The 57,671-nt window shown below is 63.5% G+C and carries 50 protein-coding genes and 3 pseudogenes (1 of these 53 running past the window's edge); 43 read left to right on the top strand and 10 right to left on the bottom strand.

Annotation, left to right across the window (positions count from 1 at the left end):
- The 6 genes and pseudogenes from K323_RS30450 to K323_RS30745 all read left to right on the top strand — a co-directional run.
- A protein-coding gene (locus K323_RS30450) for a LacI family DNA-binding transcriptional regulator (RefSeq protein ID WP_245570967.1) crosses the window boundary here: on the top strand, positions 1 to 194 show its 3' portion. It extends 343 nt beyond the left edge of the window; only the last 194 of its 537 coding nucleotides appear in the window; its start codon lies beyond the left edge, outside the window; its stop codon occupies positions 192 to 194.
- Positions 155 to 679, top strand: a complete 525-nt coding sequence (locus K323_RS30445; RefSeq protein WP_245570966.1) for a substrate-binding domain-containing protein — start codon at positions 155 to 157, stop codon at positions 677 to 679. The genes K323_RS30450 and K323_RS30445 overlap by 40 nt, the downstream gene beginning before the upstream one ends.
- A 43-nt stretch (positions 680 to 722) precedes the next feature.
- The gene (locus K323_RS0110930) at positions 723 to 1,982 is read left to right on the top strand and encodes a sugar ABC transporter substrate-binding protein (protein ID WP_022885324.1); all 1,260 of its coding nucleotides are present in this window, start codon (positions 723 to 725) and stop codon (positions 1,980 to 1,982) included.
- 57 nt (positions 1,983 to 2,039) lie between these two features.
- Positions 2,040 to 2,336, top strand: a complete 297-nt coding sequence (locus K323_RS30245) for a hypothetical protein (RefSeq protein WP_022885323.1) — start codon at positions 2,040 to 2,042, stop codon at positions 2,334 to 2,336.
- 70 nt (positions 2,337 to 2,406) lie between these two features.
- Positions 2,407 to 3,192 (top strand): SDR family NAD(P)-dependent oxidoreductase, encoded by a 786-nt coding sequence (locus tag K323_RS0110920; protein ID WP_022885322.1) that lies wholly within the window; start codon positions 2,407 to 2,409, stop codon positions 3,190 to 3,192.
- Positions 3,193 to 3,289: 97 nt separating this feature from the next.
- Positions 3,290 to 3,703, top strand: a pseudogene (locus K323_RS30745) (transposase); the annotation flags it as partial.
- A 242-nt stretch (positions 3,704 to 3,945) separates the two neighbouring features.
- Here K323_RS30745 and tcuA read toward each other — a convergent pair.
- Positions 3,946 to 5,517, bottom strand: a complete 1,572-nt coding sequence (gene tcuA, locus K323_RS25460; protein WP_022885320.1) for an FAD-dependent tricarballylate dehydrogenase TcuA — start codon at positions 5,515 to 5,517, stop codon at positions 3,946 to 3,948.
- 215 nt (positions 5,518 to 5,732) lie between these two features.
- Entirely contained in the window at positions 5,733 to 6,419 is a 687-nt protein-coding gene (locus K323_RS0110905; RefSeq protein ID WP_022885319.1) for a GntR family transcriptional regulator, read from the bottom strand.
- A gap of 178 nt (positions 6,420 to 6,597) precedes the next feature.
- Here K323_RS0110905 and K323_RS0110900 point away from each other — a divergent pair, with 178 nt between their 5' ends.
- The 15 genes from K323_RS0110900 (at position 6,598) to K323_RS0110825 (ending at position 23,591) form a co-directional block, all read left to right on the top strand.
- Positions 6,598 to 7,503, top strand: a complete 906-nt coding sequence (locus tag K323_RS0110900; protein ID WP_022885318.1) for a DUF3830 family protein — start codon at positions 6,598 to 6,600, stop codon at positions 7,501 to 7,503.
- Between the two features lie 40 nt (positions 7,504 to 7,543).
- The gene (locus tag K323_RS0110895) at positions 7,544 to 7,975 is read left to right on the top strand and encodes a DUF3830 family protein (protein WP_022885317.1); all 432 of its coding nucleotides are present in this window, start codon (positions 7,544 to 7,546) and stop codon (positions 7,973 to 7,975) included.
- A gap of 16 nt (positions 7,976 to 7,991) precedes the next feature.
- Complete coding sequence (locus tag K323_RS25455; RefSeq protein ID WP_169515643.1) at positions 7,992 to 8,981, top strand: LLM class flavin-dependent oxidoreductase; 990 nt, start codon at positions 7,992 to 7,994, stop codon at positions 8,979 to 8,981.
- Positions 8,982 to 9,021: 40 nt separating this feature from the next.
- Positions 9,022 to 9,906, top strand: a complete 885-nt coding sequence (locus K323_RS0110885) for a hypothetical protein (protein ID WP_022885315.1) — start codon at positions 9,022 to 9,024, stop codon at positions 9,904 to 9,906.
- A 51-nt stretch (positions 9,907 to 9,957) separates the two neighbouring features.
- Entirely contained in the window at positions 9,958 to 11,547 is a 1,590-nt protein-coding gene (locus K323_RS0110880) for an ABC transporter substrate-binding protein (protein WP_084697194.1), read from the top strand.
- 105 nt (positions 11,548 to 11,652) lie between these two features.
- Entirely contained in the window at positions 11,653 to 12,612 is a 960-nt protein-coding gene (locus tag K323_RS0110875) for an ABC transporter permease (protein WP_026851539.1), read from the top strand.
- A 56-nt stretch (positions 12,613 to 12,668) separates the two neighbouring features.
- Positions 12,669 to 13,508 carry an ABC transporter permease gene (locus K323_RS0110870; RefSeq protein WP_026851538.1) on the top strand — a complete coding sequence of 280 codons (840 nt, stop codon included), beginning with the start codon at positions 12,669 to 12,671 and terminating at the stop codon, positions 13,506 to 13,508.
- Positions 13,505 to 14,554 carry an ABC transporter ATP-binding protein gene (locus K323_RS25450; RefSeq protein ID WP_022885311.1) on the top strand — a complete coding sequence of 350 codons (1,050 nt, stop codon included), beginning with the start codon at positions 13,505 to 13,507 and terminating at the stop codon, positions 14,552 to 14,554. The genes K323_RS0110870 and K323_RS25450 overlap by 4 nt, the downstream gene beginning before the upstream one ends.
- A complete protein-coding gene (locus K323_RS25445; RefSeq protein WP_022885310.1) occupies positions 14,551 to 15,687 on the top strand; it encodes an ABC transporter ATP-binding protein in 1,137 nt (378 codons plus the stop codon). Before K323_RS25450 ends, K323_RS25445 begins: the two co-directional genes overlap by 4 nt.
- 59 nt (positions 15,688 to 15,746) lie before the next feature.
- The gene (locus K323_RS0110855; RefSeq protein WP_211219846.1) at positions 15,747 to 17,168 is read left to right on the top strand and encodes an aldehyde dehydrogenase family protein; all 1,422 of its coding nucleotides are present in this window, start codon (positions 15,747 to 15,749) and stop codon (positions 17,166 to 17,168) included.
- A 26-nt stretch (positions 17,169 to 17,194) separates the two neighbouring features.
- Positions 17,195 to 18,613 (top strand): aldehyde dehydrogenase family protein, encoded by a 1,419-nt coding sequence (locus tag K323_RS0110850; protein WP_026851536.1) that lies wholly within the window; start codon positions 17,195 to 17,197, stop codon positions 18,611 to 18,613.
- Positions 18,614 to 18,799: 186 nt separating this feature from the next.
- Positions 18,800 to 19,816: a glucose-6-phosphate dehydrogenase (coenzyme-F420) gene (fgd, locus tag K323_RS0110840; RefSeq protein WP_022885306.1), complete on the top strand. Its 1,017-nt coding sequence runs from the start codon at positions 18,800 to 18,802 to the stop codon at positions 19,814 to 19,816.
- Between the two features lie 444 nt (positions 19,817 to 20,260).
- A complete protein-coding gene (locus tag K323_RS0110835; protein WP_022885305.1) occupies positions 20,261 to 21,037 on the top strand; it encodes an electron transfer flavoprotein subunit beta/FixA family protein in 777 nt (258 codons plus the stop codon).
- A 2-nt stretch (positions 21,038 to 21,039) separates the two neighbouring features.
- On the top strand, positions 21,040 to 22,008 hold the full coding sequence (locus K323_RS0110830) for an electron transfer flavoprotein subunit alpha/FixB family protein (RefSeq protein ID WP_026851534.1): 969 nt from the start codon (positions 21,040 to 21,042) through the stop codon (positions 22,006 to 22,008).
- A gap of 2 nt (positions 22,009 to 22,010) precedes the next feature.
- Positions 22,011 to 23,591, top strand: coding sequence for a cytochrome b/b6 domain-containing protein (locus K323_RS0110825; protein ID WP_022885303.1), 1,581 nt, complete (start codon positions 22,011 to 22,013; stop codon positions 23,589 to 23,591).
- A 257-nt stretch (positions 23,592 to 23,848) separates the two neighbouring features.
- Here K323_RS0110825 and K323_RS0110820 read toward each other — a convergent pair whose 3' ends face one another.
- Both K323_RS0110820 and K323_RS0110815 read right to left on the bottom strand, forming a co-directional pair.
- Positions 23,849 to 24,523, bottom strand: coding sequence for a hypothetical protein (locus K323_RS0110820; RefSeq protein ID WP_157509410.1), 675 nt, complete (start codon positions 24,521 to 24,523; stop codon positions 23,849 to 23,851).
- Positions 24,481 to 25,824 (bottom strand): hypothetical protein, encoded by a 1,344-nt coding sequence (locus K323_RS0110815; RefSeq protein WP_022885301.1) that lies wholly within the window; start codon positions 25,822 to 25,824, stop codon positions 24,481 to 24,483. The genes K323_RS0110820 and K323_RS0110815 overlap by 43 nt, the downstream gene beginning before the upstream one ends.
- A gap of 395 nt (positions 25,825 to 26,219) precedes the next feature.
- Here K323_RS0110815 and K323_RS0110810 point away from each other — a divergent pair, with 395 nt between their 5' ends.
- The 15 genes and pseudogenes from K323_RS0110810 to K323_RS0110740 all read left to right on the top strand — a co-directional run.
- Positions 26,220 to 27,254, top strand: a complete 1,035-nt coding sequence (locus K323_RS0110810) for a LacI family DNA-binding transcriptional regulator (protein ID WP_157509409.1) — start codon at positions 26,220 to 26,222, stop codon at positions 27,252 to 27,254.
- Positions 27,255 to 27,330: 76 nt separating this feature from the next.
- A complete protein-coding gene (locus tag K323_RS0110805) occupies positions 27,331 to 28,452 on the top strand; it encodes a mandelate racemase/muconate lactonizing enzyme family protein (protein WP_022885299.1) in 1,122 nt (373 codons plus the stop codon).
- The gene (locus K323_RS0110800; protein ID WP_022885298.1) at positions 28,445 to 29,392 is read left to right on the top strand and encodes a substrate-binding domain-containing protein; all 948 of its coding nucleotides are present in this window, start codon (positions 28,445 to 28,447) and stop codon (positions 29,390 to 29,392) included. Before K323_RS0110805 ends, K323_RS0110800 begins: the two co-directional genes overlap by 8 nt.
- A gap of 29 nt (positions 29,393 to 29,421) precedes the next feature.
- Complete coding sequence (locus K323_RS0110795; protein ID WP_022885297.1) at positions 29,422 to 30,687, top strand: ABC transporter substrate-binding protein; 1,266 nt, start codon at positions 29,422 to 29,424, stop codon at positions 30,685 to 30,687.
- Between the two features lie 28 nt (positions 30,688 to 30,715).
- Entirely contained in the window at positions 30,716 to 31,654 is a 939-nt protein-coding gene (locus K323_RS25440; protein WP_022885296.1) for a carbohydrate ABC transporter permease, read from the top strand.
- Positions 31,651 to 32,490, top strand: coding sequence for a carbohydrate ABC transporter permease (locus K323_RS25435; RefSeq protein ID WP_022885295.1), 840 nt, complete (start codon positions 31,651 to 31,653; stop codon positions 32,488 to 32,490). Before K323_RS25440 ends, K323_RS25435 begins: the two co-directional genes overlap by 4 nt.
- Positions 32,487 to 33,947, top strand: a complete 1,461-nt coding sequence (locus tag K323_RS0110780) for an aldehyde dehydrogenase family protein (protein ID WP_022885294.1) — start codon at positions 32,487 to 32,489, stop codon at positions 33,945 to 33,947. Before K323_RS25435 ends, K323_RS0110780 begins: the two co-directional genes overlap by 4 nt.
- Positions 33,944 to 34,750 (top strand): enoyl-CoA hydratase/isomerase family protein, encoded by an 807-nt coding sequence (locus K323_RS25430; protein ID WP_022885293.1) that lies wholly within the window; start codon positions 33,944 to 33,946, stop codon positions 34,748 to 34,750. Before K323_RS0110780 ends, K323_RS25430 begins: the two co-directional genes overlap by 4 nt.
- Complete coding sequence (locus tag K323_RS0110770; RefSeq protein WP_022885292.1) at positions 34,747 to 35,859, top strand: phenylacetate--CoA ligase family protein; 1,113 nt, start codon at positions 34,747 to 34,749, stop codon at positions 35,857 to 35,859. Before K323_RS25430 ends, K323_RS0110770 begins: the two co-directional genes overlap by 4 nt.
- Positions 35,859 to 37,244, top strand: coding sequence for an aldehyde dehydrogenase family protein (locus tag K323_RS0110765; RefSeq protein ID WP_022885291.1), 1,386 nt, complete (start codon positions 35,859 to 35,861; stop codon positions 37,242 to 37,244). Before K323_RS0110770 ends, K323_RS0110765 begins: the two co-directional genes overlap by 1 nt.
- Positions 37,241 to 38,647: a GH1 family beta-glucosidase gene (locus K323_RS0110760; RefSeq protein ID WP_022885290.1), complete on the top strand. Its 1,407-nt coding sequence runs from the start codon at positions 37,241 to 37,243 to the stop codon at positions 38,645 to 38,647. Before K323_RS0110765 ends, K323_RS0110760 begins: the two co-directional genes overlap by 4 nt.
- A complete protein-coding gene (locus tag K323_RS0110755) occupies positions 38,644 to 40,782 on the top strand; it encodes an acetate--CoA ligase family protein (RefSeq protein WP_022885289.1) in 2,139 nt (712 codons plus the stop codon). The genes K323_RS0110760 and K323_RS0110755 overlap by 4 nt, the downstream gene beginning before the upstream one ends.
- The gene (locus K323_RS0110750) at positions 40,779 to 41,552 is read left to right on the top strand and encodes an enoyl-CoA hydratase/isomerase family protein (protein WP_022885288.1); all 774 of its coding nucleotides are present in this window, start codon (positions 40,779 to 40,781) and stop codon (positions 41,550 to 41,552) included. The genes K323_RS0110755 and K323_RS0110750 overlap by 4 nt, the downstream gene beginning before the upstream one ends.
- Position 41,553: 1 nt before the next feature.
- Positions 41,554 to 41,853, top strand: coding sequence for an EthD family reductase (locus K323_RS25425; protein WP_022885287.1), 300 nt, complete (start codon positions 41,554 to 41,556; stop codon positions 41,851 to 41,853).
- A 182-nt stretch (positions 41,854 to 42,035) separates the two neighbouring features.
- Positions 42,036 to 42,782, top strand: a pseudogene (locus tag K323_RS0110740) (aldo/keto reductase); the annotation flags it as partial.
- On the opposite strand, the pseudogene K323_RS30870 reads toward K323_RS0110740, so the two are convergent.
- A pseudogene (locus K323_RS30870) lies at positions 42,726 to 43,109 on the bottom strand (hypothetical protein); the annotation flags it as partial. The pseudogenes K323_RS0110740 and K323_RS30870 sit on opposite strands and share 57 nt — an antisense overlap.
- A gap of 325 nt (positions 43,110 to 43,434) precedes the next feature.
- Between K323_RS30870 and K323_RS0110735 the strand changes: the two are divergent.
- The 5 genes from K323_RS0110735 (at position 43,435) to K323_RS0110715 (ending at position 49,431) form a co-directional block, all read left to right on the top strand.
- Positions 43,435 to 44,724 (top strand): L-fuconate dehydratase, encoded by a 1,290-nt coding sequence (locus tag K323_RS0110735; protein ID WP_022885285.1) that lies wholly within the window; start codon positions 43,435 to 43,437, stop codon positions 44,722 to 44,724.
- Entirely contained in the window at positions 44,724 to 45,701 is a 978-nt protein-coding gene (locus K323_RS0110730) for an aldo/keto reductase (protein WP_026851531.1), read from the top strand. Before K323_RS0110735 ends, K323_RS0110730 begins: the two co-directional genes overlap by 1 nt.
- Positions 45,702 to 45,793: 92 nt before the next feature.
- A complete protein-coding gene (locus K323_RS0110725; protein ID WP_245570965.1) occupies positions 45,794 to 47,344 on the top strand; it encodes a sugar ABC transporter ATP-binding protein in 1,551 nt (516 codons plus the stop codon).
- Positions 47,341 to 48,354 (top strand): ABC transporter permease, encoded by a 1,014-nt coding sequence (locus K323_RS0110720; RefSeq protein WP_022885282.1) that lies wholly within the window; start codon positions 47,341 to 47,343, stop codon positions 48,352 to 48,354. The genes K323_RS0110725 and K323_RS0110720 overlap by 4 nt, the downstream gene beginning before the upstream one ends.
- A gap of 78 nt (positions 48,355 to 48,432) precedes the next feature.
- Positions 48,433 to 49,431, top strand: coding sequence for an ABC transporter substrate-binding protein (locus tag K323_RS0110715; protein WP_022885281.1), 999 nt, complete (start codon positions 48,433 to 48,435; stop codon positions 49,429 to 49,431).
- 64 nt (positions 49,432 to 49,495) lie between these two features.
- On the opposite strand, the gene K323_RS0110710 is transcribed toward K323_RS0110715, so the two are convergent.
- Positions 49,496 to 50,176, bottom strand: coding sequence for a FadR/GntR family transcriptional regulator (locus tag K323_RS0110710; RefSeq protein ID WP_022885280.1), 681 nt, complete (start codon positions 50,174 to 50,176; stop codon positions 49,496 to 49,498).
- A gap of 89 nt (positions 50,177 to 50,265) precedes the next feature.
- Between K323_RS0110710 and K323_RS0110705 the strand changes: the two genes are divergently transcribed.
- On the top strand, positions 50,266 to 50,808 hold the full coding sequence (locus K323_RS0110705) for a hypothetical protein (protein ID WP_022885279.1): 543 nt from the start codon (positions 50,266 to 50,268) through the stop codon (positions 50,806 to 50,808).
- Between the two features lie 3 nt (positions 50,809 to 50,811).
- On the opposite strand, the gene K323_RS0110700 is transcribed toward K323_RS0110705, so the two are convergent.
- Positions 50,812 to 52,152, bottom strand: coding sequence for an MFS transporter (locus K323_RS0110700; RefSeq protein ID WP_022885278.1), 1,341 nt, complete (start codon positions 52,150 to 52,152; stop codon positions 50,812 to 50,814).
- A 307-nt stretch (positions 52,153 to 52,459) separates the two neighbouring features.
- Here K323_RS0110700 and K323_RS0110695 point away from each other — a divergent pair, with 307 nt between their 5' ends.
- A complete protein-coding gene (locus tag K323_RS0110695; RefSeq protein WP_022885277.1) occupies positions 52,460 to 54,463 on the top strand; it encodes a S1 family peptidase in 2,004 nt (667 codons plus the stop codon).
- 76 nt (positions 54,464 to 54,539) lie between these two features.
- On the opposite strand, the gene K323_RS0110690 is transcribed toward K323_RS0110695, so the two are convergent.
- The 3 genes from K323_RS0110690 to K323_RS0110680 form a co-directional block, all read right to left on the bottom strand.
- The gene (locus K323_RS0110690; protein WP_022885276.1) at positions 54,540 to 55,385 is read right to left on the bottom strand and encodes a serine protein kinase RIO; all 846 of its coding nucleotides are present in this window, start codon (positions 55,383 to 55,385) and stop codon (positions 54,540 to 54,542) included.
- 238 nt (positions 55,386 to 55,623) lie between these two features.
- Complete coding sequence (locus K323_RS0110685; protein ID WP_022885275.1) at positions 55,624 to 56,178, bottom strand: hypothetical protein; 555 nt, start codon at positions 56,176 to 56,178, stop codon at positions 55,624 to 55,626.
- Positions 56,179 to 56,338: 160 nt separating this feature from the next.
- Positions 56,339 to 57,568, bottom strand: coding sequence for an HNH endonuclease signature motif containing protein (locus tag K323_RS0110680; protein ID WP_022885274.1), 1,230 nt, complete (start codon positions 57,566 to 57,568; stop codon positions 56,339 to 56,341).
- Between the last annotated feature and the right edge of the window lie 103 nt (positions 57,569 to 57,671).

The following is a 57,671-nucleotide window of genomic DNA, read 5'->3' as shown; positions in this document are numbered from 1 at the left end:
TGGTTGACGGCTTCATCCTGCTGAACGTGGCGGAGAGCGACGATCGCCTGGACATCCTTCGCAAAGCCGCTCAGCCTGGTTCCCTGGTGGGGCTGCCCGGCGACCGACGGGCATCGACGTGTTCGATCTCGACTTCGTCGCTGCCGGACGGCTCATGGTCGAGACCCTGCACGAACTCGGCCACCGGAACCTGATTCTGGTCTCGCAGCCCGAACACGTACTGGAGCGCGGTGGAGCCTATGTGTGGCGGCTCGCCAACGCAGCACAGCACCGTGCCGCCGAACTCGGCGTCAAACTCCACCACCACTTCGGTTCGTCGAGCCAGCCCCAGATCGGGAGCGAACTCGCCGCGCTGCTCGACGCGCATCCCACTGCGACGGGCCTTCTGCTCAACAATGAGGCTGCCGCCGCCGCACTGCCGAGCGTTCTTCAGTCCCGCGGTCTGTCTGCCCCGACCGACATCTCGGTCATCGGCCGCTATTCCGACGACTTCGCCCGCACGTTCTCACTTCCCTATTCAGCGATCGACAGCGCCGCCGACGAACTCGGCCGTCGCGCAGTCGAGCGCCTCGTCTCCCGCATTGAAGGCACGGCAGATGCGGAATCAACCGTCGTCGATCTGATCGCGCCCCGAATCGATGACCGTGGCAGTACCGCAGCACCACCAACCCAACACTGACACCAAGGAGCCCGGGAGTCCGGGCACGTTCAAGGAGGAACACATGTTCAACAACAAGCTACGAGCGCCGCTCATCGTCGCTGTCACGGCACTCGCCGTTGGCGCCCTCTCCGGCTGCTCCGGTACTGGCGACCCGACATCGACCGACGCTGCTGGGGCCACCTACACCTGGTGGGACCCGTACCCGCAGCACGAAGAGGGCTCCGACTGGGTGAACCGCGTGCAAGCCTGTAGAACCGATGCCGGTGTCACGATTGAACGCACCGCCTACGACACGACCTCGCTGACCAACCAGGCGCTGCTCGCTGCTCAGGAGGGCACATCGCCCGACCTGATTTTGCTCGACAATCCGGCTGTCTCCACCCTGGCAGAGACCGGAATGCTGACGACCACCGAAGAGCTCGGGCTCGACACCTCCGGAATGGACGCCAACTTGCTCGCCGCGGGCGAACTCGACGGCGACGACTACGGTGTTCCCATCGGAGCGAATACCCTTGCGCTGTACTACAACGCCGACATCCTCTCGGCTGCCGGCGTCGACCCCGCGTCGATCACCAGCTGGGCTTCGCTGACCGACGCCCTCGCAACGGTGACGGCGGCAGGAAACAAGGGCATCACCTTCGCAGGTATCAACACCGAGGAAGGTTCGTTCCAGTTCCTCCCGTGGTTCTGGGGTGCCGGCGCCGACCTGACCGAACTCGACTCGCCCGAGGCCGTCGAGGCTCTGACCTTGTGGACCGACTGGGTGAACGACGGTTACGCTCCGCAATCGGTGATCGGCAACTCGCAGAACTCCAGCTGGGAAGAGTTCATCACCGGCGAGTTCGCCTTCGCCGAGAACGGCACGTGGCAGGTCAACAGCGCCGCCGATCAGTCCTTCACCACCGGTGTCATCGAGCTTCCGGCAGTCGACTCCGGCGTAGCTCCGGCCCCGACCGGAGGCGAGTTCATCACCGCACCGGTGCAAGAAGACACCGCTCGCTACGAGACGACCAAGAAGATTGTCGACTGCATGACGACACCGGAAGGCTTCGTCGAGACGGCCAACACCTTCGCGTACTACATTCCGCCGACGAGCGAAGGTCAGGACCAACTGCTCGAAGAGCACCCGGAACTCGACACCTGGGTCCCGGCCGTGAATGCCGCGAAGGAGCGTACCAGCGACAACATGGGTACCAACTACCCGCTGATCTCGGAGCATCTGTGGACGGCCGTGCAGAGTGCGCTGTCCGGCGCGTCGTCGCCGCAGGATGCGCTCAACGCGGCCCAGCAGGCCGCGGCTACCGCAACCGACGGTAACTGACACCAGGTTCCGGGGCGGCACCTCGCCCGCCCCGGAACCGATCACGAAGGACATGTGATGACGATCTCCACGGCGCCGGCCGCAACGCCGACATCCAACATCGCGTCGGCCGTCCACCCCCCGCACCGGCGGAGGCGGGCCGGGCTCAATGGCTCCCGATGGGTGGCAGCAGCGTTCGCCGCTCCTCTGGTGGTCTACCTGATCGCGTTCTACGCGTATCCATCCTTGCTCAAGATTGCACGCTGTTCGCTGGCGGCTTTCATACTGCGGTCCAAGCGCGATTTGAGCTCCATCAACGACTCGGCCGCGGCCGGTGTGAGCCTTGCGGCCGCGGCTTTGTGTATGTCAACTTGATTTGGCCCCACTGTGACGTCACCCCGGGGCCACTTCAGACTGTCACAGACAGACGTCATAAGCTTGATCGATGGACCTTGAACTGGATGGTCGACGTGCTCTGGTGACGGCAAGTACCGGTGGGATCGGCGCGGCGATTGCTCGCCGCCTGGCCGCTGAGGGATGCTCCGTCATGGTCCACGGCCGGAATCAGGAACGGGCATACTCCGTGGCCGAAGAGCTGCAGACGATCGGCGGCACTGTCGAGGTGGCCTTGGGCGACCTAACCGATCCCGACGAGGCGGGAAGCGTTGCACAGAAGGCACAAGCGTGGCGGGTTCAGATTCTGGTGAACAATGCCGGTCCCTTTTCCGAACACGACTGGATAACCACTGACCCACAGGCATGGGCCACCTCTTACGACGGCAATGTGGTCACCGTCGTGCGGATGGTCCAAGCTCTGTTGCCCACGATGCTCGCGACCGGGTGGGGCCGCATCATCACACTGGGGAGCCGAGCGGCTACCACACCACAGGCAAACTTGGTTGACTACTCTGCGGCCAAAGCCGCCGTCCTGAACCTGACGAGCAGCCTGGCCCAACATTTGGCCGGCACCGGTATCACCGCCAACACCATCAGCCCCGGCGTCATCCTCACGGAAGGGCTGCTGCAGATGTTCGACGAACGGGCCCGTTTACTGGGTTGGGACCGTGACCAGACCTCCCAAGCGATGGCCGACTACGCGCCGAATCCTGTTGGACGCCTGGGCACTGGCGACGATATAGCTGCGGCAGTCGCCTACCTGGCTAGTCCGCTCGCCAGCTACGTTACCGGCACCGAGCTGCGCGTCGACGGTGGGATCACTCCGGTCCCGTAACAACTTCTCTCCGGATTTGCGACTACGCGCAATCAGCGTCCGACCCGAGGCCGCGCAAAACACTGCACTCCGACAGCTAGCCCTCCAACTACCGACCCCGGTTCTCGCTCGACTGCTGGGCATCTCGACCAGTGCTGCCGGAAGGTGGATCGTCGCGGCCTCCAAAGACGGACGAGAACCCGCTGGCCCGTTGCGACTGATCACCACCATCCTCAACCCTCGTGAAGCCTCAGCGCTTCAGCTGGCCGGCGCTTACGCACAACGGTGGGAGATCGAGTCCGCCTTCGACGAGCTGAAGACCCACCAACGCGGGCCCCGCACCGTGCTGCGCTCAAAATCCCCCAAGCTCGTGCTGCAGGAGATCTGGGGACACCTGTGCTGTCACTACGCCATCCGCACGCTCATGCTCGACGCCGCCTTTCACGCCGGACGAGATCCCGATCGAGTCTCCTTCACCGCCGCGTTGCGCATCACCCGCAGCTCCATCGCCCAACAGGGCGCTTTTTCCCCTCACACACGTGATGCCATCGGACGGCTCTGGGCTCACGCGATCGGCGAGCTCACCCAGCGCCTGTTGCCCCACCGAAAACCCCGAGCCAACCCTCGCGTGGTCAAACGCAAATACACCAAATTGCACGTCAAACGATCACGCCACAGCCACAGCCACTGTCCCCAACCCGACCGGTCACCCGAACAAGCCATAATCATCTAATTGAACGGTATTGGGGTTAGGGCGGCTTCGGGCTGTCGACGTTATGCAGTGAGCACGTCGGATGCTCCAGAGCGCGCGGTTAGCGCAGCCTGTGCGGCCGCACGCCCGGATCGGCGGCCGAAAACCGCGCCGGCGGTCAGTCCGCTCCCGCCGGGGTAGTTGAAGTAGAAGATGCCTCCGACCAACTCGCCGCATGCGAACAATCCGGGAATAGCCTGGGTGTCTTCATCGAGCACCGATGCGTCGGGGCCGATGTGTAGGCCGCCGAAAGTGAAGGTGATGCCGCAGGTGACCCGATACGCATGGAAGGGTGGTTCATGTAGGCCGACAGCCCAGTTGGTTTTGTCGACCTCCAACGTCGTCGTGCGCCGCCCGTCCTTGACATTCGGGTTGAATGGCTGTTCGGTGTCGATAGCCGCGTTGAAATCATTTATCGTCCGCAGCGCCTGCTCCGAGTCCACCCCCTCGAGCTTTGTGACCAGTTGTTCAATCGTGTTTGCGGTTATCTTGGTCACCTCCCGGATTCGGTACTCGTCCCGCAGCAAGTGCAGGAGTGAGCCGTCAAAAATCTGCCAGGCGAACTGGCCCGGTTGCTCAAGAATTCTTTTGCCGTACTTGGCGTAGGTGTAATTGCGAAAATCGGCGCCCTCGTCGAGGAAACGCTTGCCGTCCGCGTTGAGCATGATCGAGAACGGATAGCTGTGCTTTTGGAAGCTGTCGCCGATCCGCAGGTCGCCGAAAGGCGGAGCGCTGTACTCCCAGCCGACGGCATGACATCCTGACCAGTGGCCCCAGGGGGCGGCACCGACATCCATTGCCATCCGAATACCATCGCCGGTGTTGAACCTGGTTCCTCGCACTTTCGCCAAGTCCCAGCCCGGGCCCAGATACTGGGCTCGCATGGCGGAGTTGGCCTGGAAGCCCCCGGCGGCCATCACCGCAGCTCCACAAGAAATCTCGCTCACCTTGCCTTCGCTGCGATAGTTGACGCCACACACTCGATCGCCGTCTCTGACCAACGACGTCGCCCGGCAGCCGTAGCGGATCGTGATGCCGAGCCGTTCGCATTCTGCGGTTAGCCCATCGACCAGACCCTGACCGCCGCCTATCGTCTCAATAGTCAATCCGCCCCAGAAAGTGAACCGACCATCGACCTTGAATGCCTGGCGGCCGTAGATCGGGGCGAAACGAATGCCGTGCTTCTTCATCCACAGCAATGTTGCATAGCTGTCATTGACGATGATCTCAGCAAGGTCAGGGTCTGTGCGGTATTCCGTTACTCGGCCGAGGTCGTCAAGGAACTGCTCCTGCGTGTACGTCCCGAAGTCGGTCTCCCGGATCTGCTCAGGGCTCAACTCCTCGACGATGTCGAGAACATCCTGAACATCGTCGTACGCCACCCGCATGGCGCCGGCGGTGAAGGCAGAGTTGCCGCCACGCTCGGCACGGGGAGCACGCTCCAGTACGACGACGGAAGCGCCGGACTCGGCGGCAGAGATCGCTGCACACAATGCTGCGTTGCCGCCACCGACCACCACTACGTCGAAATGCTCGTCGGTTGGGTGTGCTGACGGCCGCGAGGAGCTATCGGGGATGAGGTTGCTGGATGTCAAGGTAGGTCGCCTCCGAACGATACAAGTATGGATACAGCTGTATACAGCCGAGTACAAACAATGTTGCACGGAAGTCGATGGGTGTCAAGATGCCGAGAACTCGGCTCTACTCCGGACGACGCCGGGCGTTCCTTTAGGGCAGCGCACAAAGCGTGGGTCCGTCCCCGGGTGCCGCCTACGGCGCAGGTCGAGTGTCGGAGGAGTAGCGCGAGTGGTCAGACCGCGGAAGAGTCTATCTCGGAAGCCAGAATCTCCAAGCGGATATCACGGGCTTTTGTGAAATGTTCTCGCGCAAGGTCCTCGGCCAACTGGAGTTGCCGCTCCTCGACCGCCGCAACGATCTCACCGTGTTCGACGAGAGCTTGTTCCCAGCGACCCGGTCGGGACAGAGTGGTCCGCGGATACCGTGCTATGTGGAAGTCAAGGCGATCCAGTAGGTCGGTCAATGATTCGTTGTGACTAGCCGCCCACAGCCGACGATGGAAGGCTCGGTTGGCGGCCGCCATCGCTTCCTCATCGGCAGTATCCACGGCGGCCATTTCGCTTGCAGCATGGCGCAAGTGGATCAGGTCGATAGGCGTTCGGCGTGCGGCCGCGGTACGGGCAACGGTCCCTTCGAGCACGATACGGGTCTCGTAGATGTCGAGTACCTCTTCGGGGCTACGTTCGCGTACCACCAGTCCGCGGTCGGTGCGGGTGACCAGGCCGTCCTGTTCAAGCCGCGTCAACGCTTCTCGGATTGGCGTTCGACTCACCTCGCACCATTCGGCCAAGGCGGTCTCCACCAGCGGAGCACCGGGAGCAAGGCGACCGTCAGCGATCGCCTGCTTGATTCGTGCGTAGGTCGAAGGCCTGCGTTCGACTGCTGATGGCGGCTCGTTGCCGCGCGTCTTACTTGTCATGGGCCACTCCCTCCCGTGAAGCGAGGCTACCGTATCCACACGGGTCCGCTGGTATACAGGTGACGAATCTGATTCCGGATCGCGTTGGTCTGCATCTTGCTCGCAACTCCCTATTGCATCCCAGCGCATACCAATATAGCATTCCTGTATACAACGACGTAAGGGTCGAAACTCTTCCATGACGGTCGACCCGAGCGCCCAGCGAAAGGGCAACACTCTGATGACTTATGTAGACGCCACCGTCGGGGACGTGACGATCCGGATCCAACTGAATGTCGATGGCGCTCCAACGACTGCTGCTGCTTTTGCTGACGCGCTACCGTTCAGCGGGCGCGCGGTTCATGCGCAGACGTCGGGACAAATGTTCCGGATGCTTGAGGATGTACCGATCGACAACGTCTCCGAAGTTGAGGATGTCGTCCACTACCAGTGGCCGGGTGTCGTGATCTATCACCCGGGTGTCCGCGAGATCGCGTTTGCGTACGGCAACGCAAGGTTCTCGGGTCCCACCGCGGCGAGTTCGCTGACGAAGCTCGGCACTTTGGATGGGGATCTGACCGAGCTGATTGCTGTTGTCACCGAGATTCGCCATACCGGTGCCGTCCCGCTCAGCTTCTCCCTGTCGGACGATCAGACGACGCCGCTGCGCCCCATCGAGCACCAGGGCCGCAAGGTCGTCATCGACTACGACGGACTGTCCTTGAGTGGAACCCTGCTGGAGCAGGGATCTCCGGTGACGACGGCAGCCCTGATCGGCAAACTGCCTGTAATCCTAAAGTCCATCACCAGTACCTGGCGCGGTCAACACAGCACACTGGAGCTGTCAACCGGATGTGTCGGTCTGGACATGACGGAGCGGGAAGCCTCCAGCACTCACCTGGTGACCCCGGGCACCATCTACTACTCCTTCGCACACGACGAGCTCAGCTTTGTCTACGGACGGAGCAGTAACACGCTCAGAGACGGCATCCGCGAAGTGCTGACGCCAGTTATCGCGTTGGATGGTGACTGGTCTGCAGTGCAGGAACGTGCCTTGGCCCAGCTCACAGAGGGCGCCAAGCCGATTTCCATCGAGCTGGCGTGAGGTCGCCACTCGACAGACAGCTCAACGAAAGGCACAAGCAATGAACCGACGGATTCGCATCAGGATTGGTGATGTCGTCGCCACCGCCACCTTGTTCGAAGACCTGGCACCCAAGACCACCGAAGGTTTGTGGAGCGCGCTTCCTCTCGAGGAGCGTACGATCCAGACCCGTTGGTCCGGGGACGCCTGGCGCACCGAACAGGAGCACAAACTCACAGTGGCCGAGGACGGTATCGAAAATGTGGCCGACAAGCTGACCCCCGGCGACATCATTTACTTCCCGAACTACATCAACGAGCGGTACAAGATCGGGATCGCCTATGGCGACGCACGGTGGCTCAACCCGTTCTGCATGCCGCTGGATGTCGCGCACATTGGCAAGATCGACGAGGGCCTGGGCGAGTTCGTGGAGGCTTCGCAGCGCATCATCTTCGACGGTCCGTTGAACGTGACAATCGAGCGAGCCGAATAGGCTGGGGTAGCAAATCGTGCAGCTAGGATTCGGGATTTCCACTTGCCGTGAGGGAATTGCCTACGCCCCGGGATTCGCCTCGCCAGCGGACATTGTACGGCTCAGCCGCGTGGCCGCCGACGCCGGATACACGTCGCTGTGGGGAAACCAGCATCTGATCACCCAGAACGCTGTCGCCGCAACGGCATCGGGGGTTCCGAACTTCTATGACCCGCTAATGATCATGGCGAACGTGGCTGGTCAGGTGCCGGGTATGCAGCTGGTGTTTGGAACGCTGGTCGCGCCGCTGCATCACCCGTTGCTCCTGGCGAAGCAACTGGCTACTCTCGACCAGATCAACGGCGGCAACGTCATCGCGGGCCTCGGTATCGGGACGTATGTCGAGGAGACGACCATGTTGGCTCGCCCGGGTTCGCCCCGCCGACACAGGGGCAGGACCCTGAGCGAGCTCATCCAGGCGCTGCACGCTTTGTTCGAGCAGGAATCTGCGTCATTCCATGGCACGGAGTTCGAGTTTGATGACGTCGGGAGCTTCCCCAAGCCTGTGGGAACGCTGCCGATCTACACAAGCGGCGACTCGGATCTCGGGCTCGATCGGGCGGCAGAGTTGGCCGACGGCTGGATCCTCGCGAGCCGATCGCCGGCGCAGGTCGTGGTGAAGCGAGAGCAGATGGCGAGGGCGCTGACCAAACACGGTCGTGCTGAGACCGAGCTTCCGCTGGCTGTCCAGACGTGGGTATGCCTGGAGGGCGGCGGACGATCTGCTCGGAGCCGGCTGGTCGAGAGCCAGCATTTTCGCAGGCAGGTCACGTTCACCGGCAAATCGGAGGATGAGCTGATCGCCGAGTTCGAGGAGCGTAACATTCTGGGCTCAGCGGCAGCCGCGGTGGAGCACGTCGAAGCGCTGGCCGCGGCGGGCACTGATCAGGTTGCCTTGATCTTCTTGGGCGACGCCGTCGACGACGTGGTCGATGACTGCGAAGCAGTGGCGGCCGCGCTCCGATGACCATGAATTCTACGATCCAATCTGAATTGCGGAGGCACACGTGACTAACACCGTCGCGATCGACATCAATGGCGAGGTCTTTCCGGTCCGTGCGATTGCGGGCGGGCTGGATCCTGCACAGTTCCTGCTACCTCAGGGCAAATTTCGCCTGGGACAGGATCAATGGAGCGGCGCGCTGCTCACCTCACTCGGTCCAGTAGCAAGCTCCGGATCTCCGGAGGCCGGGATCGAGCTCCGCTACCCCTATCAGTATCTCGGCCTGGTGGGTTACGAACCGGTGAGCCGGCGCATCACCCTGGGCTATGGCGACGCCAAGAGTCAGGCGGCGGAGGTGATCCGACCCATTGTCCCGATCGGCGTGATTGAGACGAACACGACCCGGCTGCAGGAACTGGCTCGTGCCGCGCAGTTCGATGGCGCGGCCGCGACGATCGTGCGGGAGGTCGATGTCGCGGACACGCAGGCCGATGCGGCAGATATGCATGTGACCTTGGGCGATGTGACCGCTCCGCTGGTCTTTCGCGCTGACGCCGATCCGGCGCTGATCGAGGCGGTGCGTGACTTGCTGCCGATGAGGGGAACGGCCACCAACACCTATGCCGGTGGACCGATCACCCGGTTCTGGAACGAACTAGGAGGACGCGAAGGTGAAACGCCGCTGCCGTTGACATCCTCCGCCACAACTCAGGTTCTCGCTCCCGGAGGGTTGTACTACCTGCCGTCCGAACCGTGGCGAGGATTTCGATTCGTCTTGAGAGAGCCCACTATTATGCGCAGCGCGGTTGCCGGTGGTGCGCTGAAATTGGCGCCCGTCGCCATGGTGAATGGCTCGCTGGAGGGTCTCGCCGCCATCGCCGCCACATTGCGTGCGGACGGGCGCCAAAGAATGACGTTCACACGCGCGCCCGAACCCGATGCCCTGTAATACGAAACCTGCTGTTGGTACATCAGCTCACTGAAGAGGAGATCTGCCGTTATGAAGTACGAAACTCAATCATTTTCTCTGCCGATAACCCGCAGGGGACTGCTCCTTCTGGGAGGGGGGGTGGCCGCCGGTGGCCTGTTGGCCGGTTGTGGAGTGTCGCCTAGTCGGACTGGTACGACGGGTTCGACCAATGGCGGTAAGAAGAGAGTCGGGGGGGATCTGAAGTATGCGGGCAACTTCGATCTGCGAACCTTGGATCCGGCTTTCTCCGCAGCGTATTCGGAGCGTTTCGTGTATTACGCGATGTACAACGGTCTGGTCACCTATGACAAGGACCTGAAGGTAGTCCCGGATCTGGCGTCCGAGTGGAAATACAGCAACGACGATACGACTCTGACTTTCAAGCTGCGACCAAATGTCGTTTTCCATGACGACACGCCGTGTGATGCTCAGGCGGTGAAGTTCAACCTCGACCGGGTGCGAGACCCTGCGACGAAGTCGGGGCAGGCGGGCCATCTCGTGGCTATCAAGTCGGTCGAAGCCCCGGATGCGCTGACGGTCGTGATCCAGCTGGATCGCCCTTGGCGTCCGCTGCTGGCATCCCTCGGCGAGCGACCGGGATTCATCTCGTCTCCTACGGCGATCAAGAAGTACGGTGAGGATTACGGCGCCCACGGAGTGGGGACCGGTCCGTACAAGGTCGCAGAGTTCCAGCAGGGCAGCTACATCGTGTTGGAGCGGTTCGACAAGAACTGGAACGCGCGCTCCGCCTATCTGAACAGCATCCGGTTCGACGGCGTCCCGGAGGCGTCATCTCAGATAACCAGATTGCGCACCGGAGAGGCGACCATCATCGATCAGCTGGATCCCAGCTTGATTCCGACGATCGCTGGAGCGCAAGGTGTGACGTCAATGACGAATCCGACCGGTGTGTGGTATTTCTCCACGGTCAGTTATCTCTCCGCGCCGTTCGATGACGTGAACATCCGTAAGGCCATCGCGTACGGAATCAACAAGGATGCGGTGATCAAGACCGTCTACCAGGGCAAGGCGAGGCCGGCGAATACGCCCATCGGAGTCGGCTGGGCCGTCGACAAGAACTTCGCTGGCCCGGACTACGACTTCGATGTCAAGAAGGCGAAGGACTTCCTGGAGAAAGCCGCGGACCCGGGCGTCGAGATCCCGCTGGGAACATCGTCGCAATCGCGCAACAGTGCTGTGGCGCAGGCGATGCTCGACGGATTGAAGAAGACCGGAATGAACGTCACACTACAGACCACCCCCGCGGCCGACTACAACTCGCAGATCAAAGCCGGACGCATCCCCTGGTGGATCTCCAGCTGGTCACCGCGGGCTGATCCCGACGGTCTGCTTCGCATCGTATTCCACAGTGAGGGCGCCCAGAACTCGAACCACTACAACAACCCAAAGGTAGACGAACTGCTCGACCAGGCGGCCGCGATCAACGACCACAAAGAGGCCGCGCCGCTGTACGGCGAGGTCTATTCGCTTCTCGCCGAAGACGCCGTGTCTCTGTCGGTTGCATGGCCTGACAACACGATCGCCTTCCGCACGGACCTGCACGGTGTCGAACAGTACGGCGATGGCATCATCCGCTTCAAGGACATGTGGATGGACTGACCGGCAACGCCGCGCAGGAAGCCCCTGAAGCCCGATCGAACCGAGACACGTGTCTTGGTTGTCAACTATGAAGTATCCGCATGACGAATGGAGGTGCAGGCGGAGATGATTACGTTTACATTGCGTCGTCTGCTCTCGACTGTCGTGGTGGTCTTCCTGGTCAGTGTGATCACGTTCTACGTGACGCGAGTGGTCCTGCCAGATCCTGTCAGTACAATTCTCGGTGGGCAGGAAAGCGGCGCGAGCGCGGAACAGATCGCCCAGATCAGACAGAGTCTGTTCCTCGATCGCCCGTTTCCAGTGCAGTATTGGCTCTGGATCACGGGGGTTCTGACAGGTAATCTCGGCCGATCCTACCTGCGCCCGCAGGACGTCTCCGAGATGATCGGTGCCGCGCTGCCCGTTACTTTCGAGCTGACACTGCTGGCCCTGCTCATCGCCGTTTTCTTCGGCGTGGCGCTCGGGATGGTGGGAGCGGCGCGGCATAACCGGCCGGCTGACACGATCACGTCGGGAGCCTCTGTTCTGATGTTGTCGGTCCCGAACTTTTTCCTGGGCGTACTGCTGGTTTACCTGTTCGCGATGATCGTTCCGCTATTCCCCTCGGGCGGTTACGTCCCGTTCTTCCAGAATCCAGTGCAGAACCTGTACTACATGGTGCTTCCTGCGGTCACGCTGGCCATGGGGTACATCGGCAACCTGGCCCGGTTCACCCGCTCGATCCTGCTGCGAGTGTACTCCGAGGAGTACATCACGCGTGCTACAGCCAGTGGTCTGTCGCGCAGAACCGTGCTGTTCGGTTACGGACTGCACAGCGCAGCAGGATCGATCCTGGTGGCGGTGGGTTTGAATCTCGCCAGCCTGGTCGGTGGTGCTGTCGTGACGGAGGCGATCTTCTCCGTACCGGGCGTCGGCACCCTTCTGGCGAACTCCATCTTGGGTAGCGATCTTCCGGTGATCTCGGCGCTGGTGCTGTTGGTGACGGTGGGTGTGACCCTGATCACCTGGGTGGTGGATGTGCTCGGTGGCATCATCGATCCTCGACTACGGGCGGTGAAGGCATGACTATTCCCAGGACCTCCGCGTTCCTGGCCATCAAGGTGCCAGTATCGAAGCGAGGGGTGCTCGACTTCGTCTGGGCGTACCCCCGACTCACTTGCGGCACGGCGCTGCTGGCACTGCTGGTGCTGATGTCAGTTTTGGCTCCTGTGCTGGCGCCATATGATCCGCTACAGAATAATCCGAACGCTACGCTGTTGCCTCCTTCCGGCGAGCACTGGCTGGGAACGGACCTGCTGGGACGCGACGTGTGGTCGCGCGTGCTCTATGGGGGTAAGGACACCCTGTACATCGCAGTTCTCTCCGGGGTGTCGGCGACAGTCATCGGCGTGATTCTGGGGCTGATAGCCGGACAGCGCCCGGGCGCTGTCGACACCGTGATCATGCGTGCTATGGAGTCGGTCTTGGCATTTCCTAGCCTGATTCTGGCGCTGGCGATCTCGTTCGCGCTGGGGTCGAGCTTCACCTCGATTCTGATCGCGGTGACCGTCTCCAGCATTCCCCGTACCGCCATGCTCGTTCGAGGTGAAGTCCGTGCCCTCGCGAATCGTAAATTCGTCGACTCGGCCCGTGTTTCGGGGGCTTCGTCGACGCGCATCATGATGCGGCATGAGCTTCCCAATATGACCGAGATCATCACTGTCCAAGTAGCCCTGGACACTGGGCAGGCGATTTTCATATCCGCTAGCTTGGCTTTCCTCGGACTCGGACTCCCGCCGCCTGCCCCGAACTGGGGAGGGCTGCTGAAGGACGGCTATGTGTTCTTGGCCAATGCGCCGCTGCAGTGCCTGGCTCCCGGTGCACTCATCTTCCTGGCGTTGTTGGCATTCAACCTGATCGGCGATGGGCTACGTGATTACTTCGATCCACGCACACTCTCACGTCAAAGGATCCGACGATGAGCGTCGAGGCTGCTGAGCGAGAAGAGACCGGCGTGGCGTTGAGCGTCCGGGACCTGCGCGTCAGCTTCGCTACTCCTAATGGTCGACTGCGAGCGGTCGACGGCGTTTCCTTCGACGTCAGGGTCGGCGAAGTGCTGGCGTTGGTCGGCGAGTCCGGGAGCGGTAAGACTGCAACCGGGACGTCGGTGCTGCGGCTGACTGAGTTGAATCACGGCAGCGAAGTCAGCGGTGAGATCCTGGTGGGGGCAACCGATGTGATGACGCTCAACTCGAGCCGGCTGCGCCGCATCCGCGGACGTCATGTAGGACTGGTCCTGCAGAATCCTATGACGGCGCTCAGTCCGGTGAAGTTGATCGGCAGCCAGCTGATTCAGATGATCCGGGAGCACACCGACCTTGGTCGGCGAGACGCCCGCGCGCGAGCAATCGAGCTACTGCAGGCTGTCGGGGTTCCGGACGCCGAGCAGCGGCTCGACTCCTACCCGCAGCAGCTGTCCGGGGGTACCCTGCAACGCATCGTCATCGCAATGGCTATCGCTTGCGGACCGGAAGTGCTGATCGCCGACGAACCGACGACCGCCCTGGACGTCACCATGCAACAGCAGATCCTCGATCTGCTCAGCGATCTCATCGACGAAATCGGCATGGGGGTCCTGTTCGTGACGCACAACCTGGGTGTGGTGGCAGGGTTGGCGGACCGGGTTGCGATCATGTACGCCGGACGCATCGTTGAGGTCGGGCCCGTCTCCGAGGTCTTCGCAAACTCTCGGCATCCCTACACAGCGGCGTTGTTGCACGCGGTGCCGCAGCTTGATCACGACCGGGATGTCGAGTTGGCCGTGATCCCCGGTGCGCCGTATCAGCGGATCGGTGCTGACCAGGGATGCGCCTTTCGCGCCCGCTGTCCGGTCGCGGTAGACCGTTGCGAAACCGACGATCCACAGCTGATGGACATCAGTGCCGACCATCTCTCCGCCTGCTGGGTTCAACCCAGGGCGCACGAGGTGCTCGCCGCGACGACTATGAGAGAGGAGCTTGACGGATGAGCGAGCTGCTGACTGCCGAGAACCTGAGCGTGAGCTTCAAGGTCAGGGGCAAGGGCCTGCGCGGTGCCAGTTACACCGTCACGGCCGTTGATGGCGTTGATCTGTCCGTCAGTGCCGGAGAAGTGGTCGGCCTGGTCGGGGAATCCGGATGCGGGAAGACTACGACCGGCCGTGCCATGCTTCGGCTGCAGGCTCTCGCTGGCGGCACGGTGAAGTTCAGAGGAACCAGTACGGCGGAGCTCACTCGAGCGCAAGCGATGCAGATGCACCAGGAGGTTCAAGCGGTTTTCCAGGACCCTTACGACAGCCTGAACCCGCGAATGACCATCCGGGGGATCATCGAGGAACCATTGGCGATTCACAACCTGAATCGCGGGAAGCGGCGCCAGCGAGTGGAGGAGGTTCTCGAGCTGGTCGGCCTGAGCACGGCGCTGGCTGAGCGGCACCCGAATGAGCTCTCCGGCGGGCAGCGTCAACGCGTCGGAATCGCACGGGCGCTGGCGCCCGAGCCGACAGTTCTGGTCTGCGATGAGGCGGTATCGGCGCTCGACGTCAGCGTTCAAGCGCAGGTGATCGAGCTGTTCAGGCGGCTCCGAAGCGAACTCTCCATCGCGTGCCTGTTCATCGCCCACGACCTGAGCGTTGTTCGCTACCTGTCCGATCGGATCGTCGTGATGTACGCGGGAAGAATCGTGGAATCAGGCGAAACTGCCCTCATCACTGAGGCGCCGCTGCACCCGTACACTCGGATGCTGCTGGCGGCAGTCCCTCGACTGGATTCGAGCGGTCGGCGGGCCAAGGACAGCCGGGTGCGTGGCGAGCCTCCCAGCTTGATCTCGCCGCCGTCGGGATGCCGGTTTCACCCCCGTTGTCCTCTTGCGCAGGACATCTGCTCCAGAGTGGATCCCGCTCTGGAGACGACACCGGACGGCCGGCAGGTGGCCTGCCATTTCTGGCGCATCACCGACGCCGGCACACCTCGGGACCTGTTGCCCTCGTCGGCCTCATCGCGCCCATCTCAAACATCCGCAACCAGCGGAGATTCAGGAAACAATATGACGGGAACCATGACGCATCAAGTATCGAAAAGCGGCAGCACGAAGTCAGACACAGCAGCAACGGAGGAATCATGACTCACACACTTTCACTTCCGGCCATCGATCGCTCGCGAGGCGACGTTGCCGAATGGCCGATGCTCATCGGCGGTGAGTGGGTAAGCGCCCATTCGTCGCAGACCTTCGACGTGTTCGATCCGGGCACCGAGGAGGTCATCGCCAAGGTGGCTCGTGGCGAAATCGCTGATGTCGACGACGCGGTCGCGTCGGCGCGTCAGGCGTTCGACAGCAGGGCTTGGCTCAGGCTTGCCCCCGCTGAACGCTCTCGCATCATCTGGCGCATCGCGGACCTCATCGAGCAGAACGCTGATGCGTTTGCCGAGCTGGAGTCGCGCAATCAGGGCATGCCGATTGCATCCGCAAAGGGCGGCGTGGCGACGGTTGCCCGAGTGTTCCGGTACTACGCCGGGTGGGCCGACAAGATCGGTGGTCGGAGTATGGAGCTGATGTCCGGAGGACGGGATTACCACGCCTACACGTTGCGAGAGCCGATCGGCGTCGCTGCGCTGATCGTTCCCTGGAACTTCCCGCTGCTGATGGCGGCGTGGAAGATCGCCCCGGCGCTGGCTGCCGGATGCACCTGCATCCTGAAGCCAGCGGAGGAGACACCGTTGACGGCGCTGTGGCTTGGTAAACTGTGCATGGACGCCGGAGTCCCTGCCGGTGTGGTCAACGTCCTGACCGGATTGGGCCACGAGGCGGGCGCTGGCCTGACCGGGCACGACGATGTCGACAAGGTGGCATTCACTGGGTCCACTGAAGTCGGCAAGCAGATCATCCATGCCGCTGCCGGGAATCTGAAAAAGCTCACCTTGGAGCTCGGCGGAAAGTCGCCGGTCGTCATCCTCGATGACGCCGACATCGAGGCTGCAATCCCGGCCGCCGCCAACGCCATCTTCTCCAACGCGGGACAGGTCTGCACGGCCGGATCTCGACTGCTGGTGCACCGGAGGCACTTCGACCAGGTGGTGGAGGGAGTGTCTGGCATCGCTGCCAATCTCAAAATCGGCTACGGTCTGGAGCCGGGCACGCAGATGGGGCCTCTTGTCTCGGCTAAGCAGCGGGAACGGGTGATGGGCTATATCGACAGCGGTGTGCGCGAAGGCGCGGCAGTCCGGGTCGGTGGAACCACCCCGGATACCGGATATTACATCGCGCCCACGGTGATGACCGACCTGCGACCGGACATGCTCGCCGTGCAGGAAGAGATCTTCGGGCCGGTCGTGGCCGCGATGCCTTATGAGGACATTGACGAGATCGCAGCCCGCGCCAACGACACCCCGTATGGCTTGGCTGCCAGCGTTTGGACCAAGGACGTCCAGAAGGCGCACCGGGTGGCCCGTGCAATCAAGGCCGGCCGGGTCGGCATCAATGTGCATGGTCTGTCCGACGTGGCGATGCCGACGGGTGGCTATAAGCAATCCGGCTGGGGACGCGAGTTGGGACCGGAGGGTCTGGAGGCTTTCCTGGAGACCAAGTCCGTGTTCGCTGCGCTATGACGAGGGTGGCAGCGGGAGCAACGGAAATGATCCCGTCGTTTCTCGAAGGTCAGTGGCGCGAATCGGGCGACTCCGAGGAAGATGTCCTCGACAAGTACACCGGTCAACTGAATGGTCGAGTGGTGGTAACGGGTCAGCAGGATCTGTCCCGTGCAGCCCGCGCTCTCGCTGCCGCCCAGGAGCAACAGAGGCTGACGCCGTTTCGACGATATGAGATTCTTTCGCTGGCGGCGGAAATGCTGGCGGTGCGAGCGGATCAATTTGTCGCGAGCATCATGCTCGATACTGGATTCCCGCGCGGCGATGCCGTCGCGGAGACGGAGAGAGCAGTCGACACTCTCCAACTGAGCGCGTCTGAGGCGCGGCGCCTGACTGGGGACATGGTCCCTCTGGACGCCGCACCCCAGGCGCCGAGGGCGTGGGGTTTCACCCTGCGGGTGCCGATCGGAGTGGTCTGCGCCATCACGCCGTTCAACTCGCCGCTGAATGTGCTCTTGCACAAGGTCGCGCCAGCGATAGCCGCGGGGAACGCAGTGATGATCAAGCCGTCGCTCCACACGCCGCGGACGGCGAACCTGATCGTCGGGCTGCTGATCGAGGCGGGCCTACCGCCTGAGCTGATTGCAGTCGCGCATGGTCCCGGCTCGACGGTGGGAACCTGGCTGCTGGAGGACAAGGTCTTCGGGTTCTACGCCTTCACCGGCAGCACCGAGGTCGGCCGGATCATCCGCCGAACGATCGGCGTGCGTCGCGCGCAGCTTGAGCTGGGCAGCATCTCCAGCACGATCGTCTGCGAGGACGCGGACATTGAGCACGCTGCGGCGGGTTGCGTCGGGTCCGCCTTCCGTAAGGCGGGCCAGGTGTGCACGTCGCTGCAGCGGCTGTATGTCCATGCAGGAGTCGAGGCGGACCTGATCGACCTGATCACTGGCTTGCTCGACAAGCGAGTGGTCGGGGATCCGGCTGCCACTGCGACCGATATTGGTCCGTTGATCAACGAGGCCAGTGCATCACGGGTGGACGCTTGGATCGACGAGGCCGTCTCGGAAGGTGCGCACAAGGTCTATGGAGGAGGCCGAGAGGGGCGGGTGGTGATGCCGTCAGTCCTGACGCAGGTGGCCCCACAGATGAAGGTGATGTCGCAGGAGCTGTTCGGCCCCGCGGTGATGATCAGACCGTTCACCGCTCTGGCCGATGCCATCGATGAAGTCAACGACACGCCGTTCGGATTGTCGGCGGGCATCTTCACCAGCAACATCGGCACTGCGATGGATGCTGCCGAGAAGATCCGGATGGGCTCGGTTCACATCAACGCGTCGTCCAGCAACCGGTCCGACCTGATGCCGTTCGGCGGGGTGAAGGACAGCGGCGAGGGCCACGAGGGTCCCGCATACGCCGTGCGAGAGATGACCGAGCAACGACTCATCACCATCGGTCGACCCTGACCAGAGAAGACCTGCGGACGATATTCGACATTCCGTGGGTGAACTCGATCCGCCGGGGGCGGCGAGCATCGTCCGGGCGGCAGATCGAGACATGTTTCGGCTGGGAGCGGACGAGGCCTGGCGCGCTGGATATGAGGAAGGACGCCGGGTGGACCAGACGGCCACCCGCAACGGAGAGGAAAGCTGATGTTGACACTGGGGTACAAGGCTTCCGCGGAGCAGTTCGCGCCGCGAGAACTGGTGGAGATTGCCGTGGCCGCGGAGAGGCACGGCTTCGAGTCTGTTGCGGTGAGCGATCACTTCCAACCGTGGCGCTACACCGGCGGGCACGCCCCGTTCTCGATTGCCTGGGCGGCTGCCGTCGGGGAGCGCACCGAGCGGATCCGGATCGGGACGAGCGTGATGACGCCGACGTTCCGGTACAACCCTGCTGTGATCGCCCAGGCATTCGCGACCCTCGGGTGCCTGACCCCGGACAGGATCTTCCTGGGTATCGGGACCGGTGAGGCGCTCAACGAGATCGCCACGGGATTCCAGGGCGCGGGGGAGCAGGTGTGGCCGGAGTTCCGGGAACGTTTCGCTCGACTGAGGGAGTCTGTCCGGCTAATGCGGGCGCTTTGGTCCGGGGAGCGCACAACGTTCGATGGAGAGTACTACTCGACGCATGAGGCGACCATCTACGACGTTCCCAAGGACGGTATCCCGGTGTACATCGCGGCGGGAGGGCCCCTGGTGGCGAAGTATGCCGGGCGGGTCGGTGACGGCTTTATCTGCACGTCCGGGAAGGGACGCGAGCTCTATCTTGACGCGCTGATCCCCGCCCTGAAGGAGGGTACCGCGGCGTCCGGTCGCTCCTTTACGGACGTGGACCGGATGATCGAGATCAAGCTCTCTTATGAGGAGACCGAGCAAGCGGCGCGGGAGAACACCCGGTTTTGGGCGCCGCTGTCGTTGTCGAAGGAGCAGAAGCACGATATCACCGACCCGATCGAGATGGAGAGGGCGGCAGACGCCCTGCCGATCGAACAGGTCGCGAAGCGATGGATTGTCGGCACGGATCCGGAGGCGGTAGTCGCGCAGGTGAAGGAATACGTGGACTGGGGTTTCAATCACCTTGTCTTCCATGCCCCCGGGCAGGACCAGGAGCGCTTTATGACGCTGTTCGAGCGAGATCTCGCGCCGCGGCTGCGGGCTGTCGGTTGATGCCCGCGCGGGCCCAGACATCCGAGCGAGGCAGCAGTGTCCGAGCGCGAGGTCCTTCCCGAGTAATGCCGACCAACCAGCGCCTGAGCTGCCTGACTCGCGCGAGGAGGATGCATCGAGTTGTCTGGGCGGAGCTTCCCTCCGTCCACCTCACCGGGGGATCGTCCGGGGGCGAAGCTACACGGCAGAGATTTCAGCCTCGGCCGGATCGGAGAATGCGATCAGCGGTGTGCCGTCGACGGGATGCGTCTCGATCCGCGCCAGGGGAGCGCCCGATCCGTGAGCGGATCGGGACTGATGTGCCGCGAGCGGTCCTCTCCGTCGTCTTCAGGATTTTCCCGGCTCCGGAGCGCCTCACGGGATCCTCCTGTATACTGTTGTACAGATGGTGTATACAGTGAAGCGTTCAGATGACTAGACTCGTTGCAGTGTGAGGAATTGTCGATGAAGATCTATGTCCTGGTGAAGGAAGTGCCCGACACCTACGGTGACCGCAAGCTCGACCCGGAGACCGGCCTGACGGATCGTGCCACCGGCGATGTGGTGCTCGACGAAATCACCGAGCGAGCGCTCGAAGTCGCGCTGTGCTACGCCGATGAGAACCCTGACACCGACGTGGTCGCGCTGTCGATGTCTCCCGGATCGGCGACGGCCTCAGTGCGCCGCGCACTCGCAATTGGCGCAGCATCAGCCGTGCACATCGTCGACGAAGACCTGCGGGGCGCCGACCTGGGGCTCACAGCCGAGACCCTGGCCGCTGCCATCCGCCGCGGGGAGCCCGACCTCGTGATCGCCGGCAATCTGTCCACGGACGGCTCCGGCGGAATGATCCCGGCCATGCTCGCCGAGCACCTCGGCTACGTGCAGGCCACCGCGCTGAGCGCGGTCGAGATCGGCGCCAATAGCGTCACCGGAACCCGCAGCGCCGACGCGGGTACACAGGAGGTCGCGGCGCCGCTCCCCGCGGTCATCTCCATCACCGAGGCGCTGCCGGATGCACGCTTCCCCAATCTCAAGAACACTATGGCGGCGAAGAAAAAGCCCCTGGAGGTGCTCTCGCTCGCCGATCTCGGGGTGTCGGCCGACCCGGCCGCCGCGCCGCGCACGATCCTGACCGCCGTGTCGGAGAAGCCGCCGCGCGCCGCGGGCATCAAGATCACCAATGATGGAGACGCTGCCGGGCAGCTCGTTGAGTTCCTTATGCAGAACAAGCTGGTGTGAGCATGGGCTACCCCGAGAACCCGATCCTCGTCGTCATCGACGTCGACCCTGCAGGCGGCGTGGCGAGCAGCACAGGCGCGCTGATCGGCGCCGCATCGACCATCGGCGCACCCGTTGCGCTTATCGTCGGGGGGAACCTGGGCGCGACAGATGCTGCTGCTATCGCTGGTGCGCAGGTGGTGCTCACGGCCCCCGGCGATCCCGCCGCGCTAACAGTACCGATCACCGACGCCCTGCAGGCCGCATATCGCCAGGTGAAGCCGGACGCCGTGCTGATCTCGAACTCGATCGCCGGCCGCGACGTGGCCGGGCGCCTCGCTGTGCGCGAGAAGCTCGCGGTTTCGGTCGACGCGATTGGCGTGACTCGCGATCAGGAGGGCATCGTGGCGCATCACTCTGTATACGGCGGCTCGTTCCTCACCAACTCCGCGCCCACGCATGGCACCCCGGTCATCACTGTGCGCCAGGGGGCGGTGGGTGCTCGCGCTGACGCGGCGACTGCCACCGTCGAGGAGCTGCAGGTCCCCGCTAGCGGTGCGGTGGCGGCGGTGGCCGGCGAGATCACCGCCGTCGAGCAGGCTTCCTCGCGTCCCGAGCTGCGCGGTGCCTCGAAGGTCGTGTCGGGCGGACGCGGACTGGGCTCGAAGGAGCAGTTCGTGCTCGTCGAGCAGCTCGCCGACGCGCTCGGAGCCGCGATCGGCGGCTCGCGCGCCGCAGTGGACGCCGGATACATCCCGTACGCCCATCAGGTGGGGCAGACCGGGGTCTCGGTGTCGCCGCAGCTCTACGTGGCCGTGGGCATCTCCGGTGCGATCCAGCATCGCGCCGGCATGCAGACTGCGAAGACGATCGTCGCGATCAATAAGGACGGCGAAGCGCCGATCTTCGACATCGCCGACTTCGGCATCGAGGGCGACCTGTTCGCGGTCGTGCCACAGATCATCGAGGCGCTCGAAGCGCGGAAGAAGTAGCGATGGCCGAGCGGATGCTGCGCCACGGCCTGCCGCGGATGAAGGGCGGGCAGCCGTGGCCTCCGGCTACCGTCGTCGCGATCGCTGCTGCTGAAAAGCCGTGGGTCTCCGCGGATGAACCCGCCCGGTCGGGAGCGGCGTCGACTGATGCCGCGGGGCAGCGGGACCTGGCCGCCGGCATCCGCCTTCGTCGCGGCCTCCCGCTCGTTGCGGGCGGCGAGGCTTGGCCCCCCGACCAACCGACTTGGTCGCCGGTTGGAGCGACGACCTCGCAGACGCTGCCTCGGCTGACGGAGCAGATGTCGAAAGCAGTGAGCGAAGCTGCGCTGCAGCCGTCGTGCTTTGCCTCCGAAGCCGCAGTCGCCGCAACGGCTGCAAGGCCCTCGACGAGCGTTCTCGTGCCGGGTGTTGAACTAACCAGGCGCCACGGCCTTCCACGGGTGAAGGGCGGGCAGCCGTGGCCCCCGGCAGGCACCGTGGCTTCAGCGGTGCCCGGCATCGAACCGGGCGCAGTTGTCGCCAACGCGCCATCGGTCGCAGCCCCTCCGGAGCCCCCCGGAGCTGGTGCGCAGGCGGTCCCGCTCACGGCATCCACTCGCCCCGATCTCTCCACGCCGCTGCCCTTCACGAGCACGGCACGGCCGGGAGGGGCGGGGCTTCCCGGGACTTCCGCGCCCAGAAGGTCCCGCTTCTCCCGCAGCTGGACGCGAGCACTCGCGGTGCTGGTGGGGGCTGCGGCCCTCGGGGTGCTCGCGGGTGCCGCGATCGCCTTCGTGCGGACGCTCCTGAGCTTCCCGTTCATGCAGGACTTCCTCGCCACGTTCCCTGGCGAGTACGAGCCGGGGATAGCGGTCGCACCGGGATTCGCACCGTGGATCGGCTGGCAGCACTTCTTCACCGGATTCCTGATGGTGCTGATCATCCGCTCCGGTCTGCGAGTTCGCACGGAGAAGCGGCCGACCGTTTTCTGGACTCCACGTGGCAACCAGAAGGATAAGATCAGCCTCACGCTGTGGTTCCACCAGTCGCTCGACATCCTCTGGCTCGTCAACGGCGTGATCTTCGTCGCGCTACTCTTCGTCACCGGGAACTGGGTGCGGATCGTGCCGACCAGCTGGGAGGTCTTCCCGAACGCCCTCTCGGCCGCGCTGCAGTACGTGTCGTTCGACTGGCCGCATGAGAACGGATGGAACAACTACAACAGCCTCCAGCAGCTCGCGTACTTCACGACCGTATTCCTTGCTGCTCCGCTCGCCGCGATCACCGGGTTCCGGATGTCGGGGCTGTGGCCCAAAAGAGCCGAGCGGCTGTCGAAGGCATACCCCGTCGAGTGGGCGCGCACTCTGCACTTCCCGATCATGCTGTACTTCGTGGCGTTCATCGTCGCCCACGTGGCGCTCGTGATGCTGACCGGGTTCCTGAGGAACCTGAACCACATGTACGCCTCGCAGGATGCGGTCACCTGGACCGGGTTCTGGGTGTTCGTGGTGTCGCTCGTGGTGATCGCCGGGGCCTGGGTGGCCGCGAGGCCGCTCGTGCTCGCGCCGATCGCGAAGGCCTTCGGCACGGTGTCCGGACGCTGACCCCCGTTTCGGTGGAAGAGAACCGGGTCAGTGAGTGAAGCGAACCTACGGTATGAGATACCCGGTGCCGCTGATTCTGTGGTTGATCCCCCCTCGTTCTACCTCCCACCACCGACAGTGCACATTCAATTGAGGCGGTGTAACATTGAGACAGAACAATAGTTCTCGTCCCCGTTAGTCCTCGTTTACGGAGAGAGTCGTCGATGAGGAATCTGGACCTTCGGATATATGCTGCGGCGATCCGGAGATTGTTCGCTTTAACGGGACCATTCCGATACTGACTTATCGGGGACCGCGGGGCGGTGCGCTGTGCGCGTGAGTTCGGCGTCAATATCGTCTCGTTTGATTTGCGCCAGTGCACCGTGCCGCTGAAACGTGTGCGGGTCGATGTGCCGTCCGCTAGGAGCGCTCACGATCTGTGCTGCCGAGGCGAGGTGGGACCAATACTGGTCATCGTCGCGCGTGAGTTGGTAGCGAAGCGCCCAGGATGCGACATCAGGTGCCCAGAGCAGGGGTTCCGCGGAGGGCGAGGTGGCAAAGAACTGCGTACCAGGAGGGACGAGGTTCTTCTCTTTCATCAGCTTGACGGTGGACGCATCACGCTGTGTGTGTTCGCCATCCTCGCGGCCCTCGTAAACGATGACCCGCACCGCGGTATCTGCAGATCCGCGAGTAAGGACGTTAGACAGTCGCACGAAACAGGCTTGCCGCGCCAGACGCACCTCCGCGTTCTCCTGCCTGGCGAGGGTCAACGCACGTTGAACGATGAGCTTGCGGATGTCCGCATAGCTGTCGGCAGAGACACGTTCACTCCCGGACGGCCCATGCAGTTCGGCGTGAGACCCATCGACCGAGGCGATCATTTCTAGTTGTGCTTGGTCGGATATGTTCATTCCTCCAGGTGGGATTCGTGCTCGGGTGATGATGGCCACAAACGATCGAGTTCGAGGTCGGTGAAGAAGTCGTCGATGACGAGATCGTCTTCTGGGTGCGCCGGGGACGCCGCCATACCGATGGCGACGGCCTCGTCCGTGTCGAAGAGCTCACGTTCCAGATCGGTTGATGTAACGAAGGCGTCGACGACGTATGAGCCTTTTCCAATCTGCGCCAGGAATACCCCGGGTTGTAGTGAACGGGTAAGTCGAGCGTGACTTTCGGGGATGTGCAGCTCGGTAATGAGGCGGCTGAACTCGCCATCGTTTTGGCGGAAGATGAAGCGGTTCTCAATGTCACCGGCAATTGATGTCGCTAACGCACGCGCCGTCGAGCCGGCCGGCCCGACGACGTCGAAATCGGCAAGGGTGTGCAGAATGATGATGTTGGCGACACCGTAATGGCGGGACAGTTTCAACCAGTGCCGGTACATCTTCAGCGACGATTCTGATGCCATGTCCCGCCACCCTTCTTCGCGGATGAGGTAGCGGGTGCGCCGCGCTTGTCGGTCGGAGATGACAGCCTGGATCCAGGAGTTCGTGCAGATCGCTGCCAGCGATGCTGCGAGTTCCCCTCGCGACCACAGCTGTGACGTGTCGACGACGACCATCGGGGCGTTTTCATCGAACACGACCGTGGACTGTCCATCGAAAAGTTGCCCGAGGTCGCCATTGACGAATCTGTCGAGAGTGGCGATGAGCATGGCCTTGTCCTCGCTGAACTCGGGTCGGTAACCGGGCGAGTTCACGTCCGGATTGACCAGCGCGTTCAGGACATCGCGGATGATAGGGCGGTCATCGCTTGTCGCGATCGCGGAGCTCAGAGCCCACAGCAGGGCTGCCGTGTCGGTGGCGCGGAGACGTTCGCCGTCCTCGAGGCTTGCTCGCACGATGCTTTTCAGGGTCTCCTGACGGCGTTCACGTACCATCAGCTCGTCTGCTTCATCGGTGGACCCGCTTGCGCGGGGCCCCCGGTCAAGCGGAGTCAGACGGTGAGCAGAGTTGCTGCCGCCGAGGGCGATGATTTGCCCACCCACAGCTTCGGCGACAACCACCCATTCCCCTTTGGAATCTGAGGGGACGATGCTCTGGTGCCCATAGGCGAGTGAGCGGAAGGCGAGCTGCTTCATGGTGCCGGATTTGCCACCACGGTAGGAGCCCATGACCAGAATGTTGGTTGAAAATGTGCCTTTCTCGCCCGCATCCATGTAGGTGTCCCAGGGCGAGAAGTGGAACAGGACATCAGCATTGAGATCTAGCCCCAGGACGGGGCCGCGAATACCGAGTGAGTTATCGGCCACAAAGGGGTAGATACCCGCCAGATTTCGTGAGGTGTCTCGGTGCGCTGGTTACGTAATACCGAGGGGGTTCCAGTATTCGCGGGTGCGGACGCCAGGGCCGAGCCGACCAGTCGCGGTGGTGGCCTTCGCCAGGCCAGTGTCGGCAATCGTCGCGGCGGCGTGCGACGGGAACCTTTACAAGAAAAGGACCCCGAGAGCAGGTTGACAAAAACATAGGGACATCCCGGATTATGAACGACTAGAGGGCAGCAACGCCGGCACGGTAGGCCAACACCCTCCAAGAATGACTCGAACGGTGCAAAGAAAGTAACAGGGCACCAGACCCAGGCGCTCGCGGCGATGACGAGGGCGCCTTGCTGAGAGCGGAGCCGTCGTTACACCGATACGCTGGCCACGTGAACGTTAACGGAGGAGACGCGGTGCAATTAGGGCTACGAGCGGGGCTTGCCGAGGTAGCGCGCGCGGCCGGGGTTTCCAAGATGACCGTCTCTCGGGTGCTCAACGATCGGCCGGATGTGTCCACGGAGACACGTCAACGTGTGCTTGCGATCATGGAGGATCTCGATTTCCACCCGAATCGGTACGCGCGTGCCCTGAAGGGCGGCCGGTCAGGGGTGATCGGGCTGATCTGCCCGGCGACCAACTTCTACGGTCCCACCCAGGTGCTTTTCGGCGTCGAGGAGGCGGCTCGCAACGCGAACCTTGCGGTCATCGTGGCGACCTCGTCCTCCCTCGACTCCCACTCCCTACAGTCTGCAATTGCGCGGCTCGAGGAATCGTCGGTCGAGGCGATCATCATCATCTCGCCACTCGTTTCCAGCGGCGACGCGCTTCGAGGTCTCGTGAGTGCGGTACCAACGCTCGCGATCTGGGCGCCGTCAGATGCCGGGGTAGTCGTAACGGGCATGGACCACCGCACTGCGGCAGCAACCGCGACGCAACATCTTCTCGACCTTGGACACCCCTCAGTGCACCACATCTCTGGTCCGCTCGACTGGACAGGCGCCGAACAGCGGATGCTCGGTTGGCAAACCACCCTCGAGGCCGCAGGTATTGTCCCGCCGCCGGTGCTCGAGGGTGATTGGAGTGCAGCCGCCGGGCACGAGGCCGGGCTCCAGCTGCTGCGAGATCCGTCCGTCTCTGCAGTATTCACGGCCAACGACCAGATGGCGCTCGGGCTGTATCGGGCCGCCTTCGAGCTCGGCCGGCGAATCCCTGACGACCTGAGTGTTGTTGGCTACGATGACGGTCCTGATTCGCCGCACTACACACCCCCGCTCAGCACAGTTCACCAGGACTTCCAGATGCTCGGCGCTCGCGCATTCCATCGCCTGAATCGCATGATGAACGGCGAGACGAAACCTGAAATCGATCCAGACGACACTCCGCGCCTCATCATCCGCGCGAGCACCGCCGCCTACCTCCGCTGAGCCTTCGGTTTGACACCCCATTGGTAAGTCGTTACCGTTACCGTTATCGTTAACGACGCTGTTAGACAGGAATCAAATGCGTATCACCGCCATCACCACCACTCCGGTCGAGATCCGTTACCGGCCCGAGTACGAGGCTGACAAGCGCTTTTATCCGAAGCCCCCCGCCCAGACAAACGTAATTGTCGAGATACACACCGACGAAGGCATCGTCGGGATCGGCGAGGCAGCACACGCCCCCGGCATCTACGGCGAAAATGCCGGCGGCACTATTGCTGCGATCGATTACATCTCGCCAGCCCTGATCGGTCTCGACCCTCTGGGCATCACTGCCGCGAACATGGCGATCGATCGTCTCTCGCCGGTGGGAAACATCGCTGCCAAGGCTGGCCTCGACATCGCACTTCACGACCTCGCGGGCAAGATCATGGGCGTACCCGTGTACCAGTTGCTCGGTGGGCGGGTGCATGACGGGGTGAAGTCCCATATCACTCCGGCCACATATGAGGGCACCCTGACCGACCTCGAAAGCTTGATTGGGCAGGGTTACCGCGCATTCAAGCAGAAGATGAGCGGAGATCTCGACTATGACGTCCCGCTTATCGAGGGATTGCTCGACGCGGTGCCAGAGGATGTGGTCCTCAGTCTCGATGTGAATCAGGGCTGGTCCGTAAACGAGACCATGAAGGTCATCAGCGTGCTGGAGCGTCGTCCGCGCTTTCCGAGCAACGTGATCCTCGAGCAGCCGATTGATGGCGCGGATATCGCTGGTGCCGCACGCATCCGCAACGCCACCCGCGTGCCCTTGATGCTCGATGACGGCATCCGCACGGTCGCAGACCTGGGCCGTATTCTCGCGGCCCAGGCTGCTGACATCGTGAGCCTCAAGATCAGCAGAGTCGGCGGTATCCAGCGCTGCCTGCAAATGATCAAGATGGCCGAAGCCGCGAACGTCGATTACATTGTCGACGAGATCAATGAGATGCGGGTTGCGAACACCGCGGTGGCGCATCTCGCTCTCGCTTCGCGGCGCCCGCTCTACACCGGCGTAGCCTGCCATCTGCTGCTCGTCTCAGACATTTCGACGGGCGGCGGCGTGCGCATCGTCAACGGCGAGGCCGTTGTTGATGATGCCCCGGGCCTCGGCATCGAAGGGCTCGACCTGTCGGGCCTGATCCCAGAGGTCGTCCATGCTTGATCAGCCCATCCGGGTCGGTGTTGTGGAGAAGAACCGCAGCCCGTACTGGGACATGGTTAACGCAGGCTGGCTCGACGCAGCCTCGGCGCTGGGGCTAGACCTCGTGATCCGCGCCCCCGAACACGAGGATATCGACGTCCAGCGGACCATGCTCGAGCAGCTTCTCGATGACGGCGTCGACGCACTCGCATTCGTCGGCACGGTCGAAGCGGCCTTTGACGCCGTGCTCGAATCGGCTCGGAACCGTGGAGTGTCCGTCGTGTCATTCGACCTCGACGCATCTCGTGATCACCGCAGCATATTCGTCGGCATGACCCACCCGAAGGAGATCGGTCGCCGCGTGGGCGAACGCATTGCGGCCGACGTCGGGCCCGGTGCGCTGGTGCTCCTGCTTGCCGGATCGGCCGATGCGCGTGGCGCTGTGGGCAAGCTGCGCGGGCTCACTGCCGCTCTCGAAGCTGGCGGAGTCAGCGTCGCGGTATCGTCGCCCGATGGTGAGGATCTGGCAGTCGCCACCCGCAACGCCCGGGACCTTCTCGCAGCACATCCCACCGCGGCCGCCGCCATTGGTGTGTACGGTTACCACCCGGCAGTGCTGGCTGGCGCCGCCGCCGACATCGGCTCCAGCGTTCGCATTCACGGGTTCGATATGCTTCCCGAAACCGTAGAGCTGCTCCGCAGCGGCGCAGTGGAATCGTCGGTCTGGATACGAGAGTACTACTTCGGTTACCTCGCGGCTGTGGCTGTGCATGACCTGCATCGCCTCGGTTCAGATGAGGTGTTGGCGCTGTTCGGCGGTATCGCCGACGGTGCTGGAAAGTCCCTCGAACTCGAGCCGCGGACCTATACCCGGAACAACGTCGAGGAATTCGTGCGCTGGCGAGACGAACACGATCTCGACGCGCGCACTGCACGAACCCTAATTCCCAAAACCTGGTAGGGCCTTAACACAGTCAAAGGAGACACATTATGCGAATCACCACCCGTTGGATGACATTCGGCGGCATGCTCGCCGCCGGATCACTTCTCGTGACCGGATGCGCTGGCGCCAGCGACGGACAGAGCCAGGAGGAGACGGCCACCGAGATTACCGCGCTCATCCTCTCGAGCGCTGCGTACGACCCGTGTGCTGAGGAGTACGCCGCCGCATTCGAGGATGAGACCGGCATCCACGTCGACGTCATCTCCGAAGGTTTCCCGACCTATCACGACAAGCTGCTGACGACGCTCTCGAGCGGCACGGACGCCTATGACGTCGCGATGCTCGCGTACCAGTGGACTGGCGAGTTCGCGGCACCCGGATTCATCGTGCCGCTCGACGATGCAGTAGCGGCGAAGAGTGAGGGGCTGAATGGCATCATCCAGAGCGCGAGTGAGCTCTACACGTTTGAAGGCGAGCAATGGGGGATCCCGTTCAGCGCTCAGGCTGAGACGCTCTTCTACCGGACCGACCTATTCGAGGCTGCCGGATTCGAGCCGCCGAAGACCTGGGATGATTTCGCGGAGATAGTTGACTTCTTCACGAATAACCCCGATTACCCCGGCGTCTTCGGCACCTCCACGAAAGCGGCCACGCAGCACTCTGCCACCGACTTCGCGAACCGGTACTACGGACTTGGCGGTGGCCAGATCGGCGCTGCTGACCTGGATGGCGATCTCGTGGTTGAAGCTCTCGAGCTGCTCAAAGCGTCAGTGGACGCCTCCCCTTCGGGCGCGCTGAGCGCTACGTTCGTGGAGACGGGCGCCCAGATGCAGGCTGGTACCGTCGCGATGATCGAGGCCATGCCATCCACCGTTCTCAACCTGCTGAAGGACGAGCTTCCTGAGAACCAGGTCTATGGCAACATCGGCCTCGCAGCCTTGCCTGGTGGCGGCGGCGAAGCCGGCGGCTGGGGCTGGGTCGTTCCGACCACCTCGAAGAAGCAGCAGGCGGCGATCGATTTCGCCAGCTTCATGTCGAGCGAGGAAGCCGACCTCGGCTGCTACGTCGAGTTCGGTAAGTCGGCCGTGCAGGAGGCAACCTATGATGTCCCCGAGGTCGCCGAGGCCTTCTATACCGCGGGAATTGCAGCTGCGGTGGCATCAGCAAAGGGTAAGCCCAACAGTGAGTCCGCATCGAAGATCAACAACATGCTGGATGAGTCCGTCGCCCGCTTCCTCGCGGGCCAGGCCGGTTCGTCCCAGGACGCCGCAGACGACATCGTCCAGCAGTACGACGCGCTGGTCGAGGGCTGATACCAGTCTCGATCTGGTAGTGATCACTATGACTTCAACTGACACGAAGCCGGGCTCGACCCGGGAGCGTTCAATCGCTCCCGGGTCGGCACCCCGCCGCCTCCGCAAGGCTCCAACGGTCTACTTCTGGCTGCTGGTCCCCGCTCTCGTTGTTCTCATCGGATTGAGCGCCTTCCCGCTCATCCGCACGGTGCAACTCAGCTTCACCTCATTGGGTGGAGGCGGCGCCGAGGAGTTCATCGGGTTCGAGAACTATGCGCGGATGGTCTCCGACCCGCGGTTCGCGGACTCCGTGCGAGTGACGATTTTGTTCATCGTGGTCGGCATCACCGTGCAACTCGTGCTGGCGTGGTCTCTCGCTCTACTGCTTGCACAGCGGATATCACGGTGGAACAACGTGCTCCGCACCTTGTTCACGATCCCGATGATGTTGAGTCCTGTGGTCATCGGCATCACGTGGCGAGCCCTGTTGAATCCGCAATTTGGTTGGGTGAATGCCTTGCTCGGCATGGGCGATACCGACTGGACCGGCGATCCAGCGAAAGCGATCTGGGTGCTCATCTTCGTCGACGTCTGGCACTGGACACCATTCCTGTTCCTGCTTATCTCGGCTGGGCTCATGTCTGTCCCTGAAGACGTCAAGGAAGCCGCTCGCATCGACGGCGCGGGGAGTTGGGGCATGTTCCGCCACATCATCTTCCCGCTCACGCTGCCCGTGACCCTCGTCGCGATCCTGCTCCGTGCGATAGACGCGACCAAGACGTTCGAGTTGCCGTTCACCCTTACTTCGGGGGGGCCGGGCAATGCGACGACCCTTCTGGCCATCTATCTGTACAAACGAGCGTTCTCCGAGTTCGACTTCGGGTACGCGTCGTCCCTGGCCGTGATCCTCCTGATCGCGCTCGTACTATTCGCACTTGCGTACATGTGGATGTCGCGCAGGCTTGAGCGGAGGTACGGCGCATGACTCGCACCGTTAGGAGCGCCATCTTCGCGGTCATCCGCGCGATCGCGATAGTCGGGCTACTAGCCGCGACACTGTTTCCACTGATCTGGATCGTCAGCACCGCGTTCAAACGCAACGGCGAAGCACTTTCCAGCACGCCGTCGCTGTTTCCTCACACCCCAACGCTGGAGAACTTCGCAGCGATGGTCGGCCCCGGCGGCGCGGGCACGTTCTTCACGAACAGCCTCGTTGCGACCGCGGTGTCGACGGTGCTCACTCTCGTGCTCGCGATCCCCGCAGCCTACGCACTCGGTATCCATCGATTCCCCAGGGATGCTGGCCGTCCGCTCAGTCTCGGCTTCCTACTGCTGCGGTTCCTGCCGCCGTTCGCGGTGGTCATCCCGCTCTTTCTGATTCTTCGCAACGCCGGCCTGATCGACACGGTGGCGGCCCTCGTGATCGTCTATACGGCCTTCCATTTGCCGCTCGCAGTGTGGATCATCCAGCCGGCGGTGCAGGGGATCCCAAAAGAGGTCATCGAAGCTGCCCAGATGGATGGCGCGGGACCGATTCGCGCGATGATCTCCGTCGCGGTGCCGTTATTGCGCCCCTCCATCGCAACGGCAGGAGTGATGTGCTCGATTTTCTCGTGGAACGAGTTCTTCTTCGCCCTCATCTTCACCAATAACAAAGCCCGTACGTATCCGGTGTTCATCAGCAGCCTCATTACGGATGACGGACCACAGTGGGGCACCATTGCGGCTACATCGCTCCTGGCCATGTTGCCGATCATTTTGTGCTGCCTGTTCATGCAGCGCTATCTCGTGCATGGCCTAAGCGCAGGAGCGGTTCGATGACTGACTACGACACCTTCTTCATTGACGGTTCGCATAAGCGCGCGACATCCTCGGAGCGCGTGGCGATCACGTCGTCAATCGATGGGCACCTGCTGGGCGCCTTTCCGCGGGCGATGCCAGCCGATGTTGATGCGGCGGTCGCCTCGGCGCGTCGGGCGATCGCGCCCGGAGCGCAGTGGACATTACTTGATGTCGAGCAACGAGCGACGGCAATCGAGTCGTTGGCGACCGCCCTGAAGAGCCAAGTTTCAGCGCTGGGCGTGCTCATCGCCGAGGAGGTCGGTAGCCCCATCGGCTTCGCGACCAACGCCAATGCGGTCAGCGCGATCTCGCAGCTTCGCCTGTATGCCCGCATCGCTCGGGAGGTGGACTTCGAGTCGATCCGCCCGGCGAGGTTGGGAAGTTCACTCGTTCGCCGGATCCCAGTGGGCGTCGTGGCGGCTGTCGTTCCGTGGAACTTCCCGATCAGCATGGCAATAAACAAGCTCGGGCCCGCTCTCGCTGCTGGATGCACGATCGTGTTGAAGCCATCGGCAGAGACAGGGCTCAGCTCCTATCTGCTCGCGGAAGCTGTCGCAGCGTCCGAGATTCCGGCTGGCGTCATCAACATCGTCCCCGCTGACCGCGAGATCAGCGAATACCTCGTCGGTCACCCGGGCGTCGATAAAATCTCGTTCACGGGTTCGACGGCGGCCGGTCGAAAGGTCGCCTCCCTCGCTGGCTTGAACCTCAAACCGGTCACGCTCGAGCTCGGGGGTAAGTCGGCAGCCGTTCTGCTGCCCGATGCCGATCTTGACGTCTTCATCGGTCAACTGCCCGCGCTCTCTTTTATGAACAATGGCCAGACCTGTACGATCGACTCCCGCATTCTGGTACCGCAGTCGCGGGCGAACGAATTTACGGACGCCATCGTCGCGCGCGTGGATGCGCTGAAGGTCGGGTCATCTCTCGATACGGAGAGTGAAATCGGCCCCTTGGTGAGCGCCGCTCAGCGTGAGCGGGTCGAGGGGTACATCGAGATCGGGCGCAGTGAGGGCGCACGTATTCTCACGGTAGGCCGACGTCCGGATGGCCTCGACGACGGATTCTTCGTGCAGCCGACGGTGTTCGGCTCGGTCGAACCCGGCATGCGGATTGCCCGCGAGGAGATCTTCGGGCCCGTTGTGACGATTCAGCAGTATGCAGACACGGATGACGCGGCGGTGCAGCTCGCCAACGACTCCGAATTCGGCCTGGCTGGCACCGTGTGGTCGATCGACCAGGAGCACGCCGAGTCTGTGGCCCGGCGTATCGAGTCCGGTGTTGTCGGCGCGAACGTCTGGAACCTCGACCTCGGCGCACCCTTCGGGGGTCGCAAGGCGAGTGGCATCGGCCACGAGCTCGGGCCCGAGGCCGTCGACCCGTATCTGGTCTACCAATCGATCTACGTTCCGCAAGCACCGCAGGAGAGACAATGACGACCCATACACAGAGCGACGAGGCCACCGTGCTCTACGAGAGCCGCGACGGTATCGCGACGATCACTATGAATCGACCGCGCCAGCTCAACGCCTTCGATACCAGCATGTTCCGGGGTCTGGCCGAGGCTTTCATACGCTTTCGAGAGGATGACGGCGACCGCGTCGCCATTCTTACAGGTGCCGGCGACCGGTCATTCTGCGCCGGCGTAGACCTGAAGGAGCGTGCTGGCAGCGGAGAGTCGGGGCTCGACTTCCCCGACATTGCCCCACTGGTGAACCCGTTCTGGCCGACGCGGACCAATGTAGTCGAGAAGCCCGTGATCGCCGCAGTCAACGGCTACGCCATGGGTGGCGGCTTCTACATGGTGCTGCAGGCCGACCTGGCAATCGCTTCGAGCACCGCACAGTTCGAGATCAGCGAGATCCCGCGGGGAACTGTGGCGGGCTGGGAGACTGGCGCGCGGCACAACCTGCCCACCAAGGCGTGGGCGGAGATCGCTTTCGGCTGCCGGCTGAGTGCCGCGCGGGCCTACGACATGGGCCTCGTGAACGATGTCGTGGAGCCCGATGCGCTGATGGATGCCGCTCGCGCGCAGGCCGAGGCCATACTACGAGTGCCGCCGCGCGTCATCCGCCGCAACCTCGAGCTGCTGCGCCGCGTCAAGCCGAGTATTGCCGACGATATCTGGACCGCGGAGGCGGGGTACCTCGACGAGAGCCGCAACGACCCGGATACTGCCGAGGCAATTGCCGCCTTCGTGGAGCGTCGCGAGCCGGTCTGGCTCGAGGCCCGCCGATGAGCGCCCCCGACCTGTCGGTCCTCGACCTCGCGGCCGGCGAGCGGCCTGACCCCGACGAGTTCGTGCGTGCCGCGATGCACTGGCACTTCTCGCCCCAAACCGGCAGTCCGTTCTGGTTGCAGCGCGCGGCCTCGCTTGACTTCGATCCACGAGCAGACGTGCGCACCTTCGACGATCTGTCGCTGTTCCCCAACGTCACTGATGAACTGCGAGACGTGAAGACGCAGGACCTAATCCCTCTCGGATTTGGCCCACGCCCTGATGTGGTCTCCGTCATCGAAAGCGGCGGTACGACAGGTCCGCCCAAGCGGCTGCCCATGCTGCGTGAGTTCGCCGACCGGCTCGCAGACTCCGAGGTCGCATACATGAAGGCTGCCGGGGTGCCGCAGCGAGGCAACTGGCTGTCGCTCTTCCCGAGCGGGCCGCATGGCGCCTTTGATGGTGCGCGCCGCGCCGCCCAGAGGTTTGGGGACGGCGTGTTGCTCTACGGCATCGACATCGATCCTCGCTGGGTCAAGAAGCAGGTGGCTGCGGGCAACTCTCAGGTGGTCGATGACTACACCGAACACATCGTTGATCAGGCAGCTTTCGTACTCGAATCACAAGACGTGGTTTCGCTTCGGGTGACGGCACCGGTGCTGGCTCGGATCGCTCGACGCGAACACCTTGTCGAGATCATCCGCGAGAAGGTTCGATACGTCGGCTGGGGTGGCGCGAGCATGGATGCCGACAGCCGCTACCTGTATCGCACCGACATCTTTCCTGGTGTCGAGTTGCGAGGCGCCTATGGCACCACCATGGCACTCGGCGCCGGCGGTCGGGAGCGAGCCGGACTCGGGCACGACGACCCCTGCATCTTCGATGCGAACCTGTCGCTCTGGGTCACTATCCGCGTTGTGGACCCGTCGACTAAGCGGACGGTGGCGGTGGGCGAGCGTGGGCAGGTTGTGGTCTCCCACTTGAGCCGGTCGTTCTTGCTGCCCAACAATGATGAGCGCGACACTGCGCTCCGCGTTGAGGCACCCGTAGGGCAGGTCGGCGATTCGTTCGCCGACGTCGCGCCGCTACAGCAATTCGGCGGCGCGCAAGTCGTCGAGGGGGTCTACTAATGGCGACCGCTACTGAGACCGGCCTCGACCAGCTCGACGCTCGCGGGCCGACCGGCCCCTTCCGTGCGCGCAACCGCCAGACCATCACGGATGTCACGGGTGGGCCGGTCGCAGAGTTGAGCATCGTGCCCGCGCTCTTCATCGATCGCACTGTGGCTGCGCTGCGAGCTGCGGCGCCACTGCCGCGCGAGGAGCGCGTCAACGCCCTGCGTCGAGCCGGTGAACTGTTCGCCTCAGCGGAACTTTGCGGCCTGGACGTCGGCGACTATCAGCGGCGTGTCAGCCGCGTGTCGGGTCTCGCGTTGTCAGTAGTCGAGCAGGCCACTGAGCGCATCGTGTCGGCATGCGGGGCAGCGCTCGACCAAGCGCTCGCCGCCCTCCCGGCCGGGGCCGTCCTCGACTGGAGCGACGCGCGCACCCAGACGGGCGCTGCGCTGTGGGTGCGCCGGGGCGAGGTGTTTGCGGTGCTCGCCGCAGGCAACCATCCCGCCGTCAACACCCACTGGCTCGAGGCGGTCGCCTTGGGTTACCGCGTGGTCGTACGCCCATCGCGCCGCGAGCCATTCACCGCCGCACGCCTGATTGCCGCCATCCACGAAGCAGGGCTTGGGCAGCAAGTCGCCTTTCTGCCAACCGATCATGCCGGCGCCGACGCGATCATCGCAGCTGCTGACCGGTCGATGGTCTACGGCGGTGACGACGTTATGCGCAAGTATCGCGGTCACCCATCCGTGCTGCCCCAGGGTCCCGGGCGCTCAAAGATCCTCATCACCGCTGACACGGACTGGCGGCCGCAGGTCGAGCTGATCGCGGAATCAGTGAGCCGTCACGGCGGGGTCAGCTGCACGAGCACGACCGCCGTGTTCGTCGAAGGTGACGCAGCAGCATTTGCGGAAGCCCTCGCCGCTCAGCTGCAGGAACTGCCAGCACGCACGCCGCTCGATGCGACGGCAGCACTGCCGGTATTCACGGCGGAGGATGCGCGACGGATGGGTGACCACCTTGCGCGCCTCGCGGAGGGTACAGTGCCGCTGCGCGGTGCGGCCAGTGTGGTCGCCGACCTCGGCGACGGCAGTGCTGCGCTTCGAGCCGCTGTTCACCTGCTGCCCAGCAGCAGCAGCGCGCAAGCTGGGGCCGAACTGCCGTTCCCGTGTGTGTGGGTAGCGCCCTGGACTAGAGACGACGGGGTGAAACCGCTCGCCGACTCATTGGTGCTGACGGTCATGACTGACGACGACGAACTTGTGGACGAACTGATCGCCCAGCCCGGAATTCGCAATCTCTACGTCGGTTCCCAACCCACTTATTGGACCGCACCCGGCGTCCCGCATGACGGATACCTCGCCGACTTTCTTATGGAATCAAAAGGAGTAATCAAGCTATGACTGAGCGACCGCGACTGCCGCTGCCCGCAGGATTCGGATGGGGCACCGCCACGGCTTCCTATCAAATCGAAGGTGCCGTTAGTGAGGGTGGCCGCGGACCGTCGATCTGGGATACCTTCTCCCACACCCCCGACCGCACCCGCAATGGTGACACCGGTGACGTCGCATGTGACCACTACCACCGGCTCGATGAGGACCTCGATCTGCTTGCGGAAATAGGTGCGCCCTACTACCGCTTCGCGCCATCGTGGCCCCGGCTGCAACCGACCGGCAGCGGGGTGTTGAATCCCGAAGGTGTTCAGTTCTATTCCCGTATGATTGACGGGCTGCATGCGCGAGACATTGAGCCGTGGATCACGCTCTACCACTGGGACCTCCCTCAGCAACTTGAGGACGCTGGCGGGTGGCCCGCTCGCGCGACGGCTGAGGCGTTCGCCAAATACGCGGGCCTCGTCTATGACGCATTCGGTGACCGGGTGCGCCACTGGACCACCCTCAACGAGCCGTGGTGCTCCGCGTTCCTCGGGTACGGGCAAGGGGTCCACGCGCCCGGAAGGCAGGATCATCAGGATGCCGTCGCCGCAGGGCACCACTTGCTTCTCGGTCACGGTCTTGCATTACGAGAGCTGCGTTCGCGGGCATCCGATGCCGAGCTCGGCATCACGCTGAACCTCTTCCCCGCCGAACCCGAGAGCGATTCACCCGAAGACGTCGACTGCGCACGCCGCATCGACGGGCTCATGAACCGGTTCTTCCTCGACCCCGTGTTCCGTGGCACTTACCCCGACGATGTTGTCGCGGATCTCGAACGGGCCGGAATCAGCATTCCCGTACAGGACGGCGACCTCGAGCTGATCTCGGCGCCGCTTGACCTGCTCGGCGTCAACTACTACACGCGCTTTGTCGTGCGCGCGCGCAGCCCGGAGGAGGTTGAGCGCCGTGGCGGGCGGCCGTCCCCGTGGCCAGGTGGTCGCGATATCCAATTCGTGGCAGGAGGTTTGCCGACGACGGAAATGCGTTGGGAGGTCTATCCCGAGGGACTCTCGAACACCCTGCACCGAATCGCGGACGATTACACGAGCATCCCAATCTGGATCACCGAGAGCGGATCGGCATTTGGTGACGTGCTGCTCGCAGACGGAACCGTCGACGACCAAGCCCGTATTGACTATCTGGATTCGCACATCCGTGCCGCACTCGAAGCACGTGAGGCGGGAGTCGATCTGCGTGGGTACTTCGTGTGGTCTCTCCTGGACAACTTTGAGTGGGCATTCGGCTACGAGAAGCGCTTCGGCATCTACTACGTGGACTACGAGACGCAGGAGCGCACCCCGAAGGCGAGCGCGATCTGGCTGCGAGAGACACTCGCCGACGACGCCCTACCCGAGCGGACGTCGGCGTGAACCATCGTGATGCTCGCACCAGGCGCCTCCATCGAGTGCTCGCACCTCGCAGCATCGCGCTCATCGGTGCGAAGGACTCCGGCCGCCTGTTCATGGGAACCGGCGCCGTAATCCAGGCGCTCAAGCGTCTCGGGTTCGATGGCGAGATCCATCTTGTGAATCGCGGTGGCGTGCCAGTCAACGGTGTGCCCGCGACCCGAACACTGGCGGAGACTGGCGCGAAGGTCGACATGGCCGCGGTGCTGGTTCCAGCCGCCGCCATTCCAGACGTGCTACCGGATATCCGCGCTGCGGGCGCTGCGGGCGCGACGCTACTCGCGAGCGGGCTCGCCGAAAGCGGCCCGGCGGGCGCCGAGTTACAAAATCACATCGCCGCAGTGGCACGCGATGCCGACATGGAACTGATTGGCCCCAATTGCCTCGGCTTCCTGAACCTGGTCGAGCGCACGGGAGTGTGGTTCAGCGGCTATCCCGAGCACCTGCGAACAGGAGCCGTCGCGGTGCTGTCGCAGAGCGGCGGGGTCGGCGACGCGATCATGGAGGCGGCCGCGGATCTCGGTATCGGCCTCAGCCACGTCATCACAACCGGCAACGAGCCCACCCTCGCAGTCCCGGACGTGCTCGAGTACCTGCTCGAGCAGAAAGAGACACGCTCGGTCGCCATCTTCGCGGAGGCCATCCGCAAGCCCGACGTGCTGGTGCGTGCCGCGTCTCGAGCGCGCGAGTTGGGCAAGGCAATCGTGATGCTCAAGGCCGGGTCGAGCGACCTTGGTGCGCGGAACGCGGTGACTCACACCGGCAGCCTAGCCGGCAACGATGCAGTGATGGATGCCGCGCTGGCTCAGCTCGGCCTCATCCGGGTCGAGTCTCTCGAGGAACTTCTCGTGACCGCCCACCTTGCTGCGACGGTCGGACCGCTCGGTGCCGGGGGCATCGGCGTGGTCTCGCTCAGCGGCGGCGGATGTAGCCTCATCGCCGACGCTGCCGAGCGGGAGGGTCTCGACCTTCCCGACTATTCGCCCGAAACGACTGGGGCCCTGCGATCACTGGTCGGCGATTTCGCTACCGCGCAGAATCCCTTCGATGTGACTGCCGCGGCCGGCGACTCAACATTCGAGGATGTGCTCGGCGTAGTCAGCAAGCAGCAGGACATCGCGGCGATCGCCGTTCTGTGTAATGTTCCGACGCACCTCTCGGGCGCAACCCCAGACGTGGCGAGACTGCTGCGGAGCGTTGCGGCGGGCATCCTGAGCAGTGAGGTTCCCGCCGTGCTGGTCTGTCAGACCACAGTGCATGCTGGAGCACTCGGTCGCGAGATCGCGGAGCGGAGCGGCGTTGGCGTGCTTCTGCCTGGCATCGAACTCGCGACTGCGGCGCTCGCACGAGTTTCGTGGTGGTCGAACTGGCTGATCGCTCCCGCGACGCGACTGCTTTCGGACGGCTTGCTGCCATCGGGCTCTCACGATGGTGATGCGTTGTCGGAGTGGGACTCGCGACTTCGACTGGAGGCTTCCGGTGTGCCACTGGTTACCGGCATTCTCGCCGAAACGCCGGACGAAGCTCTCGACGCGTGGCGTCGTATCGGTGGGCCCGTCGCGCTCAAGGGTGTGTCTGCTGCGGTCTCGCACAAGTCGGAGATCGGCGCCGTAGTGCTCGGTGCTGCCGACGAGGCCGCCATTCTCGCCGGCTATGAACAGGTCGAACGTGCGATCCGCCAGGTCGCCCGCGCCGTTGACGGAGTACTGGTCAGCCCCATGGTGTCGGGGGGCGTCGAACTCGTTGCTGGCGTGACCCGCGATCCGGTGTGGGGACCGACACTCGTGGTTGGTCTCGGTGGGGTCCTCGTCGAGGTGTTGCATGATGCTGCGACTCGTGTGCTCCCTGTCGGTGCGGCGGAAGTGCGCGCGATGCTCGAGAGTCTGCGCGGCTTCCCGCTGCTCTCCGGCGTGCGAGGGCGTGCGGGCGTCGACCTGGACGAGTTGGTGCGAGCGGTGAGCAGCATCGCCGAGGCGGGATCTGCCGCCGACGTGGTCTCGCTCGAGGTGAACCCGCTGCTCGCCCGTTCCGATAGCGTGATCGGTCTCGACGCACTTGTCGTCGCAGCGGTCTCGACCCGTGAGGAGGCTAACGCATGATCCGCACTGATCGACGCGGTGCTGTCGCGATCGTGATCATTGATCGGCCGGAGCGGCGCAATGCGCTCGATGCTGACCACGACGCTGCGCTGGCCGCAGCCATTCTTGCGGCTGCCGCTGACCCAGCGGTACGAGCAATCGTGCTGGCGGCGGAAGGGTCGACGTTCTGCTCGGGCGCAGACCTTCGCGACCGGCTACCCGCTTATCAGGAACGCGTCACGTCCGGGGAGTCGCCTGAGTGGTCGTTCGGCGGGATCACCGGGTCCGAGCGAATCTCGGTGCCGATAATCGCTGCTATCAACGGACCCGCGATCGCGGGCGGCTTGGAGCTAGCGCTGGCCTGCGACATCCGGATTTGTGCTCCCGAGGCGACCTTCGTGATGGCCGAGGTGCGGTGGGGGATCACCCCCGGCGCCGGTGGGACGCAGCGCCTGCCGCGCATCATAGGATCGGGTGCCGCCCTCGACCTGTTACTGACTGCACGCCCCATGTCGGCAGATGAGGCGTACCACGTCGGACTTGTCAGTCGGGTCGTTCCAGCCGAAAACCTCCTGGACGAGGCGATCTCGATCGCTGTCGCCATCGCCGACAACGCGCCGCTGGCGGTCAGCGCCGTGCGTGTCGCCGTGACCGACGGTGCGGCTCTTTCGATCCCCGAGGCGCTCGGTCTCGAGCGCGATCTCTTCTTGGACACCATGCGCACAGCCGACGCCCGCGAGGGCAGCAAAGCATTCGCCGAAAAGCGAACCCCGATATACGAAGGAGTTTGACGTGACAATCCGAAACCTGGTGTTGTGGAGCGCCACCGACGACGTGGACTTTGTGCGCCGCTATCGCGAAGAACACCTGCCCTTGGTGAGCGAGCTGCCAGGTCTGCAGCATGCGACGGTGAGCACACTGCGCTCGCGCGAGTACTCGCTTCTTGCTGAGCTCCACTTCGCGGATGTGCGCACAATGAAGTCCGCTTTCGCGTCAGATGCGGGGATCGTTCTCATCGCGCACACAGCTGAACTCGAGGCGGCCTTCGACGTGAAGGCCAAGAGCATCCTGGCGCTCAGCGCGTTGGACTGAACTATCGAGCTCTCGTATTCCTCTGGAGGCAGCAGCCTGCACTGTCTCACTTGCCGTGCAGGCTGGCAATGGGGGTTTGCCTGCCATCGCCTAGAGGTGAGAGTTGACCACTACAGCCCACGTCGGCGCAGTTTGAGGTGCCGCAACCCCCTACGTGCCTATCGGCTTATGTGAGGACAGCTATGACCCCAACATTTGAACTCAACAATGGCGTCACCATCCCCGCAGTGGGATTTGGCGTCTTCCAGACCCCGCCAGACGTAACCGCGACTGCAGTGGTGGACGCTTTAGGGGTGGGCTACCGTCATATCGACACCGCGTCTGCCTACGGGAATGAGCGTGGTGTTGGCGAGGGTATCCGGAACTCAGGCGTCGACCGAAACGACATTTTCATCGAGTCTAAAGTCTGGATCAGCGATTACGGATACGGCTCTACTCTTCACGCTTTCGAAAAGGCAACGGGCAAACTTGGCTTCGACACGATCGACCTCTACATCCTTCATCAACCGCTCTCGAGCAGCTTCGACAAGACCCTCGAGGCGTACAGAGCTCTCGAGACTCTGCTCGGTGACGGAAGGGTGCGTGCTATTGGTGTGAGCAACTTCATGCCCGACCACATGTATCGACTCCTTTCCGCCACAGAGATCGTGCCAGCTGTAAATCAGATTGAGCTACACCCATACTTCCTTCAGAGGGATGTGCAAGCGGTCAACGCGCAGCACGGCATTCTGACCCAAGCCTGGTCTCCAATAGGTGGCATCACTTCGTATCGCAGCTCAGGTGGCACGAGCACTTTCGAAAACCCCACAATCGTGGGGATCGGCGAGAAGTACGGCAAGTCGCCGGCTCAGGTGATGCTGCGGTGGCATCTGCAGGAGGGACGCCAGTCGATTCCGAAGTCCGTTCGACCTGAGCGCATCGCTGAGAACTTCGACATCTTCGACTTCGAGCTGGATGAAGCCGACCTCCTGGCCGTGGACCGTCTTGATGCCGGTGTTCGCGCCGGACCGGATCCCGACTTGATCACTCTCGAAAACACCGCGTTGTTGATACCGGAAGCATGACTGCGGCGCCCAATCTGCGTGCGGTACACCGCCGGGGGCGCGGCCGTGAATAACTCGGTAAGCTCCGCCTGGGTGTACGCGCCGGCCTGGCGCAACTGCATCAGGTGCCGCTGCTGTGCGGCCGAGAGTTCCAACTGTTGCCTTTGAGCCGGTCTTTCGCTCTTGCGTCCTACATCCCCTCGAGCGTCGCATTCGAATCAGATCGGGTTCGAAATCGGCTGTGAATCGCATGCCGGCAGACGCGCGAGCCCAGAAAGTGATCCAAGCGTTTCACAACACATGGGTTACGAGGCGGTACTCGCAATCAGTTGCAAGACCCCCAAGGAGCAGAATGAGCACTTCGCACGGAGCTTCAGGAGCGCGCCGAAACACCGATGATTCTCGCAAAAGCACACAGAACATCCGAACAATGTCGGAGGACCGGGGGTGGGAACGTCAATAGCGGCGAAGATACCTGCAATTGACATTCTATACATCGGATGTCTAGGCTCGGGATGCCCAACCAAGGAGAACATCTGTGAGCACCGTGATCGCGCTGGAGACCAGCGACGTACGCTTTCCCACCTCGAGATCGCTCGACGGTTCTGACGCCATGAATCTCGACCCAGACTATTCGGCGGCCTACGTTCGCGTCGTCACCGACGCTGACGACCACGCCAACGCCGGCCTCGAGGGCCACGGCTTCGTGTTCACCATCGGCCGCGGCAACGATGTGCAGGTGGCGGCCATCCAGGCACTTGAGCATCACCTCGTCGGCCGCAACACCGAAGAGCTGCTCGCCAACATGGGAGCCACCTGGCGTGAGTTCGTCTGGGACTCGCAGCTGCGCTGGCTCGGCCCGGAGAAGGGCGTCATGCACATGGCCATCGGCGCCGTCGTCAATGCGCTCTGGGACCTCAAGGCGAAGCGCGCCGGGCTGCCGCTCTGGCAGCTACTCTCCCGCATGTCGCCGGAGGAGATCGTCGAACTGGTCGACTTCCGCTACCTCACTGACGCACTCACCCCAGACGACGCGCTTCAGATCCTGCGCGCGGCAGTGCCAGGCCGCGCCCAGCGCGAGGCCGCACTTCTCGCCTCCGGCTACCCTGCCTACACCACCACCCCCGGCTGGCTCGGCTACACCGATGAGAAGCTGGTGCGCCTCGCCCGCGAAGCCGTCGACGACGGCTTCCGCATGATCAAGCTCAAGGTGGGCGGCGACGTCGACGACGACATCCGTCGCCTTCGCCTCGCCCGCGAAGCCGTCGGCCCCGACATCGCGATCGGCACTGACGCCAACCAGCGTTGGGGCGTGGATGAGGCGATCCAATGGATGTCGCGGCTCGCCGAGTTCGACATCGCCTGGATCGAGGAGCCGACGAGCCCAGACGACATCCTCGCGCACGCCGCCATCGCCCGCGGCGTCGCCCCGATTCCGGTGGCGACGGGGGAGCACGTCGCCAACCGGATCATGTTCAAGCAATTCCTCCAGGCCGACGCTCTCCAGATCCTGCAGATCGACGCCACCAGGGTCGGCGGCGTCAACGAGAACATCGCCATTCTCCTGCTGGCGGCAAAGTTCGACGTTCCGGTCTGCCCTCACGCCGGCGGTGTCGGCCTCTGCGAGGCGGTGCAGCACCTCTCGATGTTCGACTTCATCGCCGTCTCCGGCAGCACAGAGGGCCGCATGATCGAGTATGTCGACCACCTGCACGAGCACTTCGTCACCCCCGTCGATGTGCGCGGTGGTGCATACCGCGCCCCCACCGCGCCGGGAGCAGGAGCCCAGATGCACGAGACCAGCCGAGCCGAGTACGCTTTCCAATGATGGCTGAAATCGATTTCGGACGAATCGGCTACGGGGCCGCGAACGTCGGCAACCTGTACCGCGCGCTGACGGATGACGCCGCCTGGGAGATCCTGCAGGCCGCGTGGGATGTCGGCGTGCGCTACTTCGACACTGCTCCCCACTACGGGCTCGGCCTGTCAGAACGACGGCTCGGCGCCTTCCTGGCCACCAAGCCGCGCGACCAGTACATCGTCTCGACCAAGGTCGGCCGTCTGTTGCGCCCCAACCCAGACGGCGTCGGCGAACTCGACCTCGCCAACGACTTCGCCGTTCCAGCAGACCTCGCCAGGGTCTGGGACTTCTCGGCCGCCGGCATCCGTCAGAGCGTTGAAGAATCCCTCGAACGAACCGGCCTTGACCGGTTCGACGTGCTCTACCTGCACGACCCGGAGCGACACAGTCTCACCGAGGCACTCGCTTCAGCGATCCCCGCTCTGGCCGGCCTCCGCGATGAGGGCCTGGTCACAGCCATCGGTGTTGGCTCGATGTCAACGGATGCCCTGCTCGCGTCTGTGAATACCGGCGCGCTCGACCTGCTCATGGTTGCAGGGCGCTACACGCTGGCAGAGCAACCGGCGCTCGCCGAGGTTGTCCCGGCCTGCCGGGCGAACGGCGTCGGCATCGTGAATGCCTCCGTGTTCAACTCCGGACTGCTCGCGACGAACGAGCCGGGCAGCAGCGCCCGGTATGACTACGGCGACGTGCCGGCCGGCCTCTTGGAGCACGTTCAGGCGATCGCCGCCGTATGCCGCGAATTCGCCGTTTCGCTCCCTGCCGCCGCACTGCAGTACACCCTGCGCGATGACCCGGCCGGAAACCCGGTGCGAACAGTCGTGGTCGGCGGCAGCCGTCCTGACCATTTGCGACAGAATGCCGAGCGCATGAACGAGCTGATTCCCGTCGAATTCTGGCACGCGCTCACCGAACGGGATTTGATCCAAAGATCTGATGTCTAACCGTTATGAGCGCGGCCGGAATTCAGTTGACACACGAGACAATGCATATCTAATATGACGACGTGCCACCATCTCAAGGAAGAGAGAAACCCGTGAACCCGAGTAAACATCCGATGTCGATGGATGAGCGCGAACCTCTCCTCACGATAGTCGGCGCCAGCAAGAGTTTCCCGGGAGTGAAGGCCCTCCAGGATGTCGGACTTGACGTGCGCCACGGTGAAGTGCTCGCCCTGGTCGGCGAGAACGGCGCAGGCAAGTCAACGCTGATGAAGCTGTTGTCCGGCATCTACACGCCAGACGCGGGGGAGTTCTTCCTGGGCGGCGAACGCCTCGAGATCACCAGTCCGCGCCAGGCGCAAGAGCTGGGCATCAGCATCATCCACCAGGAGTTCAACCTGGCCGGCGACCTCACCGTCGCCCAGAACATTTTCATCGGCCGCGAGCCGCGTCGGGCCGGAATCTTTCTTAGCGATCGTGAGCTGAACGCCAGGGCGCAGCAACTATTCGATCGCCTCGGCCTTGCCCTCGACCCTCGCCAGCGGGTCGGCGAACTCACGGTCGCCAGGCAGCAGATGGTGGAGATCGCCAAGGCGCTCTCGTTCAACGCGAAGGTGCTCATCATGGACGAGCCGACCGCGGCCCTGAACGACTTAGAGGTCGCGACGCTCTTCGACCTGATTCGGCGGTTCACCACGCCAGATACCGGCGTCATCTACATCTCCCACCGCATGGACGAACTGAAGGTCATTTCCGATCGCATCACGGTGCTCAGGGACGGCCGGTACATCGACACGCTCGATACCGACAGCACCGACATGCGCGAGGTGATCTCGCTGATGGTCGGGCGAGAGATCACGGGTGAGGCACGCCCCCAGGTGACGGATGCCGGCACCGACGTCGTTCTGTCGGTGTCTGGACTCTCGACCAAGGGTGTGCTCTCCGACGTCAGTTTCGAGCTTTGCAGGGGGGAGATCCTCGGTTTCGCCGGGCTGATGGGCGCCGGTCGCACTGAGGTGGCCAGGGCGATCGTCGGTGCAGACCCGAAGTCCGCAGGAACGATTGAGCTGGCCGGCAAGCCAGTGCGCATCGACAGTCCCGCGGTCGCGGCGAAGCTCGGGATCGGCTACCTCTCCGAAGACCGCAAGGCCTACGGGGTGCTGCTGGAGCGCGACGTCAAGGAGAACATCGTTCTCAGTTCCCTGCCGGAGTTCACGGCTGCACTCGGATTCATGAAACCGGCAGCCATCGAGGCGAAGGCATCCGAGCTGGTCACCGCCCTGTCGATCAAGACCCCGTCGACGTCGCAGCTGGTCAAGAACCTCTCAGGCGGAAACCAGCAGAAGGTCGTGATCGCCAAGTGGCTCGTCAAAGACTGCGACGTGCTCATCTTCGACGAACCGACCCGCGGTATCGACGTCGGCGCGAAAGACGAGATCTACGCACTTCTGAACGCGCTGGCCGCTCAGGGTAAGGCGATCATCATGATCTCCTCCGAGTTGCCCGAAGTGCTGCGCATGTCACACCGCATCGCGGTGATGTGCGAAGGCAGACTGACCGCGATTCTCGACAACGCCGACGCCACCCAGGAAAACATCATGGACTACGCGACCCGATTCAGCGCCGAAGGAACGGTAATGGCATGACAACGACACCCACAGCATCCGACACCGCCAGCACCGAAACCGGCCGGCCAGGCGGCCTGGTCGGCCGGCTCCGCGGCCAGTTGCAGCAACTCCTCGCCTTCGCCAGCCTGATCATCATCGTGGCGTTCTTCGCCTTCGCGAGCCCGCACTTCTTCACCACATCGAACATCACCAGCATCCTCGTCGCCGCAACGGTGACCGGCATCCTGGCGCTCGGCACCACGTTCGTGATCATCACCGGCGGCATCGACCTCTCCATCGGCACCGGCATGATCCTCTGCGGCGTGATGGCCGGCGTCTTCCTCACCTTCTGGGGCTGGCCGCTATGGGCCGGCGTTCTCGGCGCCATCCTTTTCGGAGGCCTGATCGGGTTCGTCAACGGCTTCAACGTCGCCATCCTGAAGATCCCGCCGTTCATCGCCACCCTGGCGACCATGCTCATTGCCGCCGGACTCGCGCTGGTGATCAGCGGAACCAAGCCGATCTACTTCAAGGAAACCCCCGACTTCCAGGCGATCATGAACCTGTCGATCATCCCCGGCATGCGATTTCCGCTCGGCGTTGCGATCTTCATCCTGATGATGATCATCGCCGCCGTCCTGCTCTCCCGCACCATTTTCGGGCGCTACACCTATTCGATCGGCAGCAACGAGGCGGCAACGGCGCTCTCCGGCGTCAACGTCAACAAGTGGAAGATCATCATCTACACGGTGTCCGGGCTCTTCGTCGGCGTCGCCGGTGTACTGGCGGCCTCCCGGCTCAGCTCGGCCCAGCCGACCGGTGGCCTGGGGCTCGAGCTCGAGGCGATCGCGGCCGTTGTGATCGGCGGCACCTCGCTCTCCGGCGGCAAGGGGTCGATCGTCGGCACAGTCATCGGCGCCCTGATCATGGCCGTACTGACCAATGGCCTCCGCATCATGTCGATCCCGCAGGAATGGCAGTCGGTCGCTGTCGGCACGGTCATCCTCATCGCCGTCTATCTCGACATGCTCCGGCGCCGTGGCAGGTAAGCGCAGCCCCGTGGCAGGTGAACGCAGTAGTCCCTCACCGCACCCCCACCCGCATCACCGAAACTAAGGAGTTCGTCCATGAAGAACAGAAAACTGATCACAGCGCTGGCGGGGCTCGGCGTCGTCGCACTCGCCATGACCGGCTGTGCCGCAGGCGGTGGCGATGCAGGCGGTGGCGATGCCGGCGGAGGCGAGGCGTCCGGTGACAAGCCGTATATCGCGATCGTCTCGAAGGGCTTCCAGCACCAGTTCTGGCAGGCCGTGAAGCAGGGCGCGGAAGAGGCTGCGGAGGAGTTCGACGTGGAGATCACGTTCGAGGGCCCTGACACGGAAGCCGACGTCGACCAGCAGATCCAGATGTTGCAGACCGCACTCGACAAGGGTCCGGATGCCATCGGTTTCGCGGCGCTGGACAGCCAGGCTGCCGGCCCGCTGCTGCAGCAGGCGAAGGACTCGAACATCCCTGTGATTGCGTTCGACTCCGGTGTTGACAGCGACATTCCGGTCACGACGGCATCCACAGACAACAAGGCTGCCGCGGCCGAGGCGGCGAAGCAGATGGCTGAGCTCATCGGCCACGCCGGGAAGGTCGCACTCGTCGTACACGACCAGACATCCGTCACCGGTGTCGACCGTCGCGACGGCTTTGTGGAGTACATGGAGGAGAACGAACCAGACATTGAGATCGTCGACACCCAGTACGGTGGCGGTGACCAGGCGAAGTCTGCCGACCTCGCGAAGGCGATCATTGCTGCCAACCCCGACCTGAAGGGTCTCTATGGCAGCAACGAGGGGTCAGCGATCGGTGTGGTGCAGGCCGTCAAAGAACTTGACCTCGCCGGCAAACTGACCGTCGTCGGGTTCGACTCAGGCAAGGCGCAGATCGACGCGATCAACGAGGGCCTGATGGCCGGGGCGATCACGCAGAACCCGGTCGGCATCGGCTACGAGACGGTGAAGGCCGCTGTCGCCGCGATCAACGGTGACAAGGTGGAGAAGACGATTGACACCGGGTTCTTCTGGTACGACAAGAGCAACATCGACAGCGAAGAGATCAAGGCCGTCATCTACGAGTAGATCGACGTGCACAGGGCCGGGGCGAGCGATTCGTCCCGGCCCATGAGCGTTCGGAGCCTGGATGTCAGGACGCTGCGGCCGCGTCACGCAGCCACTGCTCGATCCCGGCGATGTGCACCACCGTCAGCGATTGTGCGAGACCCGCGTCGCCGCGCTCCAGCGCATCCACGATCGCGCGGTGCTCAGAGAGGGTGCGATCGACAGAGTGTTCCTGGGTGAGACCGCGCCAGATGCGCGCGCGAACGGTGTGGCTGGAAAGCGACTCGATCAGGCTGGCGAGGTACCGATTGCCCGCCAGTTCCACGATCGCACCGTGGAACTCGAGGTCATGGGCGACCAGGTCTTCGACACTGGTCGACACGTCGACGGAAGCTATCTGTGTGCGGAGTGCATCCACGTCATCCGTCGTCGCCCGGGTCGCGGCAAGAGCGACGGCCGCCGGTTCCAGAATGCGACGAACGGCGAAGAGCTCGAGCACAGAGGAATCGTCGTGCAGGTCGACGACAAACGACATCGCCTCGAGGAGCAGGCGCGGTTCGAGGCTGGTGACATAGGTTCCGTCGCCGCGCCGTACGTCGAGTACCCGGATGACCTCCAACGCCTTCACCGCTTCACGCATCGAGCTGCGAGAGAGGCCGAGACGTTCGCTCAGTTCTTTCTCCGGCGGTAGGCGATCTCCCGGTCCGAGGGCACCGGAGATGATCATCTCCTTGATCTTCAGGATTGCCTCATCGGTGACCGCCATGCAGACATCCTACCTTTCAGGGGACCAAGGGTTCAGGGGCCCAGGGACTCCGTCATACGGATGCAACACCGGGCGGGTAAAATTGAGATATGACCCCCGCCGCGCCTGATCCCCGATTTGCCGAGGCGCTCATCGCGTCCGGACCCACACCTGAGTACCCGGGGCGCATGCGCAGGTTCGGAAAGCTCGTCGGGTCGTGGGCCGCGAAGGGGTCGAGGCTCGACGAGGCGACCGGGGAATGGACCGAGCGCGAGTTCACCTGGATCGTCGGGTTCATCCTCGATGGTCGTGCGGTGCAAGACGTCGAGGTCGAGGCCAGCCCGTCGCATCCGTCTGGCTTCGAGACCGTTGCGACGGCCGTTCGTGTCTATGACGCCCACGCCGGTGCGTGGCGAGTGAGCTACTTCGCGCCGAAGTCAGGGGAGTACTGCCACCTCATCGCGACGCCGTATCGCAACGGGATCCGCCAGGATGGAACCGGCACCGACGGCCGGGCCGTGCGCTGGAACTTCACCGCGATCACGGCAGATGCATACACCTGGGAGGGCTGGGTCTCGGCAGACGACGGCGCGACCTGGACCCTCGTCGAGCGCAACGAGGCCGTGCGCATCGCCGCCGGGCGCATCGCCTGACCCTCAGCTGATCTGTTCCTGCTTCGCCTTCACCGGCAGCAGTAGGAGCAGTCCGACGAGCAGCACCAGCATGATGCCGAGGATGCCCCAGTAGGTCTCTCCGAAGATGGTGACGAACACCGCGAAGGCTGTGGGGGCAAGGAAGCTGACGGCCCGGCCGGTTGTTGCATAGAGGCCGAAGACCTCGCCCTCCCGGCCTGCTGGGATCAGCCGGGCGAGAAAGCTGCGGCTGGCCGATTGCGCAGGGCCGACAAAGAGGCAGAGTGCGAGTCCGGCGGTCCAGAACACGATCTGGCCACCATCGTGCAGGAAGAACACGATGGTCGCGCACACCACGAGACCGATGAGGGCGGTGACGATGACCGGCTTCGCGCCGAGCCGGTCGTCGAGGGCGCCGACGGCCATCGTCGCAACGCCGGCGACCACATTGGCCGCGATGGCGAAGATGATCACTTCTCCGGCAGAGAAGCCGAAGACGGATGCCGCGAGCACGCCGCCGAAGGTGAACACCCCGGCCAGGCCGTCACGGAAGACGGCGCTTGCCAGCAGGAAGTACACCGTGTGGCGGCTGGTCCTCCAGAGCCGGGCGACGTCGTGAGCGAGTACCGCGTACGACCGCAAGAACCCGACGCGCTCTCGGCGGACGGCATCCGGTGCGCGGTATTCCGGCACGGAGAACAGCACAGGGAGGGCGAAGAGACCGAACCAGACGGCAGCGATCAGCATCGACACGCGAACGGCCAGTCCGTTCTCGCTCGTGACACCGAACAGCCCGACGTCTGGCTGGATGAAACCGAAATAGACGATGAGCAGCAAGACGATTCCGCCGATGTAGCCCATGCCCCAGCCGAATCCACTGACCTTGCCGACGGTCGCCGGCGTGGAGACCTGCGCGAGCATCGCGTTGTAGTTGACGCCCGCGAACTCGAAGAAGACGTTACCGGCGGCGACCAGGAACAGGCCAAGCAGCAGGAAATCGGGGGAGGCCTGAACGAAGAACATCGACGCGGTGATTGCGACGACGATGAAGGTGTTGACGCCCAGCCAGAACTTGCGGCGCCCAGAAGTGTCGGAGCGTTGGCCGGTAACGGGGGCCAGAACGGCAATCAGCAACCCGGCGATGGCGAGGGCCCAGCCGAGTTGAGCCGAGATCACGTCTTTGTCGCCGAATGCCGACCCGGTGATGTACACGGTGAAGACAAAAGTGGTGACAACCGCGTTGAAAGCGGCGGAGCCCCAGTCCCACAGGCTCCACGCGAATATGCGCCCTCTGGTCGCCGGAGTCGGGTCTTCGGCGAGTGCGGTGGTGACGACGTCCGGAACCGAGGCATTCTGATCAACCATGAGGTCAGGCTAGTGGGGGTGTGGAAACTTCCGGTGCCCGAGTTGTGCGGAGTGTCGGCGACCCACGGACACCCTCCATGGGTACCGGCATGGGGAGTCGGGTGTTCACCGCGTCATCTTGCCGATCGCACGGCTGGAAAGCCTGAACTTCCGCGCATTCGGTGAGGGTGAAATCGGCGGGAGAACGGCGAAATAAGTTGCTCCCCGTTCGAGGGTCACGATAGGTTACGACAGGTCTGCCCCTCCTAGTGGGGCAGACACGCTCGCATGCGAGCCGACTTATCCATTCAATGGGGGGAATACACCTATGTCAGTTTCCGGAACATTCGGAAAGCGAGCGCTCGCCGTCTGCGCGGCCGCCGCTCTTGGACTCGGAGGGCTCCTCGTAGCTTCACCCGCGTCCGCCAATTCCGCCGCTGCGACGCCAGATGCCGAGAGCTATGCGGCTTTCGCTGCCGAGGTCCTGAGTAACAGTGACCAGAACGGCGTTCAGGTCATCGCCAAAGATGCGTCCGGCGGATATGTCGGTCTCGCGTTGGAGTCGCAGGCCAACGAGCGTCGGGCCGCAGCGCCGATCACTACGCCTGACGGCAGCACACTACCCATCAAGTACACGCTGGGACAGGAGCTCACGGCTTACGCGGAGAACGACGTTGTCGCGGGAGCTGGCTACTTCACGGCTCCGTCCTTCGAGTCTTCGTCGGGTGCTAGCTGCTCCATCGGCTTCACTGCGTGGGACAAAGACGGGAATGACGCGCTGATTTCCGCCGGGCACTGCACCGCCGACGGCGCGAACACTGTGACTGCACTGACTCTTCCGAGCAGTGACACGGCCGGTGGCGGATCCGGTGCAGTGACTGTCACTACTGCAATCGGCAAGTTCGGTTTTTCACAGTTCGGCGGAATCGGCAACGCCACTGGTGGCGAAGATACGAACAGCATCGACGTGGCCGTCATCGACGTGCTGAATGGCGACCTGAACCTCCTGCCTGAGATCACGGACTGGACCACGGCCGCATCAGAGGACCTCTCCGCATCGACCACCAAGGTCACAGCGGTCGGAAATGCCGCACTCGGCCAGTCGGTGAGCAAGTCCGGTCGCACTACCGGCCTGACAAATAATGCCACCATCGACTACGTCGAGGGTTGGGCGAGGATCGGCGATCGGATGGTCTACGGTTTCGGATCCGACAGCCTCGTTGCAGCCCAGGGTGACTCCGGTGGAGCTGTCTTCTCCGGCACGACCGCACTGGGTATCCTGAGTGGCGGCGCGCTGCCTGGTCAGCCCCCGTTCGTCTGGGCTTCCGACCTGCAGAACAGTCTCGCGCACACCGACGGCTACACCGTCAAGCTGTTCATCGACGCTCCGGTTGTCACCAGCGCTGCCGGCAGCGATGTCGAGCGTGGCGGCGCCATCGTCGGCACGGCTCCCGCGGGCACCACGCTCGTTGTGAAGCCGGCCACCGGTTCCCCGTTCGAGGTCGCCGTTGACGGTTCGGGTAACTGGACCTTCCCGGCGCCGAGCACGCTCGGTGACTACAAGTTCACCGTCACCGCAAAGAGCGGCTTCAACGTGTCGGCCAGTGCCGAAGGCTCCGTGAACGTGGTGCTCGCACCGCTGGTGGCTCCTGTCGTCACCACGCCGGCCAACGGCGGCCAGGTCGCCGATGAGGTCACCGAGCTCACCGGCACCGGCCTTCCGGGCGCTACGGTCACCGCGACCGGCGACGCCACGGGAACCGCGACTGTTGCCGCGGATGGTGCCTGGAAGATCGAGTTCGCCGAGCCGCTCGGCTACGGAGACTACGCCGTTTCGGTGACGCAGTCCTCAGAGGGCCAGAAATCGCCTGCCGCTACTGTGGCGTTCAAGGTTGTGCTCGCCGCTCCGGTGTTCACGTCGCCGGCAAACGGTTCCTCCTTCGACCTGTCGGCTGCGCCGAAGAAGATCGAGGGAACCGGCATCAACGGTGCAACCGTTCAGGTCGCGCTCAGCGGCGAGGCACTCGCACCGGTCACCGTTGTTGACGGCAAGTGGAGCGCACCGATCGACTTCGCGCTGATCGCCGGCGACTACGCCGTTGTTGCCACGCAGACCGTTGACGAGGTCGTTTCGGCAGACGCCGTCTCGGGCTTCGCTCTGACGGTCGCACCGGCTCCGGTTGACCCGGGCACTCCGAGCGATCCGGCCGGCGATGGCGACCTCGCCAACACCGGTTTTGACGGACTGCCCTTCCTCGGCGGAGCAGCTGCACTGCTGCTCGTGGGTGGTGGCGCACTGTTCCTGATGCGTCGTCGCGCGGTCACCGAGTAGTCAGTAATCGTCAGTAGCAAATGAACAGAAGGGTCCCGGCTTCGGCCGGGGCCCTTCTGTATTCCGTCGACAGACCTCACGCGAACAATTCGGCGACCAGCGCCGCGAACATCTCTTCTGAATCGCAGTTGTGACCGCGCCGGGTGAACCAGTCACACACGTTGACGCAGTCGCGGTGCAGCAACGCCATTCCGTTCGGATTGCTGGCGATGTCGACCACCTGGGGAAGATCGATCACAACGATGCGGTCGTGGTGCACGAGCAGGTTGTAGGCGGAGAGGTCACCGTGCGCGAGTCCGGCCTGCGCCATGGTCAGCATGATGTCTGTCACCTGCTCAAGGTACGAAGACAGCTGCGATACCGACCCCTTTGCCTGCGCCAGTCGGGGCGCCGCGCCTGAGTCATCGCCGATGAATTCCATCAGGATCTCTGTGCCGTTGACCTGGACCGGATACGGCACAGGCACGCCCATACTGTGCATTCGGCAGAGCGCTTCGAACTCCGCGTACGCCCAGCGTCCGGCCGACACGCTGTGGCCGTATGAGCTACCCCTGGCTACCGCGCGCGTGTCGCGGGTGTTCCGCATCCGCCTGCCCTCGTGATATTGCGCAGAACGATGGAAATCGCTGGTCTCGGTGCCGCGGTACCGTTTGGCGGCGAGAATGCTGGGTTGGGACGGGTCGCCCGGCACGGCCCGCTCGATCAGGAAGACGTCGGCTTCCTTTCCTGTCTTGACGATTCCGAGTTCGGTGTCGAAGGCCGCTGCCGATGTGACGAGCCAGTCCGGATGCGGCTCTGGTCCACGTTCGCTGGGGGTGATGGCCGGCCAGGTCGACCAGCGTTGGCCGTCTTCAGGCTCTGCGGCCCCGAACTCGCCGACGTTGTAAAGGGAGAAGGTGTTGGAGAATGCGTCTACTGACAAGAGTGTGCTCCGATGTCGGAGGCCACACGTGGTTGGTTAGACGGCGGCCTCGGTGAAGGCGGGGGTAGCGGAATGCTGGACTGTGGCGTCCCAAACAATGGCATCCATGTTCATCCCCTCCTTTCTCGGCCGGTGCACGCGACGATCTCGCCTGCGATCCCGACCAGCATAGCCACAACGCCGGTTCCAGGGAAGACGCGTGTCGTGGTGCGCGCCCTCGGATTTCCCAGTTCGGGGGCTATGCCAGCCCGCGGAAGTGGACGAACAGGTCCTCATAGCTCACGTAGTAGAGGACTCCGTCCGAAAAATAGAGCGAAGGCGTGTAATCCCCGTTGAGGTCTGCGGCACGGATCGTGCCGGGGAACGGGTCGTCGGTCTGTGTGTAACCGGCCGCCAGCAGTTCCGCGCGAAGGGCCTCCCATTGGTCGGGCGATTGATCAACTCGCGCGAACCAGATTTGAATGTCACTGCCTGGCCTGACCCAGTAACATCCGAGCCCGCCGTCATCCACGATCGACTGCATCACGTCGTCGAAGGCTTGGAACTCGCGGAGTTCGAGTGCATCCTCGGTCAGCGTCGCGCGACCTTCGTCGGTCATTGCTGTGTCGCACGTCTCTGCACTGACCGGAGCCGCGGTGTCACTTGGCGTCGGCCGCGGCGTTTCCTGAGTGGTGGTCGCGGACGGCGTCGATGTCGCTGTCGTGTCGCTCGGGGCGGCGCTGCACCCGGCGAGTGCGATGGTGAGTGCCACGGTGCAGCCGAGGGTGAGAATTCCGGCGCGATGTGGCTTCATCCTGCAAGCGTACTGAACTGTCACTCCACACCGTCTACATACTGACCTCTCCACCGTGCGCCAGCGCACCGAGCACGTGACCACTCGAGCCTTCGAAGCGATGGCGGGGTCACGAGGATGTGTGCTTCAGCACCTATCGTGTCGTTGAAGGCGGTGTTGTTTAGAAGGGGGCCGCCTCGGTGGTGACCGTGAGGCCGGTCGGTGTGGTGATGGAGACTCGACCATTCGGGAGGCGTTCGTAGTCGAATCGGCTGAGGTTCTTGCGACGGTTGCTCTTTTCGCAGAGCGGGAACAGGTTGTCTTCGTTGGTTCTGCCGTTGTCACGTACCCATTCTTCGAGATGGTCGACATCGGTGTCGTCGACGGCCCGGTTGCAGGTGGGATCGATGCAGTTCTCGAAGCGAAACGCGATCCAGTCCTTTTGCGCCTGGGTGGGGCGGTAACGTTCGCGGTCGTAGGTGAGCTTCTCACCGGTGAACGGGTTCGTGGCCACGCGCCTGAACGAGGGTGCCTCGGCGAACAGCCGGGCAGCGGAGTCGCGGTCGATGGTGCCATATCCGCGTAGTTCGATCGGCTCGTCTCCTCCGCCGATCATGGATAGCAGCGGCACAAGCAGCACGGGCCGCACTTTCGCGGCCGTTGGCGTGCCGTCACCCGCGAGCCACGCCGCGGCCAGATCGGCACGAATCTGGTCACGTGAACGCCAGTTGGAATCTCCGACCTTGGTCTTCTTCTGTTCTGCGCGGGAGGTGGCGTTGAGGCGGGACACGATACGAACGGCATCTGGTGCTGACAGGAGCGCGTGCACCCATGCCATGCCGTTTTCTGCCGGTTCCATCCACACGCCCCTGCCTGCGAACGCGCGAGCGTGTCGGGCTTCGGCGGGTTCCTCGTGCAGCTTCTCCTTCGCCCGTCTGGCACGTGCCCGGAACGCGGCCGGTGTGAGGGTTCCAGCCGGTTCGGCGAGCTGCTCATCGAAGAGTCGCACTGCGGTGTCGTCGTCCCAGCCGCTCAGCAGGTCGAGTGCCGCGCCGACATGCGCCGTCGTTGTCTCGCCTGCCGCGAATACGGCGCGCAGCCGGGGCAGCCGGTCTTCGAGTAGCTGCGCGCGGTGGGCCAACGTACGCACCTGACCTGCGGAGAGGTGAAGACGCAGGCCAGCGTCGAACGCCGCCGCTTCCTCGGCCAGCTCAAGCGCATCCCGCCCAGTAAGCCCTCCGGAACGCAGATAGACGTGCGGGTTCGCCCGCGCGAGCCGCATCAGCTCAGCGAGCGACGCCCACAACCGCGCCTGTGCCCGATTCGTCTCGGACTGCGAGGCCGTGGCTTCATCGAGGCGATCGAGGATCAAATCGAATCCGGTCGCTACGGTCTTGCCCGGTATTAACACGGCGGGACGTTTTCGTACAGGCACTTCTCATACAGACACTTCTCGTGCAGGGACGGCAAACGCATCCTGACTCCAGATCTCATCTCGGCACGAGTGACTCTGA

It is taken from the genome of Glaciibacter superstes DSM 21135 (assembly GCF_000421145.1).
GTDB classification, from domain to species: domain Bacteria; phylum Actinomycetota; class Actinomycetes; order Actinomycetales; family Microbacteriaceae; genus Cryobacterium; species Cryobacterium superstes.
The sequence above is the reverse complement of the archived record's forward strand: the minus strand, read 5'-3'. Positions and strand labels throughout refer to the sequence as shown.

Bases quoted from the DNA above. Each gene is read 5' to 3' on its own strand.
- K323_RS30445 (WP_245570966.1), top strand. From the start codon at position 155: ATGGTCGAGACCCTGCACGAACTCGGCCACCGGAACCTGATTCTGGTC.
- K323_RS0110930 (WP_022885324.1), top strand. From the start codon at position 723: ATGTTCAACAACAAGCTACGAGCGCCGCTCATCGTCGCTGTCACGGCA.
- K323_RS30245 (WP_022885323.1), top strand. From the start codon at position 2,040: ATGACGATCTCCACGGCGCCGGCCGCAACGCCGACATCCAACATCGCG.
- K323_RS0110920 (WP_022885322.1), top strand. From the start codon at position 2,407: ATGGACCTTGAACTGGATGGTCGACGTGCTCTGGTGACGGCAAGTACC.
- K323_RS0110905 (WP_022885319.1), bottom strand. From the start codon at position 6,419: ATGACAAGTAAGACGCGCGGCAACGAGCCGCCATCAGCAGTCGAACGC.
- K323_RS0110900 (WP_022885318.1), top strand. From the start codon at position 6,598: ATGACGGTCGACCCGAGCGCCCAGCGAAAGGGCAACACTCTGATGACT.
- K323_RS0110895 (WP_022885317.1), top strand. From the start codon at position 7,544: ATGAACCGACGGATTCGCATCAGGATTGGTGATGTCGTCGCCACCGCC.
- K323_RS0110880 (WP_084697194.1), top strand. From the start codon at position 9,958: ATGAAGTACGAAACTCAATCATTTTCTCTGCCGATAACCCGCAGGGGA.
- K323_RS0110875 (WP_026851539.1), top strand. From the start codon at position 11,653: ATGATTACGTTTACATTGCGTCGTCTGCTCTCGACTGTCGTGGTGGTC.
- K323_RS25450 (WP_022885311.1), top strand. From the start codon at position 13,505: ATGAGCGTCGAGGCTGCTGAGCGAGAAGAGACCGGCGTGGCGTTGAGC.
- K323_RS25445 (WP_022885310.1), top strand. From the start codon at position 14,551: ATGAGCGAGCTGCTGACTGCCGAGAACCTGAGCGTGAGCTTCAAGGTC.
- K323_RS0110855 (WP_211219846.1), top strand. From the start codon at position 15,747: ATGCTCATCGGCGGTGAGTGGGTAAGCGCCCATTCGTCGCAGACCTTC.
- K323_RS0110850 (WP_026851536.1), top strand. From the start codon at position 17,195: ATGATCCCGTCGTTTCTCGAAGGTCAGTGGCGCGAATCGGGCGACTCC.
- fgd (WP_022885306.1), top strand. From the start codon at position 18,800: ATGTTGACACTGGGGTACAAGGCTTCCGCGGAGCAGTTCGCGCCGCGA.
- K323_RS0110835 (WP_022885305.1), top strand. From the start codon at position 20,261: ATGAAGATCTATGTCCTGGTGAAGGAAGTGCCCGACACCTACGGTGAC.
- K323_RS0110830 (WP_026851534.1), top strand. From the start codon at position 21,040: ATGGGCTACCCCGAGAACCCGATCCTCGTCGTCATCGACGTCGACCCT.
- K323_RS0110825 (WP_022885303.1), top strand. From the start codon at position 22,011: ATGGCCGAGCGGATGCTGCGCCACGGCCTGCCGCGGATGAAGGGCGGG.
- K323_RS0110805 (WP_022885299.1), top strand. From the start codon at position 27,331: ATGCGTATCACCGCCATCACCACCACTCCGGTCGAGATCCGTTACCGG.
- K323_RS0110800 (WP_022885298.1), top strand. From the start codon at position 28,445: ATGCTTGATCAGCCCATCCGGGTCGGTGTTGTGGAGAAGAACCGCAGC.
- K323_RS0110795 (WP_022885297.1), top strand. From the start codon at position 29,422: ATGCGAATCACCACCCGTTGGATGACATTCGGCGGCATGCTCGCCGCC.
- K323_RS25440 (WP_022885296.1), top strand. From the start codon at position 30,716: ATGACTTCAACTGACACGAAGCCGGGCTCGACCCGGGAGCGTTCAATC.
- K323_RS25435 (WP_022885295.1), top strand. From the start codon at position 31,651: ATGACTCGCACCGTTAGGAGCGCCATCTTCGCGGTCATCCGCGCGATC.
- K323_RS0110780 (WP_022885294.1), top strand. From the start codon at position 32,487: ATGACTGACTACGACACCTTCTTCATTGACGGTTCGCATAAGCGCGCG.
- K323_RS25430 (WP_022885293.1), top strand. From the start codon at position 33,944: ATGACGACCCATACACAGAGCGACGAGGCCACCGTGCTCTACGAGAGC.
- K323_RS0110770 (WP_022885292.1), top strand. From the start codon at position 34,747: ATGAGCGCCCCCGACCTGTCGGTCCTCGACCTCGCGGCCGGCGAGCGG.
- K323_RS0110765 (WP_022885291.1), top strand. From the start codon at position 35,859: ATGGCGACCGCTACTGAGACCGGCCTCGACCAGCTCGACGCTCGCGGG.
- K323_RS0110760 (WP_022885290.1), top strand. From the start codon at position 37,241: ATGACTGAGCGACCGCGACTGCCGCTGCCCGCAGGATTCGGATGGGGC.
- K323_RS0110750 (WP_022885288.1), top strand. From the start codon at position 40,779: ATGATCCGCACTGATCGACGCGGTGCTGTCGCGATCGTGATCATTGAT.
- K323_RS0110730 (WP_026851531.1), top strand. From the start codon at position 44,724: ATGGCTGAAATCGATTTCGGACGAATCGGCTACGGGGCCGCGAACGTC.
- K323_RS0110720 (WP_022885282.1), top strand. From the start codon at position 47,341: ATGACAACGACACCCACAGCATCCGACACCGCCAGCACCGAAACCGGC.
- K323_RS0110715 (WP_022885281.1), top strand. From the start codon at position 48,433: ATGAAGAACAGAAAACTGATCACAGCGCTGGCGGGGCTCGGCGTCGTC.
- K323_RS0110710 (WP_022885280.1), bottom strand. From the start codon at position 50,176: ATGGCGGTCACCGATGAGGCAATCCTGAAGATCAAGGAGATGATCATC.
- K323_RS0110705 (WP_022885279.1), top strand. From the start codon at position 50,266: ATGACCCCCGCCGCGCCTGATCCCCGATTTGCCGAGGCGCTCATCGCG.
- K323_RS0110700 (WP_022885278.1), bottom strand. From the start codon at position 52,152: ATGGTTGATCAGAATGCCTCGGTTCCGGACGTCGTCACCACCGCACTC.
- K323_RS0110695 (WP_022885277.1), top strand. From the start codon at position 52,460: ATGTCAGTTTCCGGAACATTCGGAAAGCGAGCGCTCGCCGTCTGCGCG.
- K323_RS0110685 (WP_022885275.1), bottom strand. From the start codon at position 56,178: ATGAAGCCACATCGCGCCGGAATTCTCACCCTCGGCTGCACCGTGGCA.